This window comes from Variovorax sp. WS11 (genome assembly GCF_010499245.1).
Lineage (GTDB): Bacteria > Pseudomonadota > Gammaproteobacteria > Burkholderiales > Burkholderiaceae_C > Variovorax.
This window is the reverse complement of sequence record NZ_JAAGOW010000001.1, coordinates 2495608-2552908: the sequence shown is the minus strand read 5'-3', so window position 1 is coordinate 2552908 and position 57301 is coordinate 2495608. Positions and strand designations below refer to the sequence as shown.

Here is a 57301-nt window from a genome sequence, read left to right as displayed (position 1 = left end):
CGAGCTCGAAGACCAGGCCGGTGGCAACAGTCGCGGCGGTCAGGTGGGCGGCATCGCCTGCCCGCTCGGCGCCCACTACCTGCCGCTGCCGGGCGACGAGGCGCACGAGGTGCAGGACCTGCTCGAGGAACTCGGCCTGCGCCGGCGCGTGGCCGGCCGATGGCAGTACGAGGAGCGCCACCTTTGCCACAGCCCTCAGGAGCGCCTGTTCTTCGAAGGCGCCTGGCAGGATGGACTGCTGCCCGTGCAGGGCGTGCGCGAGCGCACCCTCGCGCAATATCGCCTGTTCTCGCGGCGCGTGGAAGCCCTGCGGCGCGAGACGCGCTTCGCCATTCCGACGCTGCGCGTGTCGCTCGCGCCGCGCCTGCTGGAACTGGACGCCCTGCCCTTCGCCGCCTGGCTCGAGCGCGAAGGCCTCGACGATCCTCAGCTGCGCTGGTACCTCGAGTATTGCTGCCGCGACGACTACGGCGCCGGCAGCGCCCACGTGTCGGCCTGGGCCGGCATCCACTATTTCGCGAGCCGGCACGGCTTCCATGCACCGGGTGACGAGGATGCGGAGCGCGACGCGGTGCTGACCTGGCCCGAGGGCAATGGCTGGCTCGCGCGGCGGCTCGCGGCGCCGCTGGGCGATCGGCTGAAGACGGGCCAGGCGGTCCTGCGCATCGCCGAGACGCGCTCGGGCGTCGAGGTCGAGGCCTTCGATGTGGCGGCCCGGGCGCGCGTGCGGTGGGAGGCCGAGCGCTGCATCGTCGCGCTGCCGGCTTTCATCGCCGCCCGCGTGGTGGAGAATCCGCCCGCGCCGCTGCGCGAGGCGGCGGACCGGCTGCGCTATGCGCCATGGCTGGTGGCCAACGTGCACATGCGCGCGCCGCTGGCCGACCGGCCCGGCGCGGCGCCGAGCTGGGACAACGTGGTCTACGGCACGCGCGGGCTCGGCTACGTCGATGCCCGCCATCAGGCGCTGGACCCCACGCCGGGCGCCACGGTGCTGAGCTGGTATCGGCCGCTGGGCCCGAGCGCTTACGACGGGCCGGAAGGCCGGCGCCTGCTACTCGACCGGCCCTGGAGCGGCTGGCGCGACGAGCTGCTCGGCGAGCTGTCGGTGCCTCATCCCGATCTTGCCGGGCTCGCCTCCCGCATCGAGATCACCCGCTATGGCCATGCCATGGCCATCCCGGGGCCTGGCCTGCTTGCCGGCCTCGGCGCGCACGAGCGCGTCGTCGCCGGCCGCCTGGCCTTTGCGCACAGCGACTGGTCGGGGTATTCGATCTTCGAAGAGGCCTTCGTCCGCGGACATCTGGCCGCGGCCTGAGCCCGCTCGTCGTTTGCTCGCTTCGTGCCGCCGGTCATCATCGCGTTGACGGGATTTGGCGGACTGGCGCAAAATGCGCCAATCAGGAGTGAAACCCATGTCCTCGGCCACCCCCTTCGCTTCCGTCAAGCTCCCTGCCGCGCTGGTCGACAAGGCGCGCGATGCGGCCCAGCCCATGCGCCGCTCGGTGGCCAGCCAGATCGAATACTGGGCCACCCTCGGCCGCGCGCTCGAGCAAGCCGGCCTCTCCACGCAGGACAGCCAGGCGCTGATCGCGCGCGAGGAAGGTGCGCGTTACGTCGTTGCTGGCCAGGCTCAACCGGCCCTGTCGCCCGAACTCGACGCCCTGCACGGCCACGTGCTGGCCCTGGCCCAGTCCGGCGCACTGGCCGAGCGGGCCAAGGCGGCGGTGGGCGAGAACCGCGCCAAGGCGCAGCCCCGTCCGCGCAGCCGCCGCGCGGCCTGATGCCGGTCCTGCACCTGATTGCCGGCCCGAATGGCGCCGGCAAGTCGACGCTGTACCGCTACCTGATCCAGCCGCGCTACCCGCAGCTGCCCTTCATCAACGCCGACCTGTACGAGCGCGAGCAGCTCGGTCATATGCGGCATGCGGTGCGGCGCTCGGAGACCGCCCGGGCCTGGGCCGATGCGCAGCGCCAGGCACATCTGGAGGCCGGGCGCTCCTTCGTGAGCGAGACCGTCTTCTCGCATCCCTCCAAGCTCGAGCTCCTTGCCGAGGCGCGGGCCCTCGGCTTCGAGGTGGCGCTCTACATCGTGTGCGTCGACGAGCCGCGCCGCCTGCTTGAACGCGTGCAACAGCGTGTACACGAAGGCGGCCACGACGTGCCGGCCAGCAAGATCCTGGCGCGCTATCCGCGCACCCTCGAGAACCTGCGGCTGGCCGTTCGCGCGGTGCCGCTCGCGATGTTGTTCGACGGGGCGGACGTCGAGGCCGGCGGCCCGCACCTGCTGGCTTCGGTGGTCGCCGGCCGCGTCCAGCCTCATGGGCTTTGGCTGCCCGCGTGGGCGCGAAAGGTGCTTGGCCCGGACGAGGCCGCCTAGAAATCCGGGCGGTTCAGGGCCGCATCAGCGCCTCGATCTCGTCCGGCTTGACCGGCACCCCGCGCGAGATCAGCTCGCAGCCCGTTTCGGTGACGATCGCGTCGTCTTCGATGCGGATGCCGATGTTGTGGAACTGCTCCGGCACGCCCTCCCCCGGCCGCACGTAGATGCCCGGCTCGATGGTCAGCACCATGCCCGGCTTCAGGATGCGGCTGGGGCGGTTCTTGATCAGCTCGTTCGACAGCGGGTCCCGGCGCTCGCTCACCTCGCCGGCCTGCGCGGGCTCCACATAGCTGCCGCAGTCGTGCACGTCCATGCCCAGCCAGTGGCCGGTGCGGTGCATGTAGTAGGCGAAGTAGGCGCGCTTCTCGATCACGTCGTCCACGCCGCCCACCTTGTCGGCATCCAGCAGGCCCAGGTCGAGCATGCCCTGTGACAGCACCTTCACCGTGGCCTCGTGTGGATCGTTGAAGCGAGCGCCCGCTCGCGTTGCAGCCGCCGCTGCGTCTTGACTGGCCAGAACCAGCTCGTAAAGCGCGCGCTGCGGGCCGGTGAACGTGCCATTGGCCGGGAAGGTGCGGGTGATGTCGCTGGCGTAGCCGTCCAGTTCGCAGCCGGCGTCGATGAGCACCAGTTCGCCCGAGCGCACCGGCGCCACGTCGGCGCGGTAGTGCAGCACGCAGGCGTTGGCGCCGGCGGCCACGATCGAGTTGTAGGCCGGGTACTGCGAGCCCCCGAGGCGGAATTCGTGCAGCAGCTCGGCATCGAGGTGGTACTCGCGCACGTCCCGGCCTTCGCGCAGCATGCGCGCCGACAGCTGCATCGCGCGGACATGGCCGCGGGCGCTGATCTGCGCGGCACGGCGCATCGTGTCCTGCTCGCCTGCATCCTTGACCAGCCGCATCTCGTCCAGCGGGCCGCAGAGGTCGCGTTGCTCCTCGGGGCACAGCGCGCCGTAGCGCACCCGGGCGCGCACCGCCGACAACCAGCCGTCGACGCGGGACTCCAACCCCTTGTGCGTCGCGAAGGGATACCAGACCGTCTTCTTGTTCTCCAGCAGCTTCGGCATGCGGGTATCGAGCTCCTCGATCGAGAAAGCCTCTTCGACCGCCAGCGTCGCCGGTGCCGCTTCCGGGCCCAGGCGCAAGCCGTCCCAGATCTCGCGCTCGCGGTCCTTGGGGGCGCAGAACAGGGTGGCATGTCCCTCGCTTGTGAGCACCAGCCAGGCGTTGGGCTCGGTAAAGCCCGTCAGGTAATAGAAGTAGCTGTCGTGGCGGAAGAGGAAGTCGCTGTCCCGATTGCGCGGACGCTCCGGCGCGGTCGGGATGATGGCGACCGCGTCAGGTCCCAAGTAAGAAGAAAGTTCCTTGCGGCGGCGGGTCGGATGATTTGCGCTCATAACGTCACTATGCAATACCTTTGTAACTACTCCCCAGGAGAGTAGGAACACATCACGAAAACATTTGCAAGAAGGGTTGCCCTGTAGGAGGTCGCCCACGTACAAATGACCATCTTGTCAAATTGGAGGTGTTTTTGTTTAATTTTTCATATAAAGGCGCGCTTCTGGCGACCGTGGTCGCAAGCGCACTCATCGCAGGTTGTGGAGGAGGTGGTGGCGGTGGTGGTGGCGGATTCGCCGCCCTCGGCGCCACGGCGACGGGTACGGGTACCGCCACCGGTACCAGCACCACGCCGGTCACTCAGTCTTCGGCTACCACGCCCGTTCCGAACGAAGTAATCGACAGTTCCGGCGCGATCGCTGCGGATGCCTACAAGGCGACCGCTGCTGCGTTCGCCAAGGACGCCGGCATCGCGTACCGCTACGGCAACCCGGCCGCGGTCGACAACACCGGCATCCAGACGCTGTTCCAACGCGCAGATCAGTCGATGTCCGCTTACCACGCCGGCACCTGGCAGGTCGGTGGACCGCTGCTGGCCGACGCCGGCCTCTACTCGACCAACCAGGCACATATCGGCTTCGTGCCGGACAACATTTCGGTGCGCATGGGCGTGGGTGACCTGCAGATCTCGGCAGTCGACCACAACACCTTCGCGCAGGCGCCGCAGCTGCCCTGGCAGGAAGCGGCCGCATGGGACGGCAGCGCCGGGCGAACCAACTACAACGTCAGCACCTACAAGACCGCCGGTCTCACGAACGGCGAGCCGGTGGCAGTGGCGCGCTGCGGCGGTCGCACGGGTTTCTGCGCGGAGTCGGTGGTGGCCTTCCAGAACGGCCTGATCGGCACCGCCGGTACGAACACCGCCAACAACAGGAGCTCGGTGAAGCTGCCCGCCAACAAGGTGCCCACGGGCATCGCCATGACGAACAACAGCGAATACGCGCTGGTGACGGTGTGGGACACGACGGCGCTCAAGGGCCAGGTGGCGGTGATCTCGCTGGCGGGGCTGTGCAACAACTGCAATCCCTACGACTCGGCCAAGAACGGCAGCTACGACGCCTGGTACGACTGGTGGCATGAGTGGATGGGCGTGTACCCGGGTCTGCCGAACATGGGCAACATCGCCTTCATGAAGGTGCTGGGCTACGTCGACCTGCCGGGCATGAACGCACCGACGGAAATCGCAGTCACCACCGGCTTCGACCAGTTCGGAACCTCGCTGCCCGAGAAGAACGGCGAATTCATGGGCCAGACCTACTCGCCCCTGACCGACGCAGCCAAGCGCGCCAGTTTTAGCGGTTCCGGCTCCAATGCCAACCGCTATGCCAAGGCCGGCGTGGCAGTCGTCATCTCCAAGTCGGAGAAGAAGGCTGCCTTCATCGACCTGAAGCCGCTGTTCAGCTACGTCAATGGCGTGTACTTCGGTACCGGCCCGACGGAGTTCACGAACCTGGGTCAGGCCGACAACCAGTGGCCCTACACCTTCGCGAACAAGCCGCAGCAGACGCCGACGGTCATCTCGACCGTGGCGCTGGATGACCGTCCGACGGCAGTGCGCACCACCCTTTTTGGCAGTGTGCACCGCGCCTGGATCGCCACCGAGAGCGGCTCGCTGCGCATCTACGGCCTGGGCAATGTGCCCACCGGGACGGTGGCTGCCGACGTGGCCGAGAAGGGTCGCGTTGCGATCGGCAAGAACCCGACCTCGCTGGCGATCTCGAAGATCGATCCGGAAAACACGTCGATCGAGCCGCTGAACCAGCAGGTGCTGGTGGCCTCGCGGGGTGAACGCAAGATCCAGTGGGTGAGGTTCGCCTCCGACGGCAACAGCGGCAGCGTGGTCCGCAACCTGCAGGACTCGCGGATCGTCGATCCGATCGCGGTGGAAGACGCCGACAACTTCGCCAGCAACAACATGGTGCTGAGTGTTGCCGACTACGCCGGCAAAAAGGTGTCGAACTACCGCTATGGTTCCGTCATCTTCGCGAATCGCGGTGGCTCGTGGTCGTGCCAGCCGCCGGGCGGCTGCCCGGTTCAGCCCACCAACGGGGTCAACATCGAGTTCGGCGGCAGCTTTGCGATGGAGGGCAAGCCCTTCCAGATTCGAACTGCCAACGTGCCGTGATCAGCTGAGAACTAGCGTCAATTGATGCACAAAGGCCCGCCTCGTGCGGGCCTTTTACTTGGCGGGTCCGGTCGGGCCATCCGTCAGGCCCCGACTTTTTTCGCATACGACAACGCGCCGAAGTGCGCCTCCTCAATGTGGAGGATTTGCGTTGAAAGCGTTAGCAATCACAACGTTAGTAACACCGCTCTAGGGAGCCGCATTACACATAGGAAAAGAAGTGCAAGAGCGGTTGCCCGCAGAGCCGTTGACCCGTACAAACCCGAACTTAACCAATTTAGGAGGGATTTGCTTGAAAGTCATCGACAAAAGCGCGCTTCTGCTTTTTGTTGCAGCTGGCGCGCTCGCAGGATGCGGGGGCGGGGGCAGCAGCTCAGGCGGGTTCGCCGCAGCGCAAGGCTCGGACGCGTTACCTGCGACCGCTTCTTCAACCACCGCCGCACCTGCGGCCGAATCCACGGCGACCAAGGAAGCCGCACCGATCAGTAAGCTCGATTCCAGCTGGACCAAGGTCGCGGACGAGGATCGGACCTTTACGCTGGCCGCCGCGACGGTCGTGAAATACGGGGCGAACGACACGTACGCCACCAAGACGCTGTCGGGCTCGCAGTCCTGCAGCAACGGAAACTTCGGCGACCCGCTGCCCTTCGTGGCGAAGGCGTGCTACGTCCAGACTGGGACCGCGCCCGCGCCCGCACCCGCACCGGCACCGGCACCTGCCCCGGCACCAGCCCCCTGCCCCCCGCACCTGCACCTGCACCCGCCGTTGGCCAGCGCTTGGCCGCCGAGGGGCGTCCTTCACGGTAACCCGCTGCGACGCGCGTCCAGTACGGCGTCACCGGCAAAGTGGGTCGAAAAGACGGTGACCGGCACCGTCAACTGTTCCAACACAACCTTCGGCACCGACCCTGCGCCCTTCGTTGTGAAGGCCTGCTATTCGCTCGGTGCGGCATCACCGGCACCTGCCCCCCGCACCGGCTCCCGCGCCCGCCCGGCACCTGCGCCGGCCCCTGCACCGGCTCCTGCGCCCGCTCCGGCCCCGGCCCCGGCCCCGGCACCCGCCCCCGCCCCCCCCCGCCCCCGCCCCCGCCCTGTCTCCCGGCGACGTCGTCGACAGCGCCGGAAACCTGGTGGCTGACGCATACCGCGCCATGGCACCCCTGCTCTCCAAGGTGGAAGGCATCCGCTATCGCTACGGCGACGCCCCGACGGTGAACAACAGCGGCATTCCCACGCTGTACAAGCGCGCCGACCAGACCATGAGCTACCACGCCGGTACCTGGCAGGTCGGCGGCCCGGTCACGGGCGACGCGGGCCTGTACTCGACCAACCAGGCCCATGTCGGCTTCGTCGCCGACAACCCGACCCTGCGCATGGGCGTGGGCGATCTACAGGTCTCTGCGATCGACCACAACACCTACTCGCAGGCGCCGCAACTGCCCTGGCAGGAAGCGGCGGCGTGGGACGGCAGTGCCGGACGCACCAACTTCAACGTCAGCACCTACAAGACGGCCGGTCTCACGAACGGCGATCCGGTGGCGGTGGCGCGCTGCGGTGGCCGCACGGGCTTCTGCGCGACCTCCATCGTGGCCTTCAACAATGGCCTGATCGGCACGGCCGGGAGCAACACGGCGAACAACCGAGGCTCGGTGAAGCTGCCTGCCAACAAGGTACCGACCGGCGTTGCCGTTACCAACACCAGCGAATACGCGCTGGTGACGGTGTGGGACACGACGGCGCTGAAGGGCCAGGTGGCGGTGATCTCGCTGGCGGGGCTGTGCAACAACTGCGACCCGTACAACTCGAATGGTGGGACGCCGACCGGCATCCGCAACGGGACGTACGACCGCTGGTACGACTGGTGGCATGAGTGGATGGGCGTGTACCCGGGTCTGCCGAACATGGGCAACATCGCCTTCATGAAGGTGCTGGGCTACATCGACATTCCGGGCATGAACGCCCCGACGGAAATCGCGGTCACCACCGGCTTCGACCAGTTCAGGACGGCGTTGCCCGAGAAGCAAGGCGAGTTCATGGGTCAGACCTACTCGCCGCTGACCGATTCGAGCAAGCGCGCCAGCTTCAGCGGCTCCGGCTCCAACGCCAACCGTTACGCCAAGGCCGGCGTGGCGGTCGTCATCTCCAAGTCGGAGAAGAAGGCCGCCTTCATCGACCTGAAGCCGCTGTTCAGCTACGTCAACAGCGTCTACTTCGGTACCGGTCCGACGGAGTTCACGAACCTGGGTCAATCCGACAGCCAGTGGCCGTACACCTTCGCGTACAAGCCGCAGCAGACACCGACGGTGATCTCGACGGTGGCGCTGGACAGCAGGCCGACCGCGGTTCGCACGACCCTGTTCGGCAACGTGCACCGCGCCTGGATCGCCACCGAAGAAGGTTCGCTGCGCATCTACGGCCTGGGTAACGTGCCCACCGGCACCACGGCAACGGACGTCGTCGAGAAGGGCCGTGTCGCCGTCGGCAAGAACCCGACCTCGCTGGCCATCTCGAAGATCGATCCGGAGAACAAGAGCATCGAGCCGCTGAACCAGCAGGTGCTGGTGGCCTCGCGCGGCGATCGCAAGATCCAGTGGGTGCGCTTCGCCTCCGACGGCAACAGCGGCAGCGTGGTTCGCACCCTGCAGGACTCGCGCATGGTCGACCCGATCGCGGTGGAAGACGCCGACAACTTCGCCAGCGACAACATGACGCTGAGCGTTGCGGACTACACCGGCAAGGCGGTGTCGAACTACCGCTACGGTTCGGTGATCTTCGCGGGTGGCGGGGCCTGCCCGGCGTCTTCGGGCGGCTGCCCGGTGCAGGGAACCGGCGGCATGAACATGGAGTTCGGCGGCAGCTTCACGATGGAGGGCCGGCCCTTCATGCTGAGGACAGCCAACGTGCCTTGATCGCCTGATTCGATCCAAGCTTTGCGGCCCGCCTTGTGCGGGCCGCTTTTTTTTTGGCTGTCGCTTCCCTCAAACAGTTGCTGCCCGCAACGAATTCTTCAGTATGCCTTTTTGGAAAGTTCAAGTAACCAATTGAAACTTCAGTAACGTGAGCGCCCCAATAAGGATCGAAAAGAAACGGAATGCAAGTAACGTAGAAAGACGTATCGCCTGCTTCTGCATCTCCACCTCGATCCTTTCTGGAGCAATTGGATGAAAGTCACGGACAAAAGCGCGCTTCTGCTCTTTGTTGCTGCGGGTGCGCTGGCGGGTTGCGGAGGTGGAGGCGGGGGCTCGGGGGCTTCCCCGTCTCGCTGGCGGATGGTGCGGCGTCGACAGCCACCCTGTCCCGACCCCGACGGCCACCGACTCGGCCGACGCAAAGGGAAACTGAAGCCTCAGGCAAGCCCGCTCGATTCGAGCTGGACCAAGGTCGCTGACGAGAATCAAAGATTTGTGCTGGCTTCCGCGATGGTCGTCAAGTACGGGGCAAAGTCGACCTGGAGGTCCAAGACACTTTCGGGGTCCGTCGACTGCAGCAACGCGACCTTCGGCGACCCGCTGCCCTATGTTGCGAAAGCCTGCTACATCCAGGGCCAGACGCCCGCGCCCGCGCCCGCGCCGGCTCCGGCCCCTGCTCCCGCCCCAGCACCGGCCCCAGCCCCCCAGCCCCAGCACCGGCCCCAGCCCAGCCCCAGCCCAGCACCGGCACCGGCACCAGCCCCAGCACCGGCACCGGCACCAGCCCCAGCACCGGCACCGGCACCGGCACCGGCACCAGCCCCAGCACCAGCCCCCAGCACCAGCCCCAGCACCAGCCCCAGCCCCAGCACCAGCCCCAGCACCAGCCCCAGCACCAGCCCAGCACCAGCCCCAGCACCAGCCCCAGCACCAGCCCCAGCACCAGTCGCGGGAACGCTGCTCGCCAAGGAGGGTGCTTCGTTCACTGTCGCCGTCGCGACCTTGGTTAATACGGCTCCGGCACGTCGTGGATCCAAAGACGGTCACTGGCGGTGCCGCCTGCAACAATGAATTCTTCGGCGGCGATCCCCTGCCCTTTGTCGTGAAGGCCTGCTATTCACTCGGCGCCGCCAGCGTGCCTGCAGCGGCACCGGCCCCGCGCCCGCCCCGCGCCCGCGCTCGCCCCCGCCCCGCGCCCGCCCCCGCCCCGCGCCCGCCCCGCCCCGCACCCGCACCCGCACCCGCACCGATCACCGGCGACGTGATCGACAGCGCCGGCCGTGTCGTTGCCGACGCCTACCGCGCCCTGGCGCCCAGGCTCGCCAAGGCGGACGGCATCGCCTACCGTTACGGCGACGCCCCGACCGTGAACAACAGCGGCATTCCCACGCTGTACAAGCGCGCTGACCAGACCATGAGCTACCACGCCGGTACCTGGCAGGTGGGTGGCCCCCTCCTCGCCGACGCCGGCCTCTACTCGACCAACCAGGCTCATGTCGGCTTCGTCGCCGACAACACGGCCGTGCGCATGGGCGTGGGCGACTTGCAGATCTCGGCGGTCGACCACAACACCTTTGCGCAGGCGCCGCAGCTGCCGTGGCAGGAGGCGGCGGCCTGGGACGGCAGCGCCGGGCGCACCAACTACAACGTCAGCACCTACAAGACCGCCGGTCTCACAAACGGCGATCCGGTGGCAGTGGCACGTTGCGGTGGCCGTACCGGCTTCTGCGCCACCTCGCTGGTGGCCTTCAACAATGGCCTGATCGGCACTGCCGGCAGCAACACCGCGAACAACCGGACCTCTGTCAAGTTGCCCGAGAACAAAGTGCCGACCGGCATGGCCATCACCAACAACAGCGAATACGCGCTGGTGACGGTGTGGGATACGACGGCGCTGAAGGGCCAGGTGGCGGTGATCTCGTTGGCCGGCCTGTGCAACAACTGCAACCCCTACAACTCGGCCAAGAACGGCAGCTACGACGCCTGGTACGACTGGTGGCACGAGTGGATGGCGGTCTACCCCGGGCTGCCGAACATGGGCAACACAGCCTTTATGAAGGTCCTGGGCTACATCGACTTGCCGGGCATGAACGCGCCAACGGAGATCGCGGTCACTACCGGCTTCGATCAGTTCCAGACCGCACTGCCGGAAAAATATGGGGAGTTCATGGGCCAGACCTATACGCCCCTGACCGACCCGGCCAAGCGAGCGACCTTTAGCGGTTCCGGCTCCAACGCCAACCGCTATGCCAAGGCCGGCGTGGCGGTCGTCATCTCCAAGTCGGAGAAGAAGGCCGCCTTCATCGACCTGAAGCCGCTGTTCAGCTACGTCAACGGCGTCTACTTCGGTACCGGCCCGACGGAGTTCACCAACCTGGGCCAGGCCGACAACCAGTGGCCCTACACCTTTGCCTACAAGCCGCAGCAGGCCCCGGCGGTGATCACGACCGTGGCGCTGGACGACCGGCCGACGGCAGTACGCACTACCCTGTTCGGCCCCGTCCATCGTGCGTGGATCGCCACCGAGAGCGGCTCGCTTCGCATCTACGGGCTGGGCAACGTGCCGGCCGGCACCACCGCGACGGACGTCTTCGAGAAGGGCCGTGTCGCCGTCGGCAAGAACCCAACCTCGCTGGCCATCTCGAAGATCGACCCGGAAAACAGGGACATCGAGCCGTTGAACCAGCAGGTGCTCGTGGCCTCGCGCGGCGATCGCAAGATCCAGTGGGTGCGCTTCGCCTCCAACGGCGACAGCGGCAGCGTGGTCCGCACCCTGCAGGATTCACGCATCGTGGACCCGATCGCGGTGGAAGACGCCGACAACTTCGCCAGCGACAACATGGTGCTGAGCATCGCGGACTACACGGGCAAGGCGGTGTCGAACTACCGCTACGGCGCCGTCGTCTTCGCCGACCGCGGCGGCTCCTGGTCCTGCCAGCCGCCCACCGGGTGCCCCGTCCAGGCCACGGGCGGCATGAACATCGAGTTCGGCGGCAGCTATGCGATGGAGGGCAAGCCCTTCCACATCCGCACGGCCAACGTACCCTGACCGGCCGCGAACTAGGCGATAGCCGGTCCGCCCTGTGCGGGTCGTCTTCTTGCGTTCAGCGCCGCGAGCCGCTCCGGCGTCCCGACATCGGTCCAGGCGCCCTGGTAGAGCTCGGCGCTGATCCGGCCTTCGGCCATCGCCGCACGCAACAGCGGCGCCAGCGGCGCCTTGACGCCGCCGGGGTTGCCCGCCGGAATGCGGCAGTACGGCGGTGCGAACAACGCCGCGCGGTACAGGCCGATGGTCGAGAAGGTGTGCATCAGCGGCGCGTCGTTCAGCGCCAGCCCGTCGGGCGAAATCCCGAAGTCGCCGCGCAGGTTGTGCGGCGGGTTCGGCACCAGCCACAGGTGCGCGAGCCCCTTGCCGGCGGCGAAACGGTCCACCGCGGCCTGGGTGAAGGCGAAATCCGGCGCGAACACGTCGCCCGCCAGCACCCAGAAGATTTCGCCGAGCAGCGGCAACGCGCGCACGATGCCGCCTGCAGTCTCCAGCGCGCCGCCGAAGTCGCGGCCTTCGTGGGAATAGGCAATCTCGCAAGCAGCGTGCCGGTGCCCGAAGCGCGAGACGATCAGCTCGCCCAGCCAGTCGGTGTTGACGACCAGACGCCGGAAGCCGCCTCCCGTCAGCGCCTCCATCGGCCACTGCATCAGCGGCTTGCCTTGCACATCGAGCAGGGGCTTGGGCATCGCGTCGGTCAGCGGCCGCATGCGTTCGCCCCGACCGGCGGCGAGGATCATGGCCCGGATGCTCATGAAGTAACCGCCTCCGCCGCGATGGCCCCGCGCTGCAGCGCGTGCCGTTCGGCGCGGCCCGGCACGAACAGCGCCTCCAGCGCCCCCATCAGCGCCCTCGCCTTGGCCGAGTGGTCGGCGCCGAAATTGCAGACGTAGACATCCAGCGTCGCCCCGCGCTGCTCCGGCCAGGTGTGGACGCACAGATGCGACTCGGCGAGCAGCACCGTGGCCGTCACGCCGCCCGGTCCCTGCGGGCTGGCCGGAAAAGCGTGGAACAGCGTGCCCACCGCCTGCAGGCCGGCGGCCTCGACCGCCTTCACGCAGGCGGCTCCCAGCATTGGCGCATCGACCAGCCAGCGCGTCTCGCAACGGCAATCGTGGAGGTCGGCGGTCAGGTGCAGCCCATGCATGGCCGGCACTCTATCAGCCCTCTGCCGCGCCTCCGGACAGGCGCCATGCCCCGCCCGTTAAAATCCCGGGTTCTCCCCAACCAGCTCCCCCAAGAAAGCCCCGACCACATGGCCAACCAAGCCTTGATGGCCAACGCGATTCGCGCGTTGGCCATGGATGCCGTTCAACTCGCGAACTCGGGGCATCCGGGCGCACCGATGGGTATGGCCGACATGGCGGTCGCCCTGTGGGGCGAGCATCTCCGGCACAACCCCGGCAACCCGCAGTGGTTCGACCGCGACCGTTTCGTGCTCTCGAACGGCCACGCCTCGATGCTCATCTACGCCGTGCTGCACCTCACGGGCTACGCACTGCCGGTGGAGGAGCTCAAGCGCTTCCGCCAGCTGCACAGCAAGACGGCCGGCCACCCCGAGACCGGCATCACGCCCGGGGTGGAAACCACCACCGGTCCGCTGGGCCAGGGCATCACCAACGCAGTCGGCTTCGCGCTGGCCGAAAAGCTGCTGGCCTCCGAGTTCAATCGCCCCGAGCACAGCATCGTCGACCACCGCACCTACGCCTTCCTCGGCGACGGCTGCCTGATGGAAGGCATCAGCCACGAGGCCGCCGCACTGGCCGGCGCCTGGAAGCTGGGAAAACTGGTCGCGCTCTACGACGACAACGGCATCTCCATCGACGGCCCGGTCAAGCCCTGGTTCATCGACAACACGGCGGAGCGCTTCAAGGCCTACGGCTGGAGCGTGATCGGCCCGATCGACGGCCACGATGTGAAAGAGGTGTCGGACGCCATCCAGCGGGCCCGGCAGCAGGACGAGCGCCCCACCCTCATCATCTGCAAGACGCAGATCGGCAAGGGCAGCCCCAACCGCGCCAACACCGCCAAGGCCCACGGCGAGCCGCTGGGTGCCGACGAAATCGGCCTCACCCGTACCGCGTTGCAATGGCAGCACGAACCCTTCGAGCTGCCGCAGGCGGTGTACGACGAATGGGACGCCAATGCCACCGGTGCGCAGCGCGAAGCCGCATGGAACGACAAGTTCGCCGCCTATGCGAAGCAGTTCCCCGACCTCGCGGCCGAGTTCACCCGCCGCATGAAGGGCGAGCTGCCGAAGAACTTCCACCAGACCGCTTTCGATGCCGTCGTCACGGCCCACACCAAGGCGGAGACCGTGGCCTCGCGCAAGGCCTCGCAGTTGGCGCTCGAAGCCTTCACCGCCGCGCTGCCCGAGCTGCTGGGCGGCAGCGCCGACCTGACCGGCTCCAACCTCACCAACACCAAGAGCACGCCGGCCCTGCGCTTCGACGCCACGGGCGCCGTGGTGCGCACCGAGGGCAACGAGCAGATCCCCGACGGCCTGCCGGGCCGCCATATCAACTACGGCGTGCGCGAGTTCGGCATGGCCGCCATCATGAACGGCGTGGCGCTGCACGGCGGCTTCATCCCTTACGGCGGCACCTTCCTGACTTTCAGCGACTACAGCCGCAACGCCATCCGCATGGCAGCGCTGATGAAGCAGCGCGTGGTCCATGTCTTCACGCACGATTCCATCGGCCTCGGCGAAGACGGCCCCACGCACCAGTCCATCGAGCACGCGGCCTCGCTGCGCCTCATCCCCAATCTCGACGTCTGGCGCCCTGCTGACACAGCCGAGACCGCGGTGGCCTGGGCCGTCGCGCTCCAGAACGCCACGCGCCCGACCGCGCTGCTGCTGTCGCGCCAGAACCTGCCCTACGCGCCCAAGAAAGACCTGAGCGACATCAGCAAGGGCGCCTACGTGCTGACCGAGCCCGATGGCCTCAAGAAGAAGCTGCAGGCCGTCATCATCGCCACCGGCTCCGAAGTGCAGCTCGCGCTCAAGGCCCAGGAGTTGCTGGCCGCGAGGAAGATCGCCGTGCGCGTGGTCTCCATGCCCTCCACCACCACCTTCGACCGCCAGGACGTGGCCTACAAGAAGAGCGTGCTGCCCCAGGGAACGCCGCGCATCGCGGTCGAGATGGGCGCCACCGACGGCTGGTGGAAGTACGGTGTCGCTGCCGTCGTCGGCATCGACACTTACGGCGAGTCGGCACCCGCCGGCGTATTGTTCAAGCATTTCGGCTTCACGGCCGAGAACGTCGCTGCCACGGTCGAGGCGGCGCTCGCGCGCTGATCCGGCCGCACCCAGTTTTCAACCTTCCAGGAGCAAACCACATGGCTATCAAACTCGGCATCAACGGCTTCGGTCGCATCGGTCGCAACGTGCTGCGCGCGGCGGTGCAGAACTTCAAGAACGACATCGAGATCGTCGCGATCAACGACCTGCTCGAGCCCGAGTACCTGGCCTACATGCTCCAGTACGACTCGGTGCACGGCCGCTTCCAGGGCGAGGTCACCGTCGAAGGCAACACCCTGATCGTCAACGGCAAGAAGATCCGCCTGACGCAGGAGCGCGACCCCGCCAGCCTCAAGTGGGACGAAGTGGGTGCCGACGTGGTGCTCGAATCCACCGGCCTCTTCCTTACCAAGGAAACCTGCCAGAAGCACCTCGACGCCGGCGCCAAGAAGGTGATCATGTCGGCACCCAGCAAGGACGACACCCCCATGTTCGTCTACGGCGTGAACGACAAGAAATACGCCAACGAGGCCATCATCAGCAACGCCAGCTGCACCACCAACTGCCTGGCGCCGCTCGCCAAGGTGCTCAACGACAAGTGGGGCATCAAGCGCGGCCTGATGACCACCGTGCACGCCGCCACGGCCACCCAGAAGACCGTGGACGGCCCGAGCAACAAGGACTGGCGCGGCGGCCGCGGCATCCTCGAGAACATCATCCCCTCCAGCACCGGCGCGGCCAAGGCGGTGGGCGTGGTCATCCCCGAGCTCAACAAGAAGCTCACCGGCATGAGCTTCCGCGTGCCGACCTCCGACGTGTCGGTGGTCGACCTCACGGTAGAGCTGGTGAAGGACGCCACGTACAAGGAGATCTGCGCCGAGATGAAGGCACAGAGCGAAGGCGCGCTCAAGGGCGTGCTCGGCTACACCGAAGACAAGGTGGTGGCCACCGACTTCCGCGGCGACCCGCGCACCTCCATCTTCGACGCCGAGGCCGGCATCGCGCTCGACGGCACCTTCATCAAGCTGGTGAGCTGGTACGACAACGAGTGGGGCTACTCCAACAAGTGCCTGGAGATGGTGCGGGTGGTGGCGGCCAAGTAGGTCGCTTCTTCTCCTTTTGCGATTGAAACGCGCCCTCGGGCGCGTTTTGTCATTTTGATGGCCGGTGCTCACGCACCTGCCCCCACCGGCCCGGCCGGAAGCCAGTGGCGCTGGGGCATCTCGTGGGCATGGTGCAGTTGCGGCCCCTGGGTCTGGAAGCTCAGGACGCCTCGGCGCATCAGCGCGTCGGCCACGATCGTGTAGCCCATGGGCGCTGCATCGCGAGCCGCAGACATGAAGGCCGTCTTCGTGTAGTGCCGTTGATCGCGCGGCAGGCGCTCGCCCATCAGGCGGTCCAGCACGCGGCTCGAGAGATGGTCGGGATTTCCGTCATTCGGCACCTGCATCAGCCGTAGATTCGAGGGCAGGCCCAAGCCCAGGTATTCGGCGAAGGTACAGGCGTCGCTCAGCGCACGCACGCCTGCATTGCTCGTCAGCAGCACGCCGCGCCCTTCGAACTCGCCGTACAGCACCACGCTCGACTCGTCCTCCGCCGACGTGGCCGGATCGCGGGGAAGCGTCTCGACGTCCCAGCGGCTCCCCACCGCTGCACTCGCCAGCCGGATCCATCGCGCCGCGTCGGCCAGCGTCAGCCCGGTCGCCGGCGGCAATGCCGCTTCGAAGGCCGGGAGCAAACCCTCGACGTACCAGCTACGGCTTGGCGACAGCACTGTGAAGGGCCCGATGACCGTGCCCGCGAACGGCTCGTGCACCGGGATCTCTCGCGCCAGCGCGAGCTCCTCCAGCTGTCGAGCAACCGTGGTGGCTTCGGACAAGCGATCGGTGTGCGCCCACGGCCGATGCATCCACACCTCGCCGATGCTGAGCTGGTCCAGAACCACCTCGAGGCCTCCGGCATGCTTTCGGCGGGGATGCGGGATCACGACGTGGTCTGCGTGCGACGTGAGGCAATGCTCCCGGACATGCTTCACGAGCTGCTCGGCTGCGGCCGGCGTGCCACCGTCGTAGACCAGCAAGCGGTAGTTACCGGGGGCGCCCCAACGCACAACGATTGCGGCGCCGCCATCGGCCCCGGGGAAAAGATCGACTTCATAACCCAATGAAAAACTCCCTTCAAATGCATCATTCAAGCTGATGCAAATACTTCTGTGAAAAAACACAGTGTGAAGGAGAAAACGCACTGTTGCAAGTAGTAATATCTGCATCATGTCAATTCATGCAAAACAAACGGCTCTGGGCGCACAGGTGGGTATTCGGGCCGGCTATCCCTTCCGCGGCGCCATCGAAGAAATCCGCAGCGGCCCCGTCCAGGCCGTGCAGATGAAAGACCTGGACCCGATCCACGGCATCGATTGGCGTGGCGTCATCCGGACCCAACTCACCGGCCGACGCGAGCCCGACTGGCTCGCCCCTGAAGACTTGCTCTTCGTTGCCCGCGGCACGCGCTTCCATGCCAGCTGCGTGGGCGAGCTTCCCGGCCCGGCCGTGTGCGGGCCGCACCTCTTCCATCTGCGGGTCAGGCCCGGGCGCGAGCTGCTGCCCGTCTTCCTCGCCTGGCAGATCAACCAGGCGCCCTTCCAGCGGGCCCTGCGTCGCGCGGCCGAAGGCTCCAGCCAGCTGAGCGTGCGCCGGCCTGTGCTTGAATCGCTCCCGATCGGCCTTCCGCCCCTGGCCGATCAGGAGCGCATCGTGGCGCTGGCCCGCCTCGCGCAACGAGAAAGGCAGCTGCAAGACCTGCTCATTCGCAACCGCGAACGGCAGTTCGAATCGATCGCCGAAGCGCTCGCCAGCGCATCGGGCAAGGCATGAACCACCCCAGGGAAATCAAGAAAGCATGAACCAGACAGTCATCAGCCAAGACAGCATCAACGCCACCGTGTGGGCGGCCTGCGACACCTTTCGCGGCGTCGTCGACCCGAGCACCTACAAGGACTACGTGCTCCCGATGCTCTTTCTCAAGTACGTGTCCGACGCCTGGCAGGACCACTACGACGCCTACCGGGCGCAGTACGGCGACACCGCGCAGGATCTCATCGTGGAGCTCCTCAAGACCGAGCGCTTCGTCCTGCCGCCCAGCGCCAGCTTCTACGCCCTGCATGCGGCCCGCTTCGAGCCCGGCAACGGCGAGCGCATCGACCGCGCCCTGCACGCCATCGAAGACGCCAACATCGGCAAGCTTCGCGACGTGTTCCAGAACGTCGGCTTCAACTCCAACAAGCTCGGCGACGAGCAGCAGAAGAACGACATCCTGCGGCACCTCCTCGAGGACTTCGCCAAGCCCGAGCTCAACCTGCGCCCCAGCCGCATCGGCGAGCTCGACCTGATCGGCAACGCCTACGAATACCTCATCAGCCACTTCGCGTCGTCGAGCGGAAAGACCGCCGGCGAGTTCTACACCCCGCCCGAAGTCTCCAGCCTCGTGGCGCGCCTGATGGACCCAAAGGAAGGCGACGAGATCTGCGACCCGGCCTGCGGCTCCGGCTCGCTGCTGCTCAAGTGCGGCCGCCTGATCCGCGACCGCACCGGCTCCAAGCGCTACGCGCTCTACGGGCAGGAGGCCATCGGCAACACCTGGACCCTGGCCAAGATGAACATGTTCATGCATGGCGAGGACAACCATCGCATCGAGTGGGGCGACACGCTGCGCAATCCCAAGCTGCTCGCGGACGATGGGAGCCTGCGCCATTTCGACGTGGTCGTCGCCAACCCGCCGTTCAGCCTGGAGAAGTGGGGCCACGAGGCCGCGGGGAGAGACAAGTTCGGCCGCTTCCGCCGCGGCATACCGCCGCGCACGAAGGGCGACTACGCCTTCATCCTTCACATGGTCGAGACCATGAAGCCCGCCGGCGGGCGCATGGCGGTCGTCGTGCCGCACGGCATTCTGTTTCGCGGCGCGGCCGAGGGGCGCATTCGGCAGAAGCTGGTGGAGGAAAACCTGCTCGATGCCGTGATCGGCCTGCCCGAGAAGCTCTTCTACGGCACGGGCATTCCGGCCGCAGTGCTCGTTTTCCGCAAGGACAAGGCGAACGACAAGGTGCTCTTCATCGATGCGAGTCGCGATTTCGAGCCCGGCAAAAACCAGAATGTGCTGCGCGAGGCGGACCTGCAGCGTGTGCTGGACACCCATGCGGCGCGTGCGCCGGTCGAGAGGTATGCGTATCTCGCGACACCGGAGGAGATCGCCGAACACGACTTCAACCTCAACATTCCTCGCTACGTCAATACCTTCGCGGAAGACGAGCTGCTCGACATGGCGATGCTGCAGGACGAGCGCCATGAGCTCAGGAAGGAGCTTGATGGCATCGAGGAAGAAATAGCGGCGCACCTGATGGAGATGAGCATATGAGCGCGACGCCGAGCCCCGCCATACCCGGGGCAACCGTTGCAGCTCTTGCAACGGTTCATCCGAACCGAACTCGACAACAAAGAGCAGCAGTCATGCGGCGGCTGATCGCTGACGGACCTCCGCAATGATCATCACCCCCCCCACCCGCGAGCAATCCAGCGCCAAATTTTCCGCGCTGCGCATGCTCTTCACCCTCGGGTGGAACTATCTGAGCACCGCCGACTGCCTCACCCTGCGCGGCTCGACGCGCGAAGTCCTCCTCAAGCCGCGCCTCATCGAAGTCCTGCAGACCCGCCGCTTCGACTACAAGGGCGAGGCCTATCACCTCTCACCCAGCGCCATCGACCAGATCCTGCGCGAGCTGTCGACCGTCGGCCTCGGCGAAGGCCTGCTGACGGCCAACGAGCGCCTCTACGCCAAGCTCGCCTATGGCATCACGGTCACCGAATTCATGCCGGACGGCAGGCGGCACCAGCCGACGATTCATGTCATCGACTGGATGGACCCGAACGCCAACCGCTTCGACGTGACGGAAGCGCTGCACGTCGTCTCCACCCGCGGCACGCACGAATGCGCGCCGGACATCGTCGGCTATGTCAACGGCATCCCACTGGTCGTCATCGAGGCCAGGCAGCCCCACGGCCGGCACGGTGCAAACCCCGCCGAAGCGATGGTGCTCGAAGGCATCGGCCAGCAGCTGCTCAACCAGCGCGACGATGAGATCCCGCACCTGTTCGTCTACGCGCAATTGCTCTTGTCCATCAGCGAGGCCGACGCTCGCTACGGCACCACGACCACCCCGGAAAGATTCTGGGCGCACTGGGCACTGGAAGAAGAGTTCGACGATGCGCACGTCCTCGCCCTGAAGAACGCGCCTTTGCCCGCCGCCTCGCATGCGCTCTTCGAAAGCCGGCCCGCCACGGTGCGCGCGTACTTCGAGTCGAGCGGGTTCCTGTCGATGCCGCCCAACGACCAAGACCGCCTGATGGTCAGCCTGCTGACGCGAGAGCGGCTGCTCGAACTGATGCGCGGCTTCGTGGTGTTCGACAGCCGGATCGGAAAGATCGTGGCGCGCCACCAGCAGTTCTTCGCGGTGCGCGCGCTGTTGGCGTGCCTGTCCGGGCAGCGACCCGATGGCGCGCGCGAGGGCGGCGTGATCTGGCACACCACGGGCTCGGGCAAGAGCTTCACGATGGTGTTTCTCACCAAGGCGCTGCTGCTGCACTACGGCCTGAAGGAGTGCCGGCTCGTGGTGATCACCGACAGGCGCGATCTCGAACAGCAGCTCGCACGCAACTTCATGGCGGGCGGCGCCTTCGGGTCCTCCATCGCCACGCACAAGGAGGGCGAGCACAGCAAGGCCGCGAGCGGGCGCGACCTGGCTCGGCGCATCGGCCAGGGCACGAAGCGCATCACCTTCGCGCTGGTGCAGAAGTTCAATACGGCCTCCAGGCTTGCGGAGTGCCGCAACGATTCGCCCAACGTCGTGGTGCTGGTGGACGAAGGCCATCGCAGCCATGGCGGGGAGACGCACGAGCGCATGAAGAAGGCGCTGCCTCGCGCGGCCTATGTGGCCTTCACCGGGACGCCGCTGTTGAAGGACGAGAAGACAGCGCAGAAGTTCGGCCCGATCATCCACGCGTACACCATGCAGCGCGCGGTCGAGGACCATGCCGTCGCGCCGCTGCTCTACGAAGAGCGCGTGCCCGAGCTGTCCATCGACACCGAGGCCGTCGACCGCTGGTTCGACGGGATCACGACGGGCCTCGCCGAGGCGCAGCGCGCCGACTTGAAGAAGAAATACGCGAGGAGCGTCGCGATCCACGGCGCAGCCAAGCGCATCGAGCTGATCGCCTGGGACATTGCCACGCACTTCCATCAGAACTTCAAGAAGATCGGGTCGAGCCTGAAGGGCCAGGTCGCCACGGCCAGCAAGGCCGATGCGATCCGCTACAAGAAGGCACTCGACGCAACGGGCCTGGTCACGAGCATGGTCGTGATCTCCCCGCCGGAGATGCGCGAAGGCGACGCCGGGATCGACGAAGGCGGCATGCCCGAGGTGCAGAAGTGGTGGCAGCAGAACATGCTGCACCAGGGCGTCGACACGTCGCACCACGAAAGGCAGGTGCTGCAGGACTTCGGGACCGACGGCGACCCCGACCTGCTGATCGTGGTCGATCGCCTTCTCACCGGTTTCGACGAGCCGCGCAACGCGGTGCTCTACATCGACAAGCCGCTGAAGGGCCACAACCTGATCCAGGCCGTCGCCCGGGTGAATCGCCTGCACGATGCCAAGCGTTACGGCCTGCTGGTGGACTATCGCGGCATCCTCAAGGAACTCGACACGGCGATCCGTGCCTACCAGGACCTCGAAGCCCGCACGCAAGGCGGCTTCGACATTGGCGATCTCGAAGGGCTCTACGCGCAGCTCAGTACAGAGTACAGGCAACTGTCGATGCGCCACGAGGCGGTCTGGTCCTTCTTCAAGGGCGTTGCCAACCGCAAGGATCCCGAGCAGCTGCGCCAAGCCTTGAGCCCTCGTGTTGCGAGCGACGGCGAGGGCCGCGAGTACGACCGGCGGCAGAAGCTCCGAGACGACTTCTATGCTGCGCTGACCGCCTTCGGCCTCTGTCTGCAGACCGCGCTGTCGTCGCGCGGCTTCTTCGAGGACCAGAGCTTTTCGGAAGCGTCGATCGAGCAGTACAAGGCAGATCTCAGAACCTTGATCCAGGTGCGGCAAACAGCGCGACGCGACGCCGGCGGGACGGTTGACTACAGCGAATACGACGAGCAGATCCGCAGGCTGGTCGACGATCAGGTCGTTGGTACGAATGTTCGCGAGGTCGACGGGGCCTACGTGGTGCACAAGCTGGTCGCCCCCGACGTTTCCGAGACCTGGTCGCAGGACAAGGCGCGCAACGAAGCGGACCTGATCAAGACCCGCCTGCGCAAGACCATCGAGCAGGACCTGGCCGACGATCCCTACGCGCAGAAGGTATTTTCCGAGATGCTGCAAGGTGCGATCGCGCAGGCGGAGGCCATGTTCGACCACCCGCGCCGGCAGTTCGCGCTGTTCAGGGAATTCGAGCGAGAGGTGGGCAAGCGCGCCACGCCCGGCATGCCGGAACTCCTGGCCCACAACGGGCGGGCCAGGGCGTACTACGGCGCGATCCTGATGGCGCTGAGCGATGGCGAGGCGGCGGCACTCGACGAGGCCCGGCGCAACGCGCACGTCCAGCACGCGCTTGCCATCAGCGCGGTGGTGCAGAACGCGGTGGCCGAGCATTCCCTGAGTGCGCAGAGCATCGAAGCCGCGATCCGCAAGGGCCTGCTGCAGCTGCTCTATGCGCCGCTCGGGCTCGACCAGGCGAACGATGTGATCGCTCGTGTGCTCCAGATGACCCGCATCGGCCTGGGGCAACGCGCTTGAGCGATGCGAGCCTTCGAAGCCTTCGCTACGGCGATGAGCTCATTGCCTTCAGCCTGCGTGTCCAGCCGGCGCGCACGGCGCAGCGCATCGCCATTCACGTCGAACCCGATGGGCGCGTGCGGGTCGATGTGCCGCAGGAGACATCCGACGCCGCGGTGCAGGCGGCCCTGCAGCGGCGCGCGCGCTGGATCAGCAGCCAGGTCGCAGCGGTTCGAGAGCGCCTTGCGCATGTGGTGCCCCGCGCTCATGTCAGCGGCGAGTCGCTGCTCTACCTCGGCCGGCGCTACGTGCTCAAGGTCGTCGTCGATGAAAGCCGGGACGGCCACGTGCGCCTGCGCGGCACTCGCATCGAAGTCGCGGTGGCCCAAGGCGACGCGGCCCGCGTGCGCACCTTGCTCGACGCCTGGTACCGCAAGCGCGCCGGCGAGGTGCTGGCCGCGCGCGCCTCGCCGCCCTTGCGCCCTTGCTGCGCTGGGTCGGCACGCCGCCGCCCATGCAGCTGCGCGTCATGCAGACGCAATGGGGCAGCTGCTCGCCGGCAGGCCGCCTCACGCTGAATCCGAATCTGGTGAAGGCGCCGCGCGAGTGCATCGACTACGTGCTCATCCACGAGTTGTGCCACCTCGGCGAGCACAACCACGGCCCGCGTTTCCACCGGCTGCTGGAGACGTTGATGCCGCAGTGGCGCAGCGTCAAGGCGCGCCTGGACGGCCTGGTGGAGCAGCTGATGCCCGCCTGAGGCTCTGCGCGGCCCAGCGCGCCACCTGCGCCGCAAGCCAGGCGCCGTCATCCAGCGGCAGGTCATGCCCGGCGCTGGGATGCTCCGCGATTTCCACGCTCCACTGCTGTGCCAGCCGCCGCGAGCAGCGCGGATTCACCAGCCCGTCGCAGCGACTCGCCAGCACCAGCAGCGGCACGGAAGGCGCCCGCGCCGGCGCACGGTAGCGCGCCGCCGCCAGCACCTGGCGCACCGCGTTTGCCGGCGACACCGGTCGCGCCTCGCGGATGGCCGTCCAGTCGTCGAGCACGGCCGTGCCGCCGTCGGGATGCCGGGTGGTGAGCCGCAGGATCGTCGCCTCGCGCTCGCGAGCGGCCTGCCGCCCGAAGGCCAGGCCCAGGAGCGCGCCGTAGTTGGTCGCGCGCAGGCGCTCGTGGAAGGGACTGAAGGGCCGCAAGCTGGTGTTGATCAGCACGCAGCCCGCGAGCTCGCGCGGGTGCTGCGCCGCCCAGTCCACCGCCACCATCGCGCCCAGCGACATCGCCAGCAGGTGGTAGGGCGGCGCGATGCCGAGCGTGCGAAGCTGTTCGCGGCAGGCTTGCGTCGTGGCCTCGATGCGCAGCGGGCTGCGCACGTCGTTCAGCCGCCCGTTGCCGGGCAGGTCGAGCGCCACGATCCGCGCAGTGGGAAAGCAGTCCTCCAGCAGGCCGACGAAGCGTCCCCAGTGCCCGCTCTCGCGCGTGAGGCCGCGCATCAGCACCCAGGTGTCCATCAGGGCCTCCCGTACCAGCGCGCCAGCGCTTGCTGCTCGTGATGCGCCCGTTGCGTGCCAGCGGGCAGCCAGCGTTCGTGGCTGCCCACGGCGCGGGTGATGAAGTCCAGCCACGCGATGTGCTGGCGCAGCACCCGCTGGTGCCGGTGCTCGATCACCGGATTGAAGATGCCGTGGCGCGAGAAGAGCTGGCGCGGGTTCTTCTTGACCCACAGCCACGATCCCATCTCCAGCGTCACCGGCAGGAACACGCTGCCCGGCCGGTGGTCGGCGCCCAGGTAGAGGTGGTCCCAGAGATCGCCGTGGGCCAGGTACTGCCGGCTCTGCGGCTCCAGCTTGTAGCGATGGTGCAGCAGGCTTTGGTCGAGGATCTCGCACAGCGCGTGCATCTCCGCCAGATGCCCGATCGGCCGCGCGGTGTGTGCATAGGGGAACCAGATGCGGTCGGTCAGGCCGAAGCCCGAATGGCAGTCCACCGCCACGCTGAGCGGCCGGCCCAGCAGCTCGGTCTCGACCAGCGTGCAGAGCGCGGCGCTCTCGCATTCCATCGGCTCGCCGGCGGTGCCGCGGTACCAGGGCAGGTTCGCGCTGATGCGCTGCCCGCCGATCAGGTAGGGCACGCGCTCCTTCGATTCGACCGGCGCGTTGCGCATCAGATCGACGCCGTTGGGATTGGCGCGCGTGCCCAGCCACGTACCGCCCGGGTTGACCAGCGGCATGAAGACCAGCCGCATCGTCTCCAGCTGGCGGTGCAGCGTCTCGTCCCAGGCGAGCCGCATCACCAGGCTGCGCAGGTAGGCGATCGCGACCTGCGCGCCGATGCGCTCCAGGCCGTGCACGCCGCCGAAGAAACCCACGGCCGGCGCATCCGGCCGCGTGCTGCCGAGCAGGAAGGCTTGGACCGGGAAGCGCCGCGCGCCAGCGGTCACTTCGCACAGGACGCGCGTTTCCAGGTGCGGGCCAGCCAGCTGGATCAACTGCGCCAGCTCCAGCAGTTCGGGCAGGTCCGAGGGATTCACGCGTGGTGGATGGGGGATCGGGTGCGCGGAGGATAGCGGCAATGCACGCCATCAACATGTCACACAAGGCCCTTAGGGTGACGCAAGGGCCACCCATCGCGGGTGCCCGGCCTTCCATGAACTCTTCCCTCTTCTGGCCTCCGAACCCTCACACCTTCCGCGCGCTCGGCGGTGCCTTGGTGTGGGGCCTGATCGAAATCGTCGCACTGGCGCGTTCGCGCCGCAGTGCGCGGCGCGAGCGCGCTTAGGTTCAACCCTTCGGCGCGTCGAACACGCCGACCATCCAGCCGACCCCGAAGCGGTCCTGCACCATGCCGAAGCAGGGCGAGAAGAAAGTCGGCCCGAGCGGCATCTGCACCTGGCCGCCTTCGCCGAGCGCCGCAAACTTGCGCTTGGCGTCGGCTTCGTCCGCGACGGTCAGCGACAGCGAGAAGCCGCGGAAGACGGGCGCCTCCTTGGCCATGCCGTCGGAGGCCATCAGGGTCGTGTCGCCGATCTTGAGCTCGGCGTGCATCACGTTGTTCTCGGCCGGCGGGCCGGACATCTCGGCGCCGCCGCACATCTCGGCGTTGCCCGCAGGCTCGGGGCTGTCCTTGAAGCGCATCAGCATGGTCACTTCGGCGCCGAGCTTGGCACGGTAGAACTCGAGCGCTTCCTCGCAGCGGCCTTCGAAGAACAGGTAGGGCTGGACATGCATGGCAATCTCCTTGGGAGGGGGTGGTGGTTAAGGGAATCGAATCGCGCGGGATCAGGCCTGGGGAAAGGCGCTCATGTCCATGTACGCCAGCTCCCACATGTGGCCGTCCAGGTCCTGGAAGCCGTGCTGGTACATGAAGCCGTGGTCTTTCGCCTCGGTGGGCGTGCTGCCGCCGGCGGCCAGGGCCTTGGCGACCTGCGCTTCGACCTCGGCCCGGCTCTCGCACGACAGGCACAGCAGCACTTCCGTGGTCTTCGAAGCATCCGCGATGGCTTTGGGCGTGAAGGTCTTGAAGAAGCTCTCGACCAGCAGCATCGCGTAGATGTCCTCGCTGATCACCATGCAGGCGCCCTGCTCGTTGGTGAAGCGCGGGTCGAAGCTGTAGCCCAGTGCGCCGTAGAAGGCCTTGGACTTCTCGAGGTTCTTGACGGGCAGGTTCACGAAGATCTTGGTGCTCATGGGGGTTCCTTGAAAAAACGCACGGTGGTTGAGGGAAATTCCGTTGTTGTGTACAACGTCCACAAGACAATAACAAAGATAATGGACGGTGTCCACATGGAAAAGAAAATGACGCACCCCAGCCCCGTGCCACCGGCGCGCAGCACCTATCGCCACGGCGATCTGCGCCGGGCCCTGCTGGAGGCGGGCGTCGAGCTGGCCCGCCAAGGCGGGCCGGAGGCGGTTGTGCTGCGCGAGGCGACGCGGCGCGCGGGCGTGGTGCCCAACGCGGCCTACCGGCACTTCGCCAGCCGCCAGGCGCTGCTGCTGGCCGTGCGCGCCGCGGCCCTGTCGGCGGCGGCCGGCGCCATGGAGGCCGAACTCGCCGCCGTGCCGCGCGACGGCTCGCCGAAGGACGTCGCCCGTGCCAGCGTGCGCGCCATCGGTGCCGGCTACCTGCGCTTCGCCCAGGAACAGACGGGCCTGTTCCGCACCGCCTTCGGCGCCCCGGTGGAGCTGGAGGATCCGCCCACCGACGCCAAGGGCGGCGCGAGCGGCCTCAACCCCTTCGAGCTGCTGGGTGCCGCGCTCGACCAGATGGTGGCGGCCGGCGTGCTGCCGCCCGAGCGCCGCCCCGGCGCCGAGTTCCTGGCCTGGTCGGCGGTGCATGGCTTGGCCTTGCTGATCATCGATGGCCCGCTGCGCGGCGTGCCGCGCGAACAGACCGATCCGCTGGGCCTGCGCTTGCTGGAGATGGTGGAGAAAGGGCTTTGATCGTCCCGACTTCCGGCAGCATGGCGCCGTGAACCCGCGCACCCCCGCCGACATCGATTTCCTCGCGCCCTCGCACGAGGTCGCCCCCCGCCTGATCGGCCTGGTGCTGCTGGTCGGTGGCGTCGGCGGCCGCATCGTCGAGACCGAGGCCTACGACCGCGAGGACCCGGCCTCCCACAGCTTCGGCGGCCCCACCCTGCGCAATGCGGCGATGTTCGGTCCGCCCGGCCGCGCGTATGTCTACCGCTCCTACGGCATCCACTGGTGCCTCAACTTCGTCTGCCGCGAGGAAGGCCATGGCGCCGGAGTGCTGATCCGCGCGCTGGCCCCCACCGCCGGCCTGGAGCGCATGCGCGCGCGCCGCGGCGTGGAGGACATCCGCCTGCTGTGCGCCGGCCCCGGCCGGGTGGCGCAGGCGCTGGGCGTCGATGCGGGCTTCAACGGCAAGCGGCTGGACCGTCCGCCCTTTGCGCTGCTCGCCGCGCCCGACGATCACCCCGCGGTGGTGGTCGAGGCCGGGCCGCGCATCGGCATCTCCAAGGCCGCCGACGTACCCTGGCGCTTCGGCGAGAAGGGCTCGCCCTTCTTGAGCAAGCCCTTCAGCCGCGCGAAGGCTCAGCGCGCCTGAAGGTTCTCTTCGCGCGCGATCTGCTGCAGGCTCTCGTAGATGAGCCGGCGTGGCGCAACCTTCCAGCCCATCAGCGACTCGATCGCCGCCACCGCCCGCATGGCCAGCAGCGAGTGTCCGCCCAGGTCGAAGAAGTTGTCGGTGCGCCCGATCTGCTCGACGCCCAGCAAGTCCGACCAGATGCCGGCGACGAGCTGCTCGCCGTGCGTGGCCGGCGCCACGTAGCTGCGGCCGTCGGCCAGCACGACGTCCATCACCGGCGCCGGCAGCGCGGCGCGGTTGACCTTGCCGTTGGGCAAGAGCGGCATCGCGTCGAGCGAGACGAAGTGCTGCGGGATCATGTAGTGCGGCAGCCGCGTGCGCAGATGCTCGCGCAACATCGGCGGCGCGGGCGGCACCGGGCCGCGCGCGACGAAGTAGGCCACCAGCCGCATGTCGTCCTCGCGCTCGGCGCGCGTCACTGCCACGCAGTGCGCCAGCTCGGGATGGTCGAGCAGCGCCGACTCGATCTCGCCCATCTCGACGCGGAAGCCCCGCAGCTTGACCTGGTGGTCGGCCCGCCCCAGCAGCTCGATCAGGCCGTCGTGGCGCCAGCGGCCGAGGTCGCCGGTGCGGTAGAGCCGCGCGCCGGACTCTTCGCCGAAGGGGTCGGGCACGAAGCGCTCGGCCGTGAGCGCGTCGCGGTGGTAGTAGCCGAGGGTCACGCCGGCGCCGCCGATGTAGAGCTCGCCCGGCACGCCGATCGGGCAGGCGTGGCCTTGCTCGTCGAGCACCCAGCAGCTGACGTTGTCGATCGGCTGCCCGACCGCGATCGCCTTGCGCGGTTCTTCCACCTTCCACGCCGTGGCCCAGACCGTCGTCTCGGTGGGCCCGTAGATGTTCCACAGCTCGGCCATTCGCGCCAGCAGCTGCTCGGCCAGCACGGGCGGCAGCGACTCGCCGCCGATCAGCCCGCGGAAGCGCGGCGTGCCGCGCCAGCCGGTCTCGATCAGCGCGCGCCAGGCCGAGGGCGTGGCCTGCAGCAGAGTCACCGCATGCGTTTCGAGCAGCGTGCGCAGCGCGGCCGGCTCGTGCACCTGCTGCTGCGAAGCGATCACCACCCGGGCCCGCACCACCAGCGGCAGCAGCAGGTCCAGCACCGAGGGGTCGAAGGAGGGGCTGGTGATCGCCAGCAAGCAGTCATCGGCCGCCAGGCCCGGCGTCTTCACCATGCCGGCGAGGAAGTTGACCACGCCGCGGTGCGGCACCCGCACGCCCTTGGGCTGGCCGGTGGAGCCCGAGGTGTAGATCAGGTAGGCCTCGTCCAGCGGCGTGGCGTCGAGCGCCGGATCGGGGACCAGCGGCGTCTCCGGATGGTCGGCCGCGAGCCGCTTGTCTTCGATCTCCAGCATCGGAATGGCCAGCCCTTCCAGGATGCCGAGCGTGTCCTGCTGCGCGAGCACGGCAGTCAGGTCGGCGTCCTTCGCCATGAATCGCAGGCGGTCCGCCGGGTAGTCGGGGTCTAGCGGCACATAGGCGGCGCCGGCTTTCATCACCCCCAGCTGCGCGATCAGCATCTCGGGGCTGCGCGCGATGCACAGGCCGACGCGCTGGCCGCGCGCGATGCCGCGGAGGCGCAACGCGTGGGCCAGCTGGTTCGAGCGCGCCTCCAGCTCGCCGTAGCTCAGCGTGCCGCCCGCCGCGTCAATCACCGCCACGCGCTCCCGCACCTCCGGCGCGCCCAGGTCCAGGTAGTCATGCACCAGCTGCCGCGCGGGCAGCGGCGAGCGCGCGCCGTTCCAGCCGTGGCGCAGCAGGTTGAGCTGCGCCGGCGCGAGCATCTCGTGCTCGGAGATGCGGCGCTCGGGCTGTGCCAGCAGGCGCTCGACCAGCGACAGGTAGTTCTCCAGCATGCGCTCGGCGCTCGCCTCGCTGTAGAGATCGCTCGCGTACTCCAGGTGGATGCGCTGCGAGAACTCGGTGTCGATGTGCATCGACAGGTCGAACTGCGCGGCCACGCGCTCGAAGTCGAACTCGTCCACCTCCAGGCCGAAGAGCTCGGGCTCGCCCACCGGCGCGTTGAGCACGTTGAAGAGCACGCGCACCGGGCCCTCGGGCTGCAGCGTGCGGTCGTGGCCCAGCGCGTCGATCAGCTCGTCGAAGGGCGCATCCTGGTGGGCGTAAGCCTCGAGCGCATTGCGGCGCACACGGTGCACCAGCTGCGTGAAGCTGGGGTCGCCCGCCAGGTCGGTGCGCATCACCAGCGTATTGACCAGCGTGCCCACCAGCGGCTCGGCGGCGAAGCGGTGGCGGTTCGCGATCGGCGTGCCGATGGCGATGTCCTCGCTCTTCGCGTGGCGCGACAGCATCAGCACGAAGGCCGACAGGTAGACCACGAAGGGCGTGACCGCCTCGCGGCCGCCGAAGCCGCGCATCGCCTCGCGCAGCCGCGGGGGCAACCCGGCCGAGACGCGCGCGCCCCGGTGGCTGGCCTTGGCCGGCCGCGGGAAGTCGGTGGGCAGGTCCAGGTCGGGCAGGTCGCGCAGGCGCTCCAGCCAGTAATCCAGGTGCGGCCGGCGCGCCTCCACCGCAGCGGGGCTGCGCTGCCAGGCGGCGTAGTCGGCATAGGCGATGGCGGGCGGTGCCGACACCGGCTCGCGCCCGGCCGCCAGCGCGCCGTAGGCCGCGAGGGCTTCGCGCATCAGCAGCGCGCTGGCCCAGTTGTCGGTGATGGCGTGGTGCAGCACCCAGAACAGCACATGCTCGCGCTCGCCCAGCCGGATCAGCGTCGGCCGGTGCAACGGGGCTTGCGCCAGGTCGAAGGGCTGCGCGGCGCGCTCGGCGAGCAGCACGCGCGCCTGCGCGTTGCGCTCGCGCTCCGACAGCCGGCTCAGGTCGATCTGCTCGATCGGCACCGCGATTGCCGGCACGATGGATTGCATCGGCTCGTGCTCGCCCATCACGAAGCAGGTGCGCAGGCCTTCGTGCCGCTGCACCATGGCATCCAGCGCCTGCTGGCACAGGGCCGGGTCGAAGGCGCCGCGCAGGCGGATCGCGATCGGCACGTTGTACGCGGTCGATGCCGGGTCGAAACGCTGGATCACCCACATGCGCCGCTGCGAGAGCGAGGCCGGCAGCGGCGCGCCGCGCGGCACGGGCGCGATGCCGGCCGGCGCCTTGCCGCTGTGCGGCTGCTGCGCCGCGTGGGCCGCATGCGCCGCCATCGCGGCCACGCTCGCATGTTCGAACAGCTCGGCCAGCGGCAGCACCACGCCAAAGTGCGCCGACAGGCGCGACACCACCTGCGTCATGCGCAGCGAATTGCCGCCGAGCTCGAAGAAGCTCTCGTGTACGCCGAAGGCGCGCGTGCCCAGCACCTCGCACCAGATGTCCCACACCGCCTGCTCGCGCGCATCGCGCGGCAGCACGTAGCCCAGGCGGTCCCGGCGATCGCCGTCTTCCGGCTCCTCCGAGCTCCCTTCGGGCAGCGCCTCGGTGCCGGCGTCGAGCGGCACCGCCAGCGGCAGTTCGTGGGCAAGGAAGGCCTCGCGGCAACGGTGGCGCTGCACCTTGCCGCTGGAGGTGCGCGGCAGCCCGCCCGCGCGCAGCAGCGCGACCGCATGCACCGGCAGCCCGTGCTCGACCGCGATCGCGCGGCGCACCGCGCGGAACACCGCTTCGGCATCGGCCTCGGCGCCGGCCTGCGCGCGCCGGTCCAGCTCCAGCGCCAGCACCACGCCCTCGCCGGCCGGCGTGTCGACCGCGAAGGCGGCGCCGAAGCCCGGCCGCAGCGCGGGATGGGCGCGCTCGGCGCTCCATTCCAGGTCCTGCGGATAGTGGTTCTCGCCGTGAACGATGATCAGATCCTTCAGCCGCCCGGTGACGAACAGCTCGCCGCGGTCCAGAAAGCCCAGGTCGCCAGTGCGCAGCCAGGGGCCGGTGCCGTCCGCCAGGTGGCCGCCGAAGGTGGCTTCGCTGGCCTCGGGCTGCATCCAGTAGCCGCCGCCGACGCCGGGCGAACGCACCCAGATCTCGCCGATGCGGCGATCGGCGCAGGCGTGCTGGTTCTCGTCGACGATCAAGATCTCGGTGGCCTGCATTGCCTGCCCGCAGCCCACCAGGTCGCGCCCTTGAGGCGACCCCGCCGGCAGCGGCTCGAAGCGATGGGCCAATAGGGCCGCCGGGTCGGCCGACACGATGCGCGGCGGCGCTTCCAGCCGTCCAGCGCTCACGCCCAGCACTGCCTCGGCCAGCCCGTAGGACGGCGCGAACACCTGCGGGGCCATGCCCGCGGCACCGAAGACCGCCAGCACGCGCTCCACCGTGGCGGCCTTGATCGGCTCGGCACCGCAGTTGAGCGAGACCAGGCTGTCCAGGCGCGCGCCCAGCGGCTTGTCGCCCAAGGCCTGCAGGCAGGCGGCGAAGGCCGATTCCGGCGCGCCCGTGTGCGTGATGCGGTGGGTCTCGATGGCATCCAGCCAGCGCAGCGGCCGGCGCAGGAAGGCCAGCGGCGACATCAGGTAGCCGGTGGCGCCCGCCACCACCGGCGCCAGCACGCCGAAGGCCAGCCCGTAGTCGTGGAAATGCGGCAGCCAGCTGAGCGCGCGCGAGGCCGCGCTGCCGCGGCCCGCGGCGATCAGCGCGCGCACGTTGGCCAGCACGTTCGCATGCGAGAGCCGCACGCCCCGCGGCGCCGAGGTGGAGCCCGAGGTGTATTGCAGGTAGGCCAGCGTCTGGGCCTCGAGCGCCGGCGGGATGAAGTCCTGCCCCGCCGCGGCCAGTTGCGCCGCATCGGGCAGCGCGGTCCAGCGCGCCATTGCGAAAGTGGCGGGGTCCAGCGCCGCGGCCGCGGCGTCGAGCAGCGTCGGACTGGTCAGCACCAGGGCCGCACGCGAATCGGCGATCACGCTGCGCAGGCGAGGCGCGGCGTGGTGCAGGCGGATCGGGTCGGGCGCAGGCACCGGCACCGCCACCCGGCCGCTGAGCATGCACGCCCAGAACACCCGCACGAAGTCCAGGCCCGGCGGGAAGGCCAGCAGCACGCGGTCACCCGGGCGGGTCGCGGCGGCGAGCCAGGCCGCGATGCGGTGGACCTCGTCATGCAGCTGGGCGTAGCTGCTCTGCTGGGCGAGCGACAGGTCGTCCGTGAGAAAACCGTAGGCCAGCTGCGCCGGCCGCGCTCTGCATTGCGCCTCGAAGGCAAGGGCCAGGGTGTCCTGCGACAGTCGGGTGGCGGCGGGCGACAGGCTTTCGAGCGACGGGGGATTGAACATGTGCAGGGGGCCCTGGCGGTTGGGGGAGGTGTCCCGTCGCGCTGGACGACGGCACAAAACCAAGGCGTTTTGACATTATGTTGCGCTGCAACAAGCAGGCCATCTTCGGCGATTCATTGGCGGCGTTGTCCGACAACGCGGGCTCCGCCGGCCCGGCGCCGGGTGGCGCAGTGACAGCGTCACACGAGTTTGCGATCATTTGCGGCATGGAACCCATCACCTCCATCGACCGCTACGAGCCCGACTATGCCCACAGCTGCGAGGTGTGCGGCAGCACGCCGGTGGTGTCGGGCGTGAAGGACGGCAAGACCGTCTACGTCGCCACCATGTGCGGCCCCTGCCTCTGGAACGAGCCCGGGGCCGCCGACCCGATGACCTGGAACCAGGCCGCCGGGGCTTGAGCACCGTCGGCGCCCAGTGCGGCTACTGTGCGGCTACTTCCACTCGAAGAACTCGCCGCGCGTGTTGCCGTCCGAATCGACTTCGAACTCGAACAGCACCGCCAGGCTGTTCAGGGCCGCCCACTTGGGCGAGGTCGTCTGGCAGTACACCGCGCCACGGTAGCTCACCGCGCCGCCCTTCTGGAGCCTGCCCACGCCCTGCCCGACCCAGCTCAGCACATCGCCATCCCGGCTCATCGTGATGCCCTGTCCTTCGCCGAACAGGGAGCCGTCGGGCCGCACGACCGCGACGTAGGTGCCGGTCTCCGTGTCGGCCACGCCCAGCAGCGAGCCGCTGCTCTGGAAAGAGGTCTCCATCTTCGGCCCGCCGCCCAGACTGGGCAGCACCCGCTGCGTCGTCACCCTGCCCCGGCCTTCACCAATGCGCTCGCCAAGCATCTCGTTCTCCTTCACGGCACCATGCGGCCGTGCCGGCTAAACATAGTTCGGCGTCAGGGGCAGTACAACCATTTGTCGGCAGCTTGCGATGGCTCTGTCGCTCAGGCGTCCACCTTCACCTTGGCATCCCTCACCACCCGGCCCCATTTCTCGATCTCGGCCGCGATGAACTTCTGGAACTTCTCGCGCGAGCCGCCGCCGTCCTCGGCGCCGTAGGTGTCGAGCCGCTCCTGCACATCGGGCATCGCCAGCACGGCGTTGACGTCGCGGTTGATCTTGTCGGCGATCGGCGTCGGCAGCTTGCCGGGCCCGGCCAGGCCGTACCAGGTGGTGGCCTCGAAGCCTTCGAAGCCCTGCTCCTGCATGGTCGGCACGCCGGGGTGGCCCTTGGCCCGCTTCAGCCGCGTCTGCGCCACCGCCGTCACCTTGCCGCTCTTCACATGCGGCGTGGCAGCGGTCATGGTCTCGAAGCTGTACTGGATCTGGTTGCCCATCAGGTCGGCCAAGAGCGGGCCGCTGCCCTTGTAGGGCACGTGCAGCGCATCGACCTTGGCTTGCAGCTTGAACATCTCCAGCGCCAGGTGCTGGGCCGAGCCGGCGCCGGCCGAGCCGAAGCTCACCTTGCCGGGCTCCGCGGTGCACAGCGCGACGATGTCCTTCACCGTCACCGCCTTCTGCGCCGGGCCCGCGATCAGCAGATTGGGCGTGACGCCCACCAGCACGATCGGCACGAAGTCGCGCTCCACGCTGTAGCGCAGCTTGGGCTGCAGGCTGGGCGCGAGCGCGTGGCTGTTGATGTGCGCCATCAGCAGCGTCGAGCCGTCGCTCGGCTGCGTCGACACGTACTCGGCCGCGAGCACGCCGGCCACGCCGGCCTTGTTCTCGACGATCACCGACTGGTTCCACATCACCGAAAGCTTCTGCGCCACCACCCTCGCCAGCGCATCGGTGCCGCCGCCCGGTGGAAAGCCCACCACGATGCGCACCGGCCCGTTGGGCCATTCCTGTGCGAACACGCGCGGCACGCCAAGCGTGGCGGCCGCGGCGCCCGCGGCCTGGATCAGGGAACGTCGTTGCATGGATGGGTCTCCTGGTTGTGGATTGGTCGGCTGCCCGCCTTCAGGCCGCCTTCTTCAGCGCCGCCGGCGCCGCGTGGCTCGCGAAATACGCCATCGCCGCCTGCACGCCGCCGCCCGCGAACTTCACGCCCGCGAGCTTCAGCCCCATCTCCACGCCGGCCACCATGGCCACCAGCGTGAGGTCGTTGCTGTCGCCCAGGTGGCCCATGCGGAACATGCGGCCCTTGAGCTTGCCCAGGCCGGTGCCCAGCGAGAGGTCGAAGCGCTCGTGGATCAGGCGCCGCAGCGCGTCGGCATCCACCCCCTCGGGCGTGATCACGCCCGTCAGCACCGGCGAATGCACCGCCGGGTCGGCGCATTGCGTCGGCAAGCCCCAGGCCTGCACGGCAGCGCGCACCCCCGCGGCCCAGCGCTGGTGGCGCGCGAACACCTGCGGCAGGCCCTCGCCCAGCAGCATGTCCAGCGATTCGGCCAGGCCGTACAAGAGGTTGGTGTTGGGCGTGTAGGGCCAGTAGCCGCTCTGGTTCATCTCCACGATCTCGTCCCAGGCCCAGAAGGCCTTGGGCAGCTTCGCCGACTTGCTGCGTTCCAGCGCCCTGGGCGACAGCGCGTTGAAGCTGATCCCCGGCGGCAGCATCAGCCCCTTCTGCGAGCCGCTGATCGTCACGTCCACGCCCCACTCGTCATGGCGGTAGTCGGCGCTGGCCAGGCCCGAGATGCTGTCCACCATCAACAGGGCCGGATGCCCGGCCGCATCGATCGCGCGGCGCACCGCGGCGATGTCGGAGGTCACGCCGGTGGAGGTCTCGTTGTGCACCACGCACACCGCACGGATCTTCTTCTGCGTGTCCTGGCGCAGCCGCGCCTCGACGAGGTCGGCCTGCACCCCGTGGCGCCAGCTGCGCGGCAGCCCCGTGTCGTCGACGCCCGGCAGGGCCAGGAACTCGGGCTCGAGTCCGAGGCGCAGTGCCATCTTCTGCCATAGCGTGGCGAAGTGGCCCGTTTCGTACATCAGCACCGCATCGCCCGGGCTCATCACGTTGGCGAGCGCCGCCTCCCACGCGCCGGTGCCCGAGGCCGGATAGATCACCACCGGGTGCCGGGTCTGGAACACCTGCCGGATGCCCGCCAGCACCTTCAGCCCCAGCGCGCCGAACTCGGGCCCGCGGTGGTCGATGGTGGGCAGGCTGATGGCGCGCAGGATGCGGTCCGGCACCGGGCTGGGGCCCGGAATCTGCAGGAAATGGCGGCCGGTCGGATGGGAGTCGAGTTGCAGCATGGACGGTCCTTTCTTTTTTAGTTTTGCATGCAAAATTCATCCGGCCATGATGGATTACCCTGAAGCGCCTCTGTTGATGTGTGTCATATTTGCATTCAAAATGCGTTCGGAGGAAATAAAGCCATGGCAGAAGTGATCGAAATCTCGCGGCTGGCGCTGCACGACCAGGTGGCCGCGCGCCTGCGCACCATGCTGATCGAAGGCCAGATCGCGCCCGGTGCCAAGCTCAACGAGCGCGAGCTGTGCGAGAAGCTGCGCGTTTCGCGCACGCCGCTGCGCGAGGCCATCAAGCTGCTGGCGGCCGAGGGCTTGGTCGACCTGCTGCCCAACCGCGGCGCGGTGGCCGTCAAGCTGACCGAGGCCGACATCCAGAACACCTTCGAACTGCTCGCCGCGCTCGAAGGCATGTCCGGCGAGCTGGCGGCGCGCCGCATCACCGATGCCGAGCTGGCCGAGCTGCGCGCCCTGCACTACGAAATGCTGGCCTGCTTCGCGCGCCGCGATCTCTCGGGCTACTACCGCATCAACGCGCGCATCCACACCGCCATCAACGACGCCGCCAAGAACCCGGTGCTGACCAGCACGTATCGCGCGATCAATGCCCGCGTGCAGTCGCTGCGCTTTCGCACCAACCAGGACGAGGCCAAGTGGAAGCACGCGGTGGCCGAGCACGAACGCATGATCGAGGCGCTCGCCGCGCACGACGCCACGGCCATGCGCGAGGTGCTGGTCGAGCACCTCAACCGCAAGCGCGACACGGTGCTGGCACTGCTGCGCGCCGGCGAGGTCTACCCCCACGCCCTGGCGGGCAAGCGCTGATGCGCATCGATCCCCCCAGCCATCTGCAGCCGGCCGGCACCGTGCTGCCGCCCAACGAGGTCTGCGCCCAATTGGCGCGCCGCCTCGCGGCCGAGACCGAAGGCGAGGTGCTGTTCGACGCGGCCTCGCGCGGCCGCTACGCCACCGACGCCTCCATCTACCAGATCATGCCGGTGGGCGTGCTGGTGCCGAAGAGCGAGCGCGACGTCGCCACCGCCATCGACATCGCGCGCGACCTGCAGGTGCCGGTGCTGGCGCGCGGCGGCGGCACCAGCCAGTGCGGCCAGACCACCGGCGCGGCCCTGGTCATCGACAACAGCAAGCACCTGCGCCGCGTGCTCGAGCTCGACGTGGCGCAGCGCCGCGTCACCGTGGAGCCGGGCCTGGTGCTCGACCATCTCAACGCCCAGCTCAAGCCGCACGGCCTGTGGTTCCCGGTCGACGTCTCCACCAGCGCCCAGGCCACCCTGGGCGGCATGGCGGGCAACAACTCCTGCGGCTCGCGCTCCATCGCCTACGGCAACATGGTGCATAACGTGCTGGGCGCGAGCGCCTGGCTGTCGGACGGCGAGCTGGTGGACTTCGGCCCGGTCGCCAGGCTCGGCGCGCGCGCCGCCGACATCGCGCTGCACGTGAAGCAGCTGGCCCGCCAGCACCACGCGGAGATCGCCGAACGCTGGCCCAAGGTGATGCGGCGCGTCGCCGGCTACAACCTCGACATCTTCGACAACCAGAGCGAGCGCCCCTACACCGCCGACGGCAGCGTCAACCTTGCGCACCTGCTGATCGGCGCCGAGGGCACGCTGGCCTACACCCGCAGCCTGACGCTGCAGCTGTGCGAGCTGCCGCGCGCGAAGGTGCTGGGCGTCGTCAACTTCGCCAGCTTCCACGCCGCGATGGATTCGGCCCAGCACATCGTGAAGCTGGGCCCGACCGCCGTCGAGCTGGTCGACCGCACCATGATCGAGCTGAGCCTGGCCAACCCGGCCTTCAAGCCGACCGTCGAGAAGGCGCTGATCGGCAAGCCCGCCGCCATCCTGCTGGTCGAGTTCTCGGGCGAAGACCGCGCCGCCCTGCTGCACCGCCTGCAGCAGCTGGCCGAGCTGATGGGCGACCTGGGCCTGCCCGACAGCGTGGTGCGCATGCCCGAGGAGGCCGCGCAGAAGGCCCTGTGGGAAGTGCGCAAGGCCGGCCTCAACATCATGATGAGCCTCAAGGGCGACGGCAAGCCGGTCAGCTTCATCGAGGACTGCGCCGTACCGCTCGAGCACCTGGCCGCCTACACCGACGGCCTGACCGAGGTCTTCGCGAGGCACGGCACGCGCGGCACCTGGTACGCCCATGCGTCGGTGGGCACGCTGCACGTGCGGCCCATCCTCGACATGCGCATCGACGGCGCCGCGAAGATGCGCGCCATCGCCGAGGAGGCCGGCGAGCTGGTGCGCAAGTACAAGGGCGCCTTCAGCGGCGAGCACGGCGACGGCCTGTGCCGCGGCGAGTGGATCGAATGGCAGTTCGGCCCGGCCATCAACGAGGCCTTCCGCGCCATCAAGAACAAGCTCGACCCCATCGGCCTCTTCAACCCCGGCAAGATCATCGACCCGCCGAAGATGGACGACGGCGCCCTCTTCCGCTTTGCACCCGCCTCCGCGCCGCAGCCCTACAAGCGCATCCCCATCACCCCCGTGCTCGACTGGTCGGCCTGGAACGTGCAGGCCGACCCGGTGACCGAGGAGACCACCCCGCCCGGCAGCGGCGGCGACGTCACCGGCGGCTTCGCCAAGGCCGTCGAGATGTGCAACAACAACGGCCACTGCCGCAAGTTCGACGCCGGCACCATGTGCCCCAGCTACCGCGTCACGCGCGACGAGCAGCACCTCACGCGTGGGCGCGCCAACACGCTGCGGCTGGCGCTCTCGGGCCAGCTCGGCCCGGGCGCCTTCACCGGCGAGGCCGTTCGCGACGCCATGGACCTGTGCGTGGGCTGCAAGGGCTGCAAGCGCGACTGCCCGACCGGCGTGGACATGGCGAAGATGAAGATCGAGTTCCTCGCCCACTACAAGAAGAAGCACGGCCACACCCTTGCCGACCGGCTGGTCGCCCGGCTACCGGAGTACCTGCACGCCGCCAGCCGCATGCCCTGGCTCTTCAACCTGCGCAACCGCCTGCCCGGCGCCGCCTGGCTCGGCGAGCGGCTGCTGGGGCTGTCGGCCAAACGCTCGCTGCCCGAATTCCGCACCGACACTTTCTGGACCACCCGCGATCCCACGCTCTTCACCAGCCGCGACATGGTCATCGCCGCGGCCTGCAGCGGCCGCAAGTCGGCGGTGCTCTTCGTCGACACCTTCAACGGCGGCTTCGAGAGCGAGAACGCCTGGGCCGCCGCGCGCGTGCTCAAGGCCGCGGGCTACCTGCTGCACACCGTCGAGAAATTCAGCGGCCACCATTGCTGCGGCCGCACCTACCTGGCCAACGGCATGGTCGGCGAGGCCAAGGCGCGCGCCGGCGCGCTGATCGATGCCTTGCTGCCCCTCGCCGAGGCCGGCGTTCCCATCGTGGGCCTGGAACCTTCCTGCCTGCTGACCCTGCGCGACGAGACCCTCGCGATGGGCCTGGGCGACAAGGCGAAGACCGTCGCGGCCCAGGCGCTGCTCTTCGAGGAATTCATCGCGCGCGAGATGCGCGAGGGCCATTTCAAGCTCGCCCTCAAGCCGGCCGAGAAGCCCATCCTCCTGCACGGCCACTGCCACCAGAAGGCCTTCGGCGCGGTCAGCCCGATCCTCGAGGTGCTGAAGCTCATCCCCGATGCGAAGCCCGAGCTGATCGAGAGCTCCTGCTGCGGCATGGCCGGCAGCTTCGGCTACGAGGCCTCGCACTACGAGGTGTCGATGCGCATGGCCGAGGCCGCCTTGCTGCCCGCGGTGCGCAGCCACCCCGACGCCATCGTGCTGGCCGACGGCACCAGCTGCCGCCACCAGATCGCCGACGGCGCGCAGCGCCAGGCGGTGCATGTGGCGCGGCTGCTCGATGCGTTGATGGCCTGAAGCGGGCCGGCGCCGGAGCGCCCCCGCCTACGCCTCGCCGTCCTCGATCTCGCCCTGGATCTCGTTCGCGAGACGGACCGCCTCGGCCAGGTGCGACAGCTCCAGCGCGTGCTGCTGTGCGAGCATCGCCAGCACCTTGCGCCCCTTGGGCAGCAGGTGCACCTCGACCAGCCGGCGGTCCACTGTGCTGGGCTTGCGCTTCACCAGGCCCGCTTCCTCGCAGCGCGACACCAGTGCCACCACCCCATGCGGCTGCGCCTGCAGCCGCTCGGCGATCTCGCCGACGGAGGCCCATTCGCGGCCCGGGAAACCCTGCGTATGCAGCAGCACCTGGTACTGCAGCACCGTGATGCCGGCATCGCGTGCCGCATCCTCGCTGAAGCGCAGGAAGCTGCGCAGGCGAAACCTGAACTCCGACAGCGCCTCCAGGCGCAGCTTCGACGCGCTCTGATCGTTCTTCGACATCGTTGTTCTACCTGTTGGATTTCCCGCAATGTAGCAAGGCGCGCCCGGATGCGTCCTGACCTGACGCTGACCTCGGACCGAGGGTAATTACTCATGATGTGATGTAAAAAGCCTCATAGCATGATGTAAATTCGATCGCGGCGCCTTCGACGGGCCTGCATCCGCATGCGGGACGTGGCGTCGCTCCGGCCGTGGGTCATCGCGCCCCGCACGAGCCGCCCGGCATCTGCTTGGCCGGCGGTCGCCCTCCCTTTTTCAGATCCTTCGAAAGTGCACACCTCATGAAAATCAGGAGCCACCGAGACTTTTTCTCAGGGTTGATGTTCGTTTCCGTCGGCGCCGCGTTCGCGATCGGCGCCACCAACTACAGCATCGGCAGCGGCGCGCGCATGGGCCCCGGCTACTTCCCCCTCATGCTGGGCGTGCTGCTGGGAATCCTGGGCCTGGGCGTGATCCTCGGCGCGCTGACCGTCGACACCACCGATGGCGAGCCCATCGGCCGCATCGCCTGGAAGCCGCTGCTGCTCATCATCGGCGCCAACCTGGTCTTCGGCCTGATGCTGGGCGGGCTGCCGAGCATCGGCGTGCCGGCCATGGGCCTGATCGTCGCGATCTACGCGCTGGTCGTGGTCGCCAGCCTTGCGGGCAGCAGCTTCCGCATGAAATCGGCACTGATCCTGGCCACCATTTTGGCGATCGGCAGCTACCTCGTCTTCATCCTCGGCCTGAGCCTGCAGTTCCAGGTCTGGCCCTCCTTCATCACCGGCTGAGGCACGCGTTGTCATGGAACTCCTCGATCATCTCGCGCTCGGCTTCCACGCCGCCGTCACGCTGCAGAACCTCATCTACGCCTTCGTCGGCTGCCTGCTGGGCACGCTGATCGGCGTGCTGCCCGGCATCGGGCCCGTGCCCACCATCGCCATGCTGCTGCCGGTCACCTATGCGTTGCCGCCCGTGGCTGCGCTGATCATGCTGGCCGGCATCTACTACGGCTCGCAGTACGGTGGCTCCACCACGGCCATCCTGGTCAACCTGCCGGGCGAGTCTTCGTCGGTCGTCACCGTGATCGACGGGCACCGATGGCCAAGCGAGGGCGGGCGGGTGCTGCGCTGGCCACCGCGGGGGCTGGGCTCCTTCTTCGCCGGCAGCGTCGCCACGCTGGTGCTCGCGGCCTTCGCGCCGCCGCTCACCGAACTGGCCTTCAAGTTCGGCCCGGCCGAGTACTTCTCGCTGATGGTGCTGGGCCTGATCGGCGCCGTGGTGCTGGCTTCGGGTTCGCTGCTCAAGGCGATCTGCATGATCCTCCTCGGCCTGTTGTTGGGCCTGGTCGGCACCGACGTGAACTCGGGCGTGGCGCGCTTCAGCTTCGACATCCCCGAGCTCACCGACGGCATCAGCTTCATCGCCATCGCGATGGGCGTGTTCGGCTATGGCGAGATCATTGCCAACCTGTCGAAGCCCGACGACGAGCGGCAGATCTACACCGCCGAAGTGCACGGACTCTGGCCGACCCGCGAGGACTTCAAGAACATCGTGCCCGCGGCGCTGCGCGGCACCGCGCTCGGTTGCTGCCTGGGCATCCTGCCGGGCGGTGGTTCGCTGCTGTCGGCCTTTGCCTCCTACACGCTGGAAAAGAAGCTCAGGCGCAAGCCGGGCGAGGTGCCGTTCGGGCAGGGCAACATCCGCGGCGTGGCCGGCCCCGAATCCGCCAACAATGCCGGCGCGCAGACCTCCTTCATCCCGCTGCTCACGCTCGGCATTCCCGGCAATCCGGTGATGGCACTGATGGTGGGTGCGATGACCATCCACAACATCCAGCCCGGCCCGCAAGTGATGACCAGCAACCCCGAGCTGTTCTGGGGCCTCATCGCCTCGATGTGGATCGGCAACCTGATGCTGGTGGTGCTGAACCTGCCGCTGATCGGGATCTGGATCAAGTTCCTCTCGATCCCCTACCGCTGGCTGTTCCCGGCCATCGTGCTGTTCTGCGCCGTCGGCGTCTACTCGACCAACAACAACACCTTCGACGTCTGGATGGTGGGCCTGTTCGGCATCGTCGGCTATGCCTTCCACAAGCTGGGCTGCGAGCCCGCGCCGCTGCTGCTGGGACTGATCCTCGGGCCAATGATGGAAGAGAACCTGCGCCGCGCGCTCCTGCTGTCGCGCGGCTCATGGGACGTGCTGGTCACGCGCCCCATCTCGGCCGGCCTGTTGATTGCCGCCGCGCTGCTGCTGGTGATCGTCCTGATGCCGGCGGTGAAGTCCAAGCGCGAAGAAGCCTTCGTCGAGGAAGGCTGACGCTCTTGCTCCCCCCCGCGGTCTTGCTCCTCTCCCTCTGGGAGAGGGCTGGGGTGAGGGCACCGCCCCCTCCGATGTGCTCGCGTCCTCTCACCCCACCCTCCTGCACCTCCGCCCCCGCCCCCCCCCCCCTGCGCTCATCGCCCACCGCACCGCCAGAATGCTCACCAGCACCGCCACCAGCCCCACAAACGAAAGCCCCGCATCGCCTGCCCCCAGCAACGCCCACCCCAGCACCACCGCCGTCAGCGGACTCAACAGCCCCAGCGATGACACCGCCACCGGCGACAGCCGCGCGATCCCGCGGGAACCACAGCGCATAGGCCACCAGCGCACCGACGATCGAGAGATACGCATAGGCCCCGACCTGCATCCCGGTCAGCACCGGCGGCGGCGGATCGAAGGCCCAGGTCATCGGCAGCAGGATCAACCCACCCAGCAGCAACTGCCAGCCCGTGAGGGCCAGCACCGGCATGCGCGGCTGCCAGCGCCGGGTGAGGTAGGTGCCGGCGGCCATGAGCGCGGCCCCGGTCAGCGCGGCAGCGATGCCGACCGCATCCCACGCCGAGCCCGGTGACAGCAGCAGTGCCGCCATGCCCGCAATGCCCAGCACCGCCGCACCGACCGCGAGCTGCGGCGGGCGCCGATGGTCCAGCGACCACGCCAGCCCCATCACCAGCAGCGGCTGGATCGCGCCCACCACCGCGGCGAGCCCACCCGGCAAGCGGTAGGCTGCCACGAACAGCAGCGCCTGGAAGAAGCCGATGTTCAGCGCCGACAGCACGAGCACCCGGCCCCATTCGCCCCGCGCCGGCAGCCGGCGGCTGAACAGCACCAGCAGCAGCCCCGCCGGCAGCGCGCGCAGCAGCGCCGCGGTGAACGGCCGGTCCGGCGGCAGCAGCTCGGTGGCCACGATGTAGGTCGAGCCCCAGATGGCCGGCGCGAAAGCGGTCAGCAATACATCGCCCCAGGAGATGGAAGCTTGGCGACTGGACATGGATTTGTCTCTAGCTCAAGATAAATCGAGCGTAGCAGATAATCTCGACATCAAGATAAACGGGGCTTTTTGCATGGCTGCGAAGAAGCGGGCCGCAGACGCGGTCGATGCCATCCTCGACCAGTGGCGCCGCGAGCGCCCGGACCTGGACGTGGGTGCGATGGGCACCATCGGCCGCATCAAGCGCTGCGCTGCGCTGCTGCAGCGCGAGCTCGACCGCTGCTTCTCCGACTTCGGCATGACGCGCTGGGAGTTCGACGTGCTCGCCACGCTGCGCCGCTCGGGCGCGCCCTACTGCCTGGCGCCCACGGAGCTTTTCTCGTCGCTGATGATCAGCTCGGGCACGATGACCCACCGCCTCAAGGGCCTGGAGTCGCGCAGCCTGGTCAAGCGCGTGCCCAACCGCGACGATGCGCGCAGCATGCTGGTGCAGCTGACGGCGGCGGGGCTGAAGCTGATCGATCGCGCGGTCGACGCGCACGTGGCCAACGAGCAGCGGCTGCTGGCCTCGATCAAGTCCGCAGACCTCGCGGCACTCGATGCCCGCCTGGCGATCCTGCTGGCTGCGCTGGAGCCGAAGGAGTAGTCGATGCAGCTCGATGACACCTTGCGCGTCTCGATCGCCGAACGACTGCGCTGCTTCGAGCTGCAGCCGCTCCCTGCGCCCGGCTCGCGGCGCGCCGCCGTCGCCTTGGTGATCGTCGAGGAAGGCTTCGGCGCCGCGCTCCCCGGCATCCCCGCGCCGACGGCGTGGAGCCGCGAAGCCGCCGTGCTGCTGACGCGGCGCCCCACGCACATGCGCAACCATCCGCGGCAGTGGGCCCTGCCCGGCGGAAGCATCGACGGCGACGAAACCCCCGAGCAGGCTGCGCTGCGCGAGCTGCACGAAGAAGTCGGCCTGCAGCTCGACGAATCGGCGATCCTCGGCCGCCTCGACGACTTCGCGACGCACTCCGGCTTTGCCATCACGCCGGTCGTCGTCTGGGCCGGCGCCGCGCGCGAGCTGGTGCCAAGCGAAGCCGAGGTCGAGAGCATCCACCGCATCCCCATCGCCGAGTTCATGCGCGCGGATGCGCCGCTGCTCGACGCGATCGAGGACAGCGTCCACCCGGTGCTGCGCATGCCCGTCGGCGACACCTGGATCGCAGCGCCGACCGCCGCCTTCCTCTATCAGTTTCGCGAGTGGTGCTTTGCCGGGCGCATGACGCGCGTCGCGCACTTCGAGCAGCCCTTGTTCGCGCGGAAATAGGCGCGAACACGCCGAGGGCCTCGACCGTGAACCCTGTCATCGTCCAATCGATCGTCGAGAAGCGAAGACTGCGCTTCTCCTATCACGGACGCGTCCGCCTGGCCGAGCCGCAGTGCTACGGCATGGGCACCAAGGGGACCGAGCTGCTCCGCGTCCACCAGATCCAGGGCGGCACGCAGCGCGAGCCCCTGTTCGACGTCTCGAAGATCGAGGACCTGGTCCTGCTCGACGAGGTCTTCACCCGGCCGGGGCCGAACTACAAGAGGAACGACACGGCGATGAAGACCATCTTCTGCCAGTTGTAGGCATCGCGGCGCTCAGGCCCGCGCCGGCCTTCTCGCGCCGCGCCGCGCCGGCCCCGCCGGCCCTACCTCCCCGCGCGCCGTCTCCTCCAGCAGCTCCAGAAAGCGCTGCGCCAGCGGCGGCAGCGCCACTCCCTTGCGCGTCAGCGCGCCGATGGTGCGGGTGAAGCGCGCCTCCGCCATCGGCAGCGGCGCCAGCCCTTGGCCGCTCGCCATGCCCAGCTGCGACTCGCTCATGATCGACACCAGGTCGCTCTGCGCGACCAGACGGTTGAGCTGCCCGCCCGCCGTGTTGCTCACCTCCACCGTCACCCGCGGCGGCGGCAGCCCGGCCTCGGCCAGCCGCCCCTCGACGCTGCGCCGCGCCGCGACCGCCGGCCCGGGCAGGATTCACTGCGCATCGACCAGGTCCGCCAGCCGCAGGCGCCGCTTCGACAGCAGCGGGTGGTGCTCGCGCACCACCAGGCACAGCGCGTCGTCCATCAGCGGCAGCGCGTGCAGGTCCGGCGGAATCACGCCGGGCAGCGCGTTGATCGACAGGTCGATATCGCCCAGCCGCAGCGCCGCGACCAGCGCATCGTTCAGGTTGAGCATCAGCCGCAGCCGTGCCGCCGGCCGCTGCCGGTGCAGCGCCACCGTCGCCGGCACAAAGAGGCGCTGCGCATAGAGCGGCGACACGCCCACGCGCAGCAGCCCCAGCTCGCCGAGGTGCATGTCCGCCGCCTCCTTGATCGCATCGCCGAGGCTCGCGCGCAGCGCCTGCGTGCGCTCGCGGAACTGCGTGGCCACCGCCGTCAGCTGCATGCCGCGGCTGCTGCGCTCGAAGAGCGGAAAGCCCAGCTCCTTTTCCAGCCGCTGCAGGCCCTGCGTGATCGCCGGTTGCGACACGTTCAGTGCCGCGGCCGCAGCCCGCACCTTGCCGTGCGAGGCCACCGCCAGGAAGTAGTCGATGTCGTCGAGCCGCACGCCCATGTGGATGTCTCCGAGGCCCTGCCGGGTGATCACGCCAGCTTATCAAAGCCGGCCGTTCGCTTATCCACGGGCGCCCCCTTGCTTCCTAGACTGCCAGCCATACGGAGACACCCCATGAACCTTGGCATGTACACCGCGCGCAGTGCGCGCTTCTGGGCCGACCGGCCCGCCATCCTCTTTCGCGATCGCGCGCTGAGCTACGCGGAGCTCGAGCGCCGATCCAACCGCCTCGCGCACGCCCTGCTCGCGCTCGGCCTGCAACGCGGCGACCGCGTCGCCGTGGTTTCCCCCAACCGGCCGGAGATCGTCGAGCTCGAATGCGCGCTCTACAAGGCCGGCCTGGTCAAGGTCGCGCTCAACTCGCGCCTGGCACCGGCCGAGCTGGCCGATGCGCTTGCCAACGCAGAGCCGGCCGCCTGCCTCGCCGGCCCCGAGCACCGCGCCATGGTGGACGAAGCCGCGGCCCCCGTGCCGGGCCTCAAGCACCGCATCGCCTTCGCGCCCGCGCCGGGCGAGGGCGGCTGGCTCGACTACGAAGCCCTGCTGGCGCAGGCCACCGACGCGCACATCCACGTCGAGATGCGCCCTGACGAGCTCGCCGTGCTGCACTACACCTCCGGCTCCACCGGCAAGCTCAAGGCCGCGATGCAGACCGTCGGCAACCGCATGGCCTCGCTGCGCAAGATCGTCATGGGCCGCATGCATGCCCAGCGCAACGACGTGCTGATGCTGTGCGGCCCCATCACCCACGCGAGCGGCATGTTCATCCAGCCCATGCTCTACCAGGGCGTCACCGTGCTGCTGATGGAGCGCTTCCAGCCGGCCGAGATCCTGGAGGCGATCGAGAAGCACCGCGTCACCATGTGCTTCTTCGTCCCCGCGATGATCAACGCCCTGCTGGCCGAGCCCAGCATCCGCACCCGCGACCTGAGCAGCCTGCGCCTGGTCTCCTACGGCGCGGCGCCGATGTCGCCCTCGCGCATCCGCGAAGCCTGGGCCGCCTTCGGCCCGGTGATGGCCCAGGGTTACGGCGCCGGCGAGACCACCGGCGGCGTCATTGCCCTCGGCATCGACGACCACGCGCTCGCCATCGAAGGCGGCCGCCCCGAGCTGCTGTCCGCCTGCGGCCGCCCCGCCTGCGAATCCGACGTGCAGGTGCTCGATGCGCAAGGCCGTCCCGTCGAGGGCGACGAGATCGGCGAGATCTGCGTGCGCGGCCCCGACGTCTTCGCCGGCTTCTGGCGCGCGCCAGAGCCCACCCGCGAGGCCCTCGGCGAAGACGGCTGGCTGCACACCGGCGACCTCGCGCGCGTGGACCCCGAGGGCTACATCCACATCGTCGACCGCAAGAAGGAGATGCTGGTCTCCGGCGGCTTCAACGTCTACCCCACCGAGGTCGAGGCCGTGCTTGCGCAGCACGACGCCGTGTACGAGGTCTGCGTCATCGGCGTGCCCGACGACCACTGGGGCGAATCCGTCAAGGCCATCGTCGTGCTGCGCGAAGGCGCCCGCGCTGAGGCCGGCGAGCTGATGGACTTCTGCCGCGGCCGGCTCGCCGACTTCAAGCGTCCGCGCTCGGTCGACTTCACCGAGCACCTGCCCAAGAACGCAAACGGCAAGCTCTCACGCAAGGATGTGCGCGAGCCCTACTGGCGCGGCCGCGAACGGCGCGTCAACTGAGCGAAGGACCAAACATGGACGCCACCACCACCACCCTCACCCCGCAGCGCAGCAACACCACCGCCGCGCCCTTCGAAGGCTCCGAAGCCGCCCGCGCGTTCATCGCGCGCGTCGAAGCCTTCATCCGCGAGCAGCTCCAGCCCCTCGCCGCCGAGCACGGCATCAGCTACGAATCCGGGGCGCCGCGCCCGCTGCTGGAAGAGGTGTGGCGGCGCTCGCGCGACGAGGGCATCTACGGCATCACCCTGCCCAGGCAGCTCGGCGGCGCCGGCTTCAGCGTGCTCGACCACTGCCTGATCAAGGAGGCCATCTACGCCACCGGCTCCCCGCTGGCCGCGCACGTGCTCGGCGAGCTCTCCGGCCCGCCCCGCGTCGGCGCGCTGGCGAAGCAGGCCACGCCCGACCAGATGGAGCGCTTCATCCTCCCCGTGGCCCGCGCCGAGAAGGCCATCTGCTTTGCCATCACCGAGCCCGAGGCCGGATCGGACGCCGGCGCCGTGCAGACCCGCGCCGAGCGCGTGGGCGACGAATTCGTGCTCAACGGCACCAAGCGCTTCATCTCCGGCTCGCCCTTCTGCGACATGGCCGTCGTCATCGCCTCCACCAGCGACGACCCCGCGCGCCGCGAGACCACCGCCTTCTTCGTCGAGCGCGACCGCCCCGGCTTCCGCGTCGAGAGCGGCTACAAGACCCTGGCCGGCCAGGCCAGCACCGGCAACATCATCCTCACCGATTGCCGCATCCCGGCCGCCAACCTCATCGGCGAACAGGGCAAGGGCTTGGCGCTCGCGCTCGGCCGCATCACCGTCAACCGCCTGCTGCACTGCCCGGCCATGCTGGGGCACGCCCGCGTCGCGCTGCAGGATTCGATTGCCCATGCCACGCGGCGCCGCCAGTTCGGCCAGCCCATCGGCGCCTTTCAGGCCGTGCAGCACATGCTGGCCGACATGGCCACCGAGCTTGCCGCCGCCCGCGCACTCATGCTCAGCGTGGCCCGCACCCTCGACGCCGGCGGCGAGGCGCGCGCCGATGCCTCGATGGCCAAGCTCTTCTGCTCCGAGACCGCCTTCCGCATCGCCGACCGCGCCGTGCAGGTGCACGGCGGCGAGGGCATCGTCCAGGGCAGCCGCGTCGAGTTCCTGTTCCGCCTGCTGCGCATGTACCGCGTGCTCACCGGCACCAGCGAAATCCAGCGCAACACCATCGCCCGCGAGCTGCTGGGCGAAGCCCTGCGCTGACCCTATAGAAACTCAAGGAGACACAACATGAAAGCCATCACCCGTACTGCCGCTTCGGCCCTCTTTCTCGCCGGCGCCGCGCTTGCCGCCGCCACCGGTGCGCAGGCCCAGCAGGATTACCCCTCGCGCCCCATCAAGTGGATCGTGCCTTACCTCGCCGGCACCGCGCCCGACACCACCGTGCGCATCACCGGCGACGCCATGTCGAAGATCCTGGGCCAGCCCGTCGTCATCGAGAACCGCGGCGGCGTGGCCGGCAACCTGGGCGCGCAGCTCGCCGCCAAGGCGCCTTCAGACGGCTACACCTGGGTCTATTCGGGCTCGCCCATGGCGACCAACATGCGCATGTACCGCAACCCGGGCTTCGACGTCATGAAGGACTTCGTCCACGTGGGCCGCATCAGCCAGTCCGACTCCGTGATCGTGGTGAACCCCGACTCGGGCATCGCGAGCGTCAAGGAGCTCATCGAGCGCATGCGCAAGAGCCCGGGCAAGCTGGCTTATGCCTCCGGCGGCGTCGGCAGCCCGTCGCACATGGGCGCCGAGCTCCTGCTCGCCGCCACCGGCGCCCAGGCCCTGCACGTGCCGTACAAGGGCGCCTCGGAGTCCACCAATGCGGTCGCCGGCAAGCAGGTCGACTTTGCCATTGCGCTCGTCAGCCCCTCGCTGCCGCACATCCAGGGCGGCAAGCTCAGGCCCCTGGCCGTGCTCTCGCCCAAGCGCAACGCGCGCCTCGACAAGGTGCCCACCCTCGCCGAGGCCGGCATCCCCGGCATTGCGCTCGTCTCCTTCGGCGGTCTGGCGGTGCCCAAGGGCACGCCGGGCCCGGTGGTGCACAAGGTGCGCGATGCGCTCGCGAAGGCGCTTGCCATGCCTGAGGTGCGCGAGAAGCTCGAGGCCTCCGGCGCGTCCGTCGTGCCCAGCACGCCGGAGGAGTTTGCGCAGAGCCTGCAGGCGGAGATTGCGCTGACGGAGAAGCTGATGAAGGCAGCGAACATCGAGGCGCAGTAGGTGCAAGCAGCGCCGGGCCGAGTGCCTGCGCGGCGCGCATCGCGGCCGCGACATCGCTAGGATGCGTGTGTGCCACTGCCTCCCGTCACCGATGCGTACTCGGCCCGCAAGGTCTTGCGAGAGATCGAGGGCCGGCTTCGGGCCGAGGGCGTCGAGGGGTTTCGGGAACCGCCGGAGGAACCTACCAGCTGCTGCGGGCGGGGGTGCGAAGGTGCGTGGGAAGGCTACGCTTCGCGGCGGTGGGGTGGTGGCGGGATGATGCGCTGGAGTTGTTGGGGCGCGAGCGAGGCTGATTGATCTGGTGCGTGCGCAGCTGGCCGGTGGCGAAGAATTGCTTCAACACGACGCCTGCGGATGCGGCGGAGGCGGTGCAGAGGGTGGGTGCTGCCTCACGCGCGACTGCTCCTCTGACGATCATGTGATGTTCTTGCCGGCGCGGACCTCGAGCGCCATCCAACCCGATGGGGTGATCTCGCTCACCACAACGCCGGGTTGCGGGAAGCCGCCTCGTATGTCGAAGACGACCTGCATCACCGCCTTGGCTTGGCCTGCGTGAACTAAAGCGCAGATGGCTTCGATGTCTTCATCGTCCGTGAGGACGAGCGGGAGGCATGAATCGCGGCCCTCTGCGCAAGGTGCGGCGGTCCGACGGCACCTAGGCCGAAGTTCCTGAAGCCGTCGAGCGAGTTTGCCTTTGCACGACAAGCACTTGGCGTGAGTTCGGGAGTCCGGCTTCTGTCTACAACCGGATCTGCTGGATGAGGTTGAGCGCTCGCTGCTGCTGCACGTTGGGTGTAGTGAGCACCTCGAAGGTCGGCGCGTCGGCCCCGGCGTTGGGCGTGCGACAGGTGTTGCGCACGATGGTGGCGAGTTCGGCCATGAGGGTCGAGAAGCTATGCACCGGCGTGCCGTCATCCAGCATGTGGCGGGCCACCTTGGCCAGCGCCGCCTTGGATCGCGTAGCCGGCGCCACCGGGTCACGCGCGGCCTTGGCCTGTTGATCCGTGTCGGCGAACATCAGCGGCGCCCAAGCCTCGCGCATGTGCCACTCGACGTAGTAGGCCAGCATGCACAGGAAGATGTGCGCGCGCACCCGATCAGCGGTGCGGTGGTGGATCGGGCGCACCTTCAGATCGATCGTCTTGAGCGAGCGGAACGCGCGCTCGACGTTGGCGAGCGCCAGCAGCGGTTGCGCACGCACTGGGACGCGTCCATCTGCGTCGTTGGCACCGAGTGCGGATGATGTAAATGCCGTCCAGTGCCGCCTCGGCAGCGATGGCGTCTGTCTTGCGTGCGAAGGTGAAGGCGTTGTCGCCAATCACCAGCTCAGGGTGCTTGGCGACCTTGTACTGGTTGACGACCTTGCCCACGCGCAAGCCGATCTCGTCGCGCCCAGCCAGCTTGAGTGCATCCACCCGGGCCTTGATCTTCTGCAGATTGGCCTCGGTGGCGGCGAGCAGGTCCTCGCGCTGTGCGTGCGCAGCTTGGCGAGTTCCGGATTGCGGCACGCCACCAGGCGCTCGCCCGGGTAGTCCGGCGAGCTCAGTTCAAGCAGGTTGCGCTCGTCGAACAAACCAAACTGCAGGTGGCCCTGCTCGACCAGCGCGCGAATCGAGACGCTCTTCAGCGCACTGATCCAGCCCCACGCCTCGGACTCGCGCATCTCCTGGATCGCCTTGTTGGAGATCATGCCGCGGTCACCCCACCATCACCAGTTGCTCGACGCCGAACTCCTCGCGCAGCCGCTTGACCTCAGGCAGCAAGGTCAGGCTGTCGGCCACATTGCCCCTCGTACACCACACGGCCAGCGGGCAGCCCCGCGCATCGGTGAGCAGGCCGTAGTTGACCTGCAGCAGGCCCTTCTTGCCGTCGCGGCTATAGCCGAGCCTGGCCAGAGGGCAACTGCTGCCCTCGAAGTAGCTCGACGATAGGTCGTACAGCACCAGGGCGCCGGCCCTCAAGTCGTGACGCGCGGTGAGCTTCTTCTGGATCGTGGCCTGGCGCGCGAGCAGCCAGTCCATCGCCGCGTACAGGTCGTCCTCGTCGGCGTCGGCGACACCGAAGTCCTCGGCCAGCGTCGTGGTGTGCCACCAGCGCGTGGTGGCCAACTTGGTATGCGGCGCTGCGATGCGCGAGGCCACCATGGCCAGTACCAGGTCGCGCTCGCGGCAGGGCTTGGAGGCAAGCACCGAGGCGAAGCCCAGCCGCTGCATAGCCTCGCCAACGGCTTGCATATGGCCATGCGAACGCGACGCGGTGATCTCCAAGCACTGCGTGAGCGGCTGCAAGGCCTCGCCGCGCAGGGCTGCTCGAATGGCTTCGATCTGCGCGGCCGACAGGCTCGACAGATTGGCCAGCGTGCGCTTGCCGACCTTGGAGCCCTCGCGGTAGGACTCGCGCAGCAGCACGGTGGGCGGTGAGCCACGATTCGGCACGACATGGATGTGCATGCCTACATTAATAGGTCAAATACAAGCGAATATCAAGTAAATAACATGCCTACATTTTGGAACACATGAGGCCGCTCAACTCGTTGATTTCAAAGGGGTTACCGGCCAAAAGGCCGCAGGGTGACCGAGGAACTTCGGCCTAGATCCCTGCTCTCGATGGCTGCTTTGAGATGCGACTTGAACACCACGAGAGTGTCCAGGCGTTCGCACCTGGAGTACACACACTATCGGTTTGATATGAGAACGGGCCTTCGTGCACAGCCGGGCTCCTACGTCTGCTTCGTACTCGACCCCGACGACAACAATATTGAAGGTGTTGTGTCGAGGACGTGCGAGCGCGCCATCGGTGTTTCGTATTTCGCAACTCTGAAGTCGCCATTCCGGGGCTATCGGCACATGGGTCCCGAACCTACTATTGCGGTACACAAGGAGTGGACTCATGCAATCCATCGCTACCCAAACCAGAAGCATCGTCTATCGCACCCGCGGACACAGTCATGGCGGGATCACGCGCCTGATGAGCCCATCCGACTTGGGTGAGAGCCTCAAGCCGTTCGTTTTTCTGGACATCTTCAACATGGAGCGTCCGATGCTCGACGCGATGCGCGCTGGCGCCGGCATGTCGATCCATCCTCACTCGGGGATCGCGACCGTGACCGTGCTCACCGAGGGCCGGATGAAGTTCGACGACCCGTCGTCTGGAACCGGCACGCTGTCGTACGGAGGTGTGGAATGGTTGCGCGCAGGCAGTGGCGTGTGGCATGGCAAGGAGCTCACGCCGGACAACGTGTCGCTCGTCCAGGGCTTTCAGCTTTGGGTCGCACTGGCCCCAGACCTGGAAAACGGTGAGCCGGAAAGCCGCTATATCGAGTCGGAGGGCATTCCGTCCGCTGGGCCGGCCCGAGTCATTCTTGGGGAATACGCCGGGGTGCGCAGCCCAACGCCGGCACCCGCAGGCATGAATTACTTGCTGGTAACGCTGAAGGCCGGCGCATCCTGGAGCTACCAGCCGCCAGCTGGCCATACGGTAGGCTGGCTGGCCGTGGCAAAGGGAACGCTGGAAGCCGAGGCCTCTGTGCGCACGGGCGACATGGTGATCTTCGAGGATGGAGAGGTCGCAATCACCGTGCAGGCAGGGCCAGGTGGCGATGCGGTGTTCGTGCTGGCATCGGCCATCCCGCACCCGCATGAACTGCACCTTGGCAACTATTCAGTGCATACGTCCGCGCAGGCGCTGCAAACCGGCGAAGGTCGCATTGAAGAACTGCGCCAGCGCATGGTCGCGGCGGGAAGCCGGCGCACGAGCACCGGCAACGTGCCGGTGTTCCGCTGACATGTCATCCTGACTTTTGGATCGCCGATGCTCATGGCTGCAGAGGGCTTTTGAAGCCACGGGCAACCGATGATATCGACGATGCTCCTGCAGACAACGCCAGCTCTCCACGATCCGGCAGCTAATCGCAGTACTCGACCAGGAGCTCGGTCAGGACGCGTATTTTCCTCGCGGGATGTTGGCCGGGCGGTCGGATGACATAGGCACCTGCCGGGGGCGGTGGATAGCGTTTCATGATCGGCACAAGTGCACCTGCGACCACGTACTCATGAGTGATCCAATCGGGCAAGTACGCGATCCCGAGTCCTGCTACTGCAGCGGCGACCAACGCCGGGCCGTTATCGGCTTTGAAGCGCCCGTGCGGTCGAACGGTGACGATCCGGTCGCCATCCATCAACTGCCAAGCTTCCGTTCCCTGCATCAGCGCCTCATGGCTACCAAGCTCCTCCGGGGTTTCGGGCGACCCGTGAGCTTCGACGTAGCCCGGACTCGCAACAAGCTTCCCGTAAATCCGGCCAATGCTTCTCGCCACCAGGTTGGAATCCTCTAGATAGCCAACCCGTATCGCACAGTCATAACCTTCGGCGATGAGATCAACAAAACGATCGCTGTAGCAGGTCTGGATGTGCAGGTGAGGGTGGCGTCGTGCCATTTCAGCGAGCATGTGAGCGAAGTGGGTCGGGCCGAACGTCAGAGGCACGGCGATTCGCAGGCGGCCACGAAGGTCGCCTGCAGGCAGGATCGTTTCCCTGGCCACGTCGATCTCGGTGCAGATTCTGGCTGCGTAGTCCCGGAACGTGGCACCAGCTTCCGTGAGCGCGGCCCCGCGCGTAGACCGCGTGAGAAGCTGAACACCGAGATCCTCTTCAAGGCGGGCCAGCCTTCGGCTCACCATGGACTTGGAAATGCCCAGTCGAACGGCAGCAGCCGAAACTCCCCCGGCCTGAGCGAGTTCGACGAATGTGCGTAGATCCTCGATCTCCACGTTAGCGTTCCTCATTGCGCGACACAGCTCGCCCAAAGATGGTACTACCGCTCGATGAACAGGAACGCAACACTTGAGGAAGGCACATCGCCACAGGCGTCTCCTCGCCGCGAACCAATCCCGCTTACAGCGGCAACAAAGGAATCAGCAATGACTTTTCGCAACGGCCTCTCTTCACTTCTCCGCCCCGAAGATTCGGTTCTCGTCTTGATCGACCACCAGCCTTACCAGCTTGCGAACCTGAACAGTCACGAACCGCAGATGGTCATCAACAACACGGTGGGGTTGGCGAAGGCGGCCAAGGCCTTCGGCGTCCCGACCATCCTGACCAGCGTCATCGCTGAACGAGGAGGGCTTCTGTTCCCCCAGATCACCGATGTGTTCCCCGGCCAGGAGGTCATCGACCGTACGTTCATCAACACCTGGCAGGACAAGAAGGCGGTGGACGCGGTCAAGGCAACAGGCCGCAAGCAGCTGATCATTGCTGGTTTGTGGACCGAGGTGTGCGTCGCGATGCCGACCATCCAGGCGCTCGGTGAAGGTTGGGATGTCACCGTCGTCACCGACGCGTCCGGCGGCGTTTCCGTCGAGGCTCATCAGGTTGCCATCCAGCGGATGGTTGCGGCTGGCGCCAACATGATGACCTGGCTCGCGGTTGCTTCCGAGTGGCAGCGCGACTGGGCCCGGACCGAGAGCGCTGCAGAAATGACGAAAGTGATTACGCAACATGCAGGCAGCAGCGGCATCGCGTTCCTCTGGGAGCAGCAGTTGCTCAACACGCCTGTGCCTGCCAACGCAGGCTGATCTTTGGAATGGGATGAAGGCATTGAGCAATGCGTCGTGAACGCTGATCGGTAGAGGGCCTTCAGCCCTTTCGACCTGCGTACCCCTCAATGAGTCGCTTGCCCTGCCGATGTTCGACATCGTTGAAGCACATCCCGGCATATCGTGAGGGCTCTTCACGGGTCACACGGCAATTTTTTGTCCCTCATGGAGATACAAAAATGAAAGCGATGGTTCTGAATAAGTTTGGTGGCACTGACAGCTTCGAGCTGCAGGAAGTGGTGGTCCCTGAAGCCAGTACAGGTGAATTGTTGGTGCGTGTGCTCGCCACAGCCATTAACCCGCTCGACTACCAAATCCGCCGGGGCGACTATCCGGCATATGTTCCTCTGCCCGCCGTCATCGGCCATGACGTCTCCGGCGTCGTGGAAAAGGTGGGCCCTGGTGTGGCCGACTTCGCGGTGGGAGACGAGGTGTTCTACACACCGCAGATCTTTGGTCCGAAAGGAGGCTCCTACGCCCAGTACAACGTCGTGCCGGAAGCGTTGGTGACCAGCAAGCCTGCAAACTTGACGCACGAGGAAGCGGCCTCCACGACCCTCGTCGGGGGAACAGCGTGGGAGGCCCTTGTCACACGGGCGAGGTTGCATCCGGCCGAGTCTGTGCTGATCCATGGCGGAGCCGGTGGTGTTGGCTCGATCGCGGTTCAACTGGCCAAGGCGATGGGCGCAACTGTGTACACGACTTGCAGGAACCGTGATCTGGCGTTCGTTCGCGAGCTGGGTGCAGACCACGCTATCGACTTCACGAGTCAGGACTACATCGCGGAGATCGCCGGCCTGACCGAGAAGAAGGGCGTGAACTTGGTGTTCGACACGATCGGAGGGATGACTTTGAGCCAGTCGCCTCATGTGCTCAGCGACGCGGGCCGTATCGTGTCGATCGTTGACCTGGCCACGCCCCAGAACCTTGTCGCGGCATGGGGCGTGAATGCCGAATACCACTTTGTCTTCACCCGCCAGAATCGGGGCAAATTGCTCGCGCTCAAGACGCTGCTGGAAAGCGGCCGCGTCCGCCCGATCATCGGGGCGAGGTTCTCACTCCACCAGATCCCGCAGGCGCACGCCGTCTTGGAACGCGGTGAAGTCGATGGCAAGCCTTTGCACGGGAAAGTAGTGATTTCCGTTGCTTGATCGACGCATGCGCCTGCGGGTCGAGCAAATTTCAAACGATGGGCAAGGA

45 protein-coding genes and 3 pseudogenes (1 of these 48 cut by a window edge) are annotated in these 57301 nt (G+C 67.9%); 30 read left to right on the top strand and 18 right to left on the bottom strand.

The window, feature by feature from the left end; translation table 11 throughout:
* The 3 genes from GXN78_RS12550 to GXN78_RS12540 form a co-directional block, all read left to right on the top strand.
* Nucleotides 1–1315: the 3' portion of an FAD-dependent oxidoreductase gene (locus tag GXN78_RS12550; RefSeq protein ID WP_106559612.1), read on the top strand. Its footprint begins 260 nt before the window's first position; 1315 of the gene's 1575 nt are visible here — the last part of the coding sequence; the start codon falls outside the window, past its left edge; the stop codon is at nt 1313–1315.
* Between the two features lie 97 nt (nt 1316–1412).
* Nucleotides 1413–1781: a hypothetical protein gene (locus GXN78_RS12545; RefSeq protein ID WP_106559613.1), complete on the top strand. Its 369-nt coding sequence runs from the start codon at nt 1413–1415 to the stop codon at nt 1779–1781.
* Nucleotides 1781–2377 (top strand): AAA family ATPase, encoded by a 597-nt coding sequence (locus GXN78_RS12540; RefSeq protein WP_106559614.1) that lies wholly within the window; start codon nt 1781–1783, stop codon nt 2375–2377. The genes GXN78_RS12545 and GXN78_RS12540 overlap by 1 nt, the downstream gene beginning before the upstream one ends.
* A gap of 13 nt (nt 2378–2390) precedes the next feature.
* Here GXN78_RS12540 and GXN78_RS12535 read toward each other — a convergent pair whose 3' ends face one another.
* Nucleotides 2391–3776, bottom strand: coding sequence for an aminopeptidase P N-terminal domain-containing protein (locus GXN78_RS12535; RefSeq protein WP_106559615.1), 1386 nt, complete (start codon nt 3774–3776; stop codon nt 2391–2393).
* 173 nt (nt 3777–3949) lie between these two features.
* Between GXN78_RS12535 and GXN78_RS12530 the strand changes: the two genes are divergently transcribed.
* Nucleotides 3950–5902 carry a hypothetical protein gene (locus GXN78_RS12530; protein WP_164255326.1) on the top strand — a complete coding sequence of 651 codons (1953 nt, stop codon included), beginning with the start codon at nt 3950–3952 and terminating at the stop codon, nt 5900–5902.
* Nucleotides 5903–7032: 1130 nt separating this feature from the next.
* Nucleotides 7033–8811 (top strand): hypothetical protein, encoded by a 1779-nt coding sequence (locus tag GXN78_RS12525; RefSeq protein WP_146163246.1) that lies wholly within the window; start codon nt 7033–7035, stop codon nt 8809–8811.
* Between the two features lie 517 nt (nt 8812–9328).
* On the opposite strand, the gene GXN78_RS40815 is transcribed toward GXN78_RS12525, so the two are convergent.
* A complete protein-coding gene (locus GXN78_RS40815; protein WP_204162219.1) occupies nt 9329–9754 on the bottom strand; it encodes a hypothetical protein in 426 nt (141 codons plus the stop codon).
* Nucleotides 9755–9838: 84 nt separating this feature from the next.
* On the opposite strand from GXN78_RS40815, the gene GXN78_RS40810 reads away from it, so the two are divergent.
* On the top strand, nt 9839–11860 hold the full coding sequence (locus GXN78_RS40810) for a hypothetical protein (RefSeq protein WP_204162218.1): 2022 nt from the start codon (nt 9839–9841) through the stop codon (nt 11858–11860).
* A gap of 11 nt (nt 11861–11871) precedes the next feature.
* Here the strand turns inward: GXN78_RS40810 and GXN78_RS12505 are convergent, their stop codons facing one another.
* Both GXN78_RS12505 and GXN78_RS12500 read right to left on the bottom strand, forming a co-directional pair.
* Entirely contained in the window at nt 11872–12597 is a 726-nt protein-coding gene (locus GXN78_RS12505) for a nucleotidyltransferase family protein (RefSeq protein ID WP_106560982.1), read from the bottom strand.
* Nucleotides 12598–12608: 11 nt separating this feature from the next.
* Nucleotides 12609–13004: an S-adenosylmethionine decarboxylase gene (locus GXN78_RS12500; RefSeq protein ID WP_106560964.1), complete on the bottom strand. Its 396-nt coding sequence runs from the start codon at nt 13002–13004 to the stop codon at nt 12609–12611.
* Nucleotides 13005–13112: 108 nt separating this feature from the next.
* Here GXN78_RS12500 and tkt point away from each other — a divergent pair, with 108 nt between their 5' ends.
* The gene (gene tkt, locus GXN78_RS12495; protein ID WP_106560965.1) at nt 13113–15155 is read left to right on the top strand and encodes a transketolase; all 2043 of its coding nucleotides are present in this window, start codon (nt 13113–13115) and stop codon (nt 15153–15155) included.
* 41 nt (nt 15156–15196) lie between these two features.
* Entirely contained in the window at nt 15197–16201 is a 1005-nt protein-coding gene (gene gap, locus GXN78_RS12490) for a type I glyceraldehyde-3-phosphate dehydrogenase (protein WP_106560966.1), read from the top strand.
* Between the two features lie 68 nt (nt 16202–16269).
* Here the strand turns inward: gap and GXN78_RS12485 are convergent, their stop codons facing one another.
* The gene (locus GXN78_RS12485; RefSeq protein ID WP_146163205.1) at nt 16270–17370 is read right to left on the bottom strand and encodes a hypothetical protein; all 1101 of its coding nucleotides are present in this window, start codon (nt 17368–17370) and stop codon (nt 16270–16272) included.
* Between GXN78_RS12485 and GXN78_RS12480 the strand changes: the two genes are divergently transcribed.
* From GXN78_RS12480 to GXN78_RS41180, 5 genes are all read left to right on the top strand, one after another.
* On the top strand, nt 17369–17971 hold the full coding sequence (locus GXN78_RS12480) for a restriction endonuclease subunit S (protein ID WP_106560969.1): 603 nt from the start codon (nt 17369–17371) through the stop codon (nt 17969–17971). The genes GXN78_RS12485 and GXN78_RS12480 overlap by 2 nt on opposite strands.
* Before the next feature lie 25 nt (nt 17972–17996).
* The gene (locus GXN78_RS12475) at nt 17997–19508 is read left to right on the top strand and encodes a type I restriction-modification system subunit M (protein WP_106560970.1); all 1512 of its coding nucleotides are present in this window, start codon (nt 17997–17999) and stop codon (nt 19506–19508) included.
* A gap of 124 nt (nt 19509–19632) precedes the next feature.
* Complete coding sequence (locus tag GXN78_RS12470; protein WP_106560971.1) at nt 19633–22938, top strand: HsdR family type I site-specific deoxyribonuclease; 3306 nt, start codon at nt 19633–19635, stop codon at nt 22936–22938.
* The gene (locus tag GXN78_RS41185; RefSeq protein WP_239142686.1) at nt 22935–23495 is read left to right on the top strand and encodes a YgjP-like metallopeptidase domain-containing protein; all 561 of its coding nucleotides are present in this window, start codon (nt 22935–22937) and stop codon (nt 23493–23495) included. Before GXN78_RS12470 ends, GXN78_RS41185 begins: the two co-directional genes overlap by 4 nt.
* On the top strand, nt 23432–23677 hold the full coding sequence (locus GXN78_RS41180; RefSeq protein WP_239142685.1) for a M48 family metallopeptidase: 246 nt from the start codon (nt 23432–23434) through the stop codon (nt 23675–23677). The genes GXN78_RS41185 and GXN78_RS41180 overlap by 64 nt, the downstream gene beginning before the upstream one ends.
* Here GXN78_RS41180 and GXN78_RS12460 read toward each other — a convergent pair.
* Both GXN78_RS12460 and GXN78_RS12455 read right to left on the bottom strand, forming a co-directional pair.
* A complete protein-coding gene (locus tag GXN78_RS12460; protein WP_106560972.1) occupies nt 23631–24428 on the bottom strand; it encodes an alpha/beta hydrolase in 798 nt (265 codons plus the stop codon). The genes GXN78_RS41180 and GXN78_RS12460 overlap by 47 nt on opposite strands.
* Entirely contained in the window at nt 24428–25447 is a 1020-nt protein-coding gene (locus GXN78_RS12455) for a M14 family zinc carboxypeptidase (protein ID WP_106560973.1), read from the bottom strand. The genes GXN78_RS12460 and GXN78_RS12455 overlap by 1 nt, the downstream gene beginning before the upstream one ends.
* A 41-nt stretch (nt 25448–25488) precedes the next feature.
* On the opposite strand from GXN78_RS12455, the gene GXN78_RS12450 reads away from it, so the two are divergent.
* The gene (locus GXN78_RS12450) at nt 25489–25695 is read left to right on the top strand and encodes a hypothetical protein (RefSeq protein WP_164255438.1); all 207 of its coding nucleotides are present in this window, start codon (nt 25489–25491) and stop codon (nt 25693–25695) included.
* A 2-nt stretch (nt 25696–25697) separates the two neighbouring features.
* On the opposite strand, the gene GXN78_RS12445 is transcribed toward GXN78_RS12450, so the two are convergent.
* Both GXN78_RS12445 and GXN78_RS12440 read right to left on the bottom strand, forming a co-directional pair.
* Nucleotides 25698–26144, bottom strand: a complete 447-nt coding sequence (locus tag GXN78_RS12445; protein ID WP_106560974.1) for a VOC family protein — start codon at nt 26142–26144, stop codon at nt 25698–25700.
* A 51-nt stretch (nt 26145–26195) separates the two neighbouring features.
* Nucleotides 26196–26603, bottom strand: a complete 408-nt coding sequence (locus GXN78_RS12440; protein ID WP_106560975.1) for a VOC family protein — start codon at nt 26601–26603, stop codon at nt 26196–26198.
* A 108-nt stretch (nt 26604–26711) separates the two neighbouring features.
* Here GXN78_RS12440 and GXN78_RS12435 point away from each other — a divergent pair, with 108 nt between their 5' ends.
* Nucleotides 26712–27356 carry a TetR/AcrR family transcriptional regulator gene (locus tag GXN78_RS12435; RefSeq protein WP_106560976.1) on the top strand — a complete coding sequence of 215 codons (645 nt, stop codon included), beginning with the start codon at nt 26712–26714 and terminating at the stop codon, nt 27354–27356.
* Nucleotides 27357–27384: 28 nt separating this feature from the next.
* Nucleotides 27385–27984, top strand: coding sequence for a DNA-3-methyladenine glycosylase (locus tag GXN78_RS12430; protein WP_239142684.1), 600 nt, complete (start codon nt 27385–27387; stop codon nt 27982–27984).
* Here GXN78_RS12430 and GXN78_RS12425 read toward each other — a convergent pair.
* Nucleotides 27972–33236 (bottom strand): non-ribosomal peptide synthetase, encoded by a 5265-nt coding sequence (locus GXN78_RS12425; protein WP_106560978.1) that lies wholly within the window; start codon nt 33234–33236, stop codon nt 27972–27974. The two genes, GXN78_RS12430 and GXN78_RS12425, sit on opposite strands and share 13 nt — an antisense overlap.
* A 206-nt stretch (nt 33237–33442) precedes the next feature.
* Here GXN78_RS12425 and GXN78_RS12420 point away from each other — a divergent pair, with 206 nt between their 5' ends.
* Nucleotides 33443–33637, top strand: a complete 195-nt coding sequence (locus GXN78_RS12420; RefSeq protein WP_146163206.1) for a hypothetical protein — start codon at nt 33443–33445, stop codon at nt 33635–33637.
* Nucleotides 33638–33670: 33 nt separating this feature from the next.
* On the opposite strand, the gene GXN78_RS12415 is transcribed toward GXN78_RS12420, so the two are convergent.
* The 3 genes from GXN78_RS12415 to GXN78_RS12405 all read right to left on the bottom strand — a co-directional run bounded on the left by GXN78_RS12415 (nt 33671) and on the right by GXN78_RS12405 (nt 36433).
* Nucleotides 33671–34075 (bottom strand): hypothetical protein, encoded by a 405-nt coding sequence (locus GXN78_RS12415; RefSeq protein WP_106560980.1) that lies wholly within the window; start codon nt 34073–34075, stop codon nt 33671–33673.
* Between the two features lie 101 nt (nt 34076–34176).
* On the bottom strand, nt 34177–35154 hold the full coding sequence (locus tag GXN78_RS12410; RefSeq protein WP_106560981.1) for a tripartite tricarboxylate transporter substrate binding protein: 978 nt from the start codon (nt 35152–35154) through the stop codon (nt 34177–34179).
* 40 nt (nt 35155–35194) lie between these two features.
* Nucleotides 35195–36433 carry an aminotransferase class V-fold PLP-dependent enzyme gene (locus GXN78_RS12405; RefSeq protein ID WP_164255437.1) on the bottom strand — a complete coding sequence of 413 codons (1239 nt, stop codon included), beginning with the start codon at nt 36431–36433 and terminating at the stop codon, nt 35195–35197.
* A gap of 123 nt (nt 36434–36556) precedes the next feature.
* On the opposite strand from GXN78_RS12405, the gene GXN78_RS12400 reads away from it, so the two are divergent.
* Together GXN78_RS12400 and GXN78_RS12395 are read left to right on the top strand one after the other, a co-directional pair.
* Entirely contained in the window at nt 36557–37252 is a 696-nt protein-coding gene (locus GXN78_RS12400) for a GntR family transcriptional regulator (protein ID WP_106561257.1), read from the top strand.
* Nucleotides 37252–40296, top strand: a complete 3045-nt coding sequence (locus tag GXN78_RS12395) for an FAD-binding and (Fe-S)-binding domain-containing protein (protein WP_106561256.1) — start codon at nt 37252–37254, stop codon at nt 40294–40296. The genes GXN78_RS12400 and GXN78_RS12395 overlap by 1 nt, the downstream gene beginning before the upstream one ends.
* 27 nt (nt 40297–40323) lie before the next feature.
* Here the strand turns inward: GXN78_RS12395 and GXN78_RS12390 are convergent, their stop codons facing one another.
* Nucleotides 40324–40761 (bottom strand): MarR family winged helix-turn-helix transcriptional regulator, encoded by a 438-nt coding sequence (locus GXN78_RS12390; protein WP_106561255.1) that lies wholly within the window; start codon nt 40759–40761, stop codon nt 40324–40326.
* Nucleotides 40762–41042: 281 nt separating this feature from the next.
* Here GXN78_RS12390 and GXN78_RS12385 point away from each other — a divergent pair, with 281 nt between their 5' ends.
* Nucleotides 41043–41531, top strand: coding sequence for a tripartite tricarboxylate transporter TctB family protein (locus GXN78_RS12385; RefSeq protein ID WP_106561254.1), 489 nt, complete (start codon nt 41043–41045; stop codon nt 41529–41531).
* Nucleotides 41532–41544: 13 nt separating this feature from the next.
* Entirely contained in the window at nt 41545–43059 is a 1515-nt protein-coding gene (locus tag GXN78_RS12380) for a tripartite tricarboxylate transporter permease (RefSeq protein WP_164255436.1), read from the top strand.
* A gap of 90 nt (nt 43060–43149) precedes the next feature.
* Here the strand turns inward: GXN78_RS12380 and GXN78_RS12375 are convergent.
* A pseudogene (locus GXN78_RS12375) lies at nt 43150–44056 on the bottom strand (EamA family transporter).
* Between the two features lie 73 nt (nt 44057–44129).
* Here GXN78_RS12375 and GXN78_RS12370 point away from each other — a divergent pair.
* From GXN78_RS12370 to GXN78_RS12360, 3 genes are read left to right on the top strand one after another with little or no spacing between them, the layout of a single operon-like run.
* Complete coding sequence (locus tag GXN78_RS12370) at nt 44130–44642, top strand: MarR family transcriptional regulator (protein ID WP_106561252.1); 513 nt, start codon at nt 44130–44132, stop codon at nt 44640–44642.
* 3 nt (nt 44643–44645) lie between these two features.
* Nucleotides 44646–45305 (top strand): CoA pyrophosphatase, encoded by a 660-nt coding sequence (locus tag GXN78_RS12365; protein WP_106561251.1) that lies wholly within the window; start codon nt 44646–44648, stop codon nt 45303–45305.
* Between the two features lie 26 nt (nt 45306–45331).
* Nucleotides 45332–45610 (top strand): hypothetical protein, encoded by a 279-nt coding sequence (locus GXN78_RS12360; protein WP_106561250.1) that lies wholly within the window; start codon nt 45332–45334, stop codon nt 45608–45610.
* A gap of 12 nt (nt 45611–45622) precedes the next feature.
* Here GXN78_RS12360 and GXN78_RS41175 read toward each other — a convergent pair.
* Nucleotides 45623–46579: pseudogene (locus GXN78_RS41175) on the bottom strand (LysR family transcriptional regulator).
* A gap of 114 nt (nt 46580–46693) precedes the next feature.
* Here GXN78_RS41175 and GXN78_RS12345 point away from each other — a divergent pair.
* Genes GXN78_RS12345 through GXN78_RS12335 form a run of 3 tightly spaced genes read left to right on the top strand, consistent with a single transcriptional unit; the run spans nt 46694 to nt 50508 of the window.
* Complete coding sequence (locus tag GXN78_RS12345) at nt 46694–48259, top strand: AMP-binding protein (RefSeq protein WP_106561247.1); 1566 nt, start codon at nt 46694–46696, stop codon at nt 48257–48259.
* Between the two features lie 14 nt (nt 48260–48273).
* The gene (locus GXN78_RS12340) at nt 48274–49497 is read left to right on the top strand and encodes an acyl-CoA dehydrogenase family protein (RefSeq protein ID WP_106561246.1); all 1224 of its coding nucleotides are present in this window, start codon (nt 48274–48276) and stop codon (nt 49495–49497) included.
* A 27-nt stretch (nt 49498–49524) separates the two neighbouring features.
* On the top strand, nt 49525–50508 hold the full coding sequence (locus GXN78_RS12335; protein ID WP_106561245.1) for a tripartite tricarboxylate transporter substrate binding protein: 984 nt from the start codon (nt 49525–49527) through the stop codon (nt 50506–50508).
* 739 nt (nt 50509–51247) lie between these two features.
* Here the strand turns inward: GXN78_RS12335 and GXN78_RS12330 are convergent.
* A pseudogene (locus GXN78_RS12330) lies at nt 51248–52958 on the bottom strand (IS1634 family transposase).
* A gap of 439 nt (nt 52959–53397) precedes the next feature.
* Between GXN78_RS12330 and GXN78_RS12325 the strand changes: the two are divergent.
* Nucleotides 53398–54291 (top strand): pirin family protein, encoded by an 894-nt coding sequence (locus GXN78_RS12325; protein ID WP_106560851.1) that lies wholly within the window; start codon nt 53398–53400, stop codon nt 54289–54291.
* Between the two features lie 121 nt (nt 54292–54412).
* On the opposite strand, the gene GXN78_RS12320 is transcribed toward GXN78_RS12325, so the two are convergent.
* Nucleotides 54413–55276, bottom strand: a complete 864-nt coding sequence (locus GXN78_RS12320; RefSeq protein WP_164255435.1) for a LysR family transcriptional regulator — start codon at nt 55274–55276, stop codon at nt 54413–54415.
* A gap of 150 nt (nt 55277–55426) precedes the next feature.
* Here GXN78_RS12320 and GXN78_RS12315 point away from each other — a divergent pair, with 150 nt between their 5' ends.
* Nucleotides 55427–56080 carry a hydrolase gene (locus GXN78_RS12315; RefSeq protein ID WP_106560849.1) on the top strand — a complete coding sequence of 218 codons (654 nt, stop codon included), beginning with the start codon at nt 55427–55429 and terminating at the stop codon, nt 56078–56080.
* A 200-nt stretch (nt 56081–56280) separates the two neighbouring features.
* Complete coding sequence (locus tag GXN78_RS12310) at nt 56281–57252, top strand: zinc-dependent alcohol dehydrogenase family protein (protein ID WP_106560848.1); 972 nt, start codon at nt 56281–56283, stop codon at nt 57250–57252.
* Nucleotides 57253–57301: the final 49 nt, after the last annotated feature.

What these genes read in the sequence shown, in the direction of transcription:
- GXN78_RS12545 (WP_106559613.1), top strand. Translation starts at nt 1,413, where the DNA reads ATGTCCTCGGCCACCCCCTTCGCTTCCGTCAAGCTCCCTGCCGCGCTG.
- GXN78_RS12540 (WP_106559614.1), top strand. Translation starts at nt 1,781, where the DNA reads ATGCCGGTCCTGCACCTGATTGCCGGCCCGAATGGCGCCGGCAAGTCG.
- GXN78_RS12535 (WP_106559615.1), bottom strand. Translation starts at nt 3,776, where the DNA reads ATGAGCGCAAATCATCCGACCCGCCGCCGCAAGGAACTTTCTTCTTAC.
- GXN78_RS12505 (WP_106560982.1), bottom strand. Translation starts at nt 12,597, where the DNA reads ATGATCCTCGCCGCCGGTCGGGGCGAACGCATGCGGCCGCTGACCGAC.
- GXN78_RS12500 (WP_106560964.1), bottom strand. Translation starts at nt 13,004, where the DNA reads ATGCATGGGCTGCACCTGACCGCCGACCTCCACGATTGCCGTTGCGAG.
- tkt (WP_106560965.1), top strand. Translation starts at nt 13,113, where the DNA reads ATGGCCAACCAAGCCTTGATGGCCAACGCGATTCGCGCGTTGGCCATG.
- gap (WP_106560966.1), top strand. Translation starts at nt 15,197, where the DNA reads ATGGCTATCAAACTCGGCATCAACGGCTTCGGTCGCATCGGTCGCAAC.
- GXN78_RS12480 (WP_106560969.1), top strand. Translation starts at nt 17,369, where the DNA reads ATGTCAATTCATGCAAAACAAACGGCTCTGGGCGCACAGGTGGGTATT.
- GXN78_RS12485 (WP_146163205.1), bottom strand. Translation starts at nt 17,370, where the DNA reads ATGATGCAGATATTACTACTTGCAACAGTGCGTTTTCTCCTTCACACT.
- GXN78_RS12475 (WP_106560970.1), top strand. Translation starts at nt 17,997, where the DNA reads ATGAACCAGACAGTCATCAGCCAAGACAGCATCAACGCCACCGTGTGG.
- GXN78_RS12470 (WP_106560971.1), top strand. Translation starts at nt 19,633, where the DNA reads ATGATCATCACCCCCCCCACCCGCGAGCAATCCAGCGCCAAATTTTCC.
- GXN78_RS41180 (WP_239142685.1), top strand. Translation starts at nt 23,432, where the DNA reads ATGCAGCTGCGCGTCATGCAGACGCAATGGGGCAGCTGCTCGCCGGCA.
- GXN78_RS12460 (WP_106560972.1), bottom strand. Translation starts at nt 24,428, where the DNA reads ATGGACACCTGGGTGCTGATGCGCGGCCTCACGCGCGAGAGCGGGCAC.
- GXN78_RS12450 (WP_164255438.1), top strand. Translation starts at nt 25,489, where the DNA reads ATGCACGCCATCAACATGTCACACAAGGCCCTTAGGGTGACGCAAGGG.
- GXN78_RS12445 (WP_106560974.1), bottom strand. Translation starts at nt 26,144, where the DNA reads ATGCATGTCCAGCCCTACCTGTTCTTCGAAGGCCGCTGCGAGGAAGCG.
- GXN78_RS12440 (WP_106560975.1), bottom strand. Translation starts at nt 26,603, where the DNA reads ATGAGCACCAAGATCTTCGTGAACCTGCCCGTCAAGAACCTCGAGAAG.
- GXN78_RS12435 (WP_106560976.1), top strand. Translation starts at nt 26,712, where the DNA reads ATGACGCACCCCAGCCCCGTGCCACCGGCGCGCAGCACCTATCGCCAC.
- GXN78_RS12425 (WP_106560978.1), bottom strand. Translation starts at nt 33,236, where the DNA reads ATGTTCAATCCCCCGTCGCTCGAAAGCCTGTCGCCCGCCGCCACCCGA.
- GXN78_RS12420 (WP_146163206.1), top strand. Translation starts at nt 33,443, where the DNA reads ATGGAACCCATCACCTCCATCGACCGCTACGAGCCCGACTATGCCCAC.
- GXN78_RS12415 (WP_106560980.1), bottom strand. Translation starts at nt 34,075, where the DNA reads ATGCTTGGCGAGCGCATTGGTGAAGGCCGGGGCAGGGTGACGACGCAG.
- GXN78_RS12410 (WP_106560981.1), bottom strand. Translation starts at nt 35,154, where the DNA reads ATGCAACGACGTTCCCTGATCCAGGCCGCGGGCGCCGCGGCCGCCACG.
- GXN78_RS12405 (WP_164255437.1), bottom strand. Translation starts at nt 36,433, where the DNA reads ATGCTGCAACTCGACTCCCATCCGACCGGCCGCCATTTCCTGCAGATT.
- GXN78_RS12400 (WP_106561257.1), top strand. Translation starts at nt 36,557, where the DNA reads ATGGCAGAAGTGATCGAAATCTCGCGGCTGGCGCTGCACGACCAGGTG.
- GXN78_RS12395 (WP_106561256.1), top strand. Translation starts at nt 37,252, where the DNA reads ATGCGCATCGATCCCCCCAGCCATCTGCAGCCGGCCGGCACCGTGCTG.
- GXN78_RS12390 (WP_106561255.1), bottom strand. Translation starts at nt 40,761, where the DNA reads ATGTCGAAGAACGATCAGAGCGCGTCGAAGCTGCGCCTGGAGGCGCTG.
- GXN78_RS12385 (WP_106561254.1), top strand. Translation starts at nt 41,043, where the DNA reads ATGAAAATCAGGAGCCACCGAGACTTTTTCTCAGGGTTGATGTTCGTT.
- GXN78_RS12380 (WP_164255436.1), top strand. Translation starts at nt 41,545, where the DNA reads ATGGAACTCCTCGATCATCTCGCGCTCGGCTTCCACGCCGCCGTCACG.
- GXN78_RS12370 (WP_106561252.1), top strand. Translation starts at nt 44,130, where the DNA reads ATGGCTGCGAAGAAGCGGGCCGCAGACGCGGTCGATGCCATCCTCGAC.
- GXN78_RS12365 (WP_106561251.1), top strand. Translation starts at nt 44,646, where the DNA reads ATGCAGCTCGATGACACCTTGCGCGTCTCGATCGCCGAACGACTGCGC.
- GXN78_RS12345 (WP_106561247.1), top strand. Translation starts at nt 46,694, where the DNA reads ATGAACCTTGGCATGTACACCGCGCGCAGTGCGCGCTTCTGGGCCGAC.
- GXN78_RS12340 (WP_106561246.1), top strand. Translation starts at nt 48,274, where the DNA reads ATGGACGCCACCACCACCACCCTCACCCCGCAGCGCAGCAACACCACC.
- GXN78_RS12335 (WP_106561245.1), top strand. Translation starts at nt 49,525, where the DNA reads ATGAAAGCCATCACCCGTACTGCCGCTTCGGCCCTCTTTCTCGCCGGC.
- GXN78_RS12325 (WP_106560851.1), top strand. Translation starts at nt 53,398, where the DNA reads ATGCAATCCATCGCTACCCAAACCAGAAGCATCGTCTATCGCACCCGC.
- GXN78_RS12315 (WP_106560849.1), top strand. Translation starts at nt 55,427, where the DNA reads ATGACTTTTCGCAACGGCCTCTCTTCACTTCTCCGCCCCGAAGATTCG.
- GXN78_RS12310 (WP_106560848.1), top strand. Translation starts at nt 56,281, where the DNA reads ATGAAAGCGATGGTTCTGAATAAGTTTGGTGGCACTGACAGCTTCGAG.